This window comes from Bacillus sp. 22-7 (genome assembly GCF_010628845.1).
GTDB classification, from domain to species: domain Bacteria; phylum Bacillota; class Bacilli; order Bacillales; family Cytobacillaceae; genus Cytobacillus; species Cytobacillus firmus_B.
The window spans coordinates 57,326-107,888 of the sequence record NZ_NJQY01000001.1 but is presented as its reverse complement, the minus strand read 5'-3'; the positions used below and the strand labels follow the sequence as shown (position 1 = coordinate 107,888).

General features: G+C 42.5%; 65 protein-coding genes, 20 tRNA genes, 1 rRNA gene, 2 riboswitches and 1 other annotated feature (1 of these 89 only partly in view). Of the genes, 68 read left to right on the top strand and 18 right to left on the bottom strand.

Annotated elements, in window-relative coordinates; genetic code table 11:
• The first annotated feature begins 225 nt into the window (after positions 1–225).
• The 29 genes from rrf to CE058_RS00580 all read left to right on the top strand — a co-directional run bounded on the left by rrf (position 226) and on the right by CE058_RS00580 (position 8,863).
• Positions 226–342: ribosomal RNA gene (rrf, locus tag CE058_RS00720) — 5S ribosomal RNA — on the top strand.
• A 24-nt stretch (positions 343–366) separates the two neighbouring features.
• A tRNA-Glu gene (locus CE058_RS00715) sits at positions 367–441 on the top strand.
• A 3-nt stretch (positions 442–444) separates the two neighbouring features.
• Positions 445–520: transfer RNA gene (locus CE058_RS00710), tRNA-Val, on the top strand.
• A gap of 12 nt (positions 521–532) precedes the next feature.
• Positions 533–608: transfer RNA gene (locus CE058_RS00705), tRNA-Lys, on the top strand.
• A 15-nt stretch (positions 609–623) separates the two neighbouring features.
• A tRNA-Leu gene (locus CE058_RS00700) sits at positions 624–708 on the top strand.
• Positions 709–714: 6 nt separating this feature from the next.
• Positions 715–789: transfer RNA gene (locus tag CE058_RS00695), tRNA-Gly, on the top strand.
• A 7-nt stretch (positions 790–796) separates the two neighbouring features.
• A tRNA-Arg gene (locus tag CE058_RS00690) sits at positions 797–873 on the top strand.
• Positions 874–878: 5 nt separating this feature from the next.
• Positions 879–955 (top strand) — tRNA-Pro (locus tag CE058_RS00685).
• An 18-nt stretch (positions 956–973) separates the two neighbouring features.
• Positions 974–1,049 (top strand) — tRNA-Ala (locus CE058_RS00680).
• A gap of 18 nt (positions 1,050–1,067) precedes the next feature.
• Positions 1,068–1,144 (top strand) — tRNA-Met (locus tag CE058_RS00675).
• A 23-nt stretch (positions 1,145–1,167) separates the two neighbouring features.
• Positions 1,168–1,260 (top strand) — tRNA-Ser (locus tag CE058_RS00670).
• A gap of 22 nt (positions 1,261–1,282) precedes the next feature.
• Positions 1,283–1,356: transfer RNA gene (locus tag CE058_RS00665), tRNA-Met, on the top strand.
• Positions 1,357–1,359: 3 nt separating this feature from the next.
• Positions 1,360–1,436: transfer RNA gene (locus tag CE058_RS00660), tRNA-Asp, on the top strand.
• Between the two features lie 149 nt (positions 1,437–1,585).
• Positions 1,586–1,661, top strand: a tRNA-Phe gene (locus CE058_RS00655).
• Positions 1,662–1,683: 22 nt separating this feature from the next.
• Positions 1,684–1,767 (top strand) — tRNA-Tyr (locus tag CE058_RS00650).
• 7 nt (positions 1,768–1,774) lie between these two features.
• A tRNA-Trp gene (locus CE058_RS00645) sits at positions 1,775–1,848 on the top strand.
• A gap of 11 nt (positions 1,849–1,859) precedes the next feature.
• A tRNA-His gene (locus CE058_RS00640) sits at positions 1,860–1,935 on the top strand.
• 24 nt (positions 1,936–1,959) lie between these two features.
• Positions 1,960–2,034 (top strand) — tRNA-Gln (locus tag CE058_RS00635).
• A gap of 7 nt (positions 2,035–2,041) precedes the next feature.
• A tRNA-Cys gene (locus tag CE058_RS00630) sits at positions 2,042–2,115 on the top strand.
• Between the two features lie 37 nt (positions 2,116–2,152).
• Positions 2,153–2,226 (top strand) — tRNA-Gly (locus CE058_RS00625).
• An 8-nt stretch (positions 2,227–2,234) separates the two neighbouring features.
• A tRNA-Ile gene (locus CE058_RS00620) sits at positions 2,235–2,311 on the top strand.
• Positions 2,312–2,653: 342 nt separating this feature from the next.
• On the top strand, positions 2,654–2,794 hold the full coding sequence (locus CE058_RS00615) for a cytochrome c oxidase subunit 2A (RefSeq protein ID WP_163139610.1): 141 nt from the start codon (positions 2,654–2,656) through the stop codon (positions 2,792–2,794).
• A 12-nt stretch (positions 2,795–2,806) separates the two neighbouring features.
• Complete coding sequence (locus CE058_RS00610) at positions 2,807–3,271, top strand: cytochrome c oxidase subunit II (RefSeq protein WP_076263118.1); 465 nt, start codon at positions 2,807–2,809, stop codon at positions 3,269–3,271.
• Positions 3,272–3,285: 14 nt separating this feature from the next.
• Positions 3,286–4,980 (top strand): cbb3-type cytochrome c oxidase subunit I, encoded by a 1,695-nt coding sequence (locus CE058_RS00605; RefSeq protein ID WP_163139608.1) that lies wholly within the window; start codon positions 3,286–3,288, stop codon positions 4,978–4,980.
• Between the two features lie 60 nt (positions 4,981–5,040).
• Positions 5,041–5,673 (top strand): SCO family protein, encoded by a 633-nt coding sequence (locus CE058_RS00600; protein ID WP_163139606.1) that lies wholly within the window; start codon positions 5,041–5,043, stop codon positions 5,671–5,673.
• Positions 5,670–6,230: a hypothetical protein gene (locus tag CE058_RS00595; RefSeq protein ID WP_163139604.1), complete on the top strand. Its 561-nt coding sequence runs from the start codon at positions 5,670–5,672 to the stop codon at positions 6,228–6,230. The genes CE058_RS00600 and CE058_RS00595 overlap by 4 nt, the downstream gene beginning before the upstream one ends.
• Positions 6,231–6,383: 153 nt before the next feature.
• Positions 6,384–7,172, top strand: a complete 789-nt coding sequence (locus tag CE058_RS00590; protein ID WP_163139602.1) for a DUF2935 domain-containing protein — start codon at positions 6,384–6,386, stop codon at positions 7,170–7,172.
• A 231-nt stretch (positions 7,173–7,403) separates the two neighbouring features.
• Positions 7,404–8,273, top strand: a complete 870-nt coding sequence (locus CE058_RS00585; RefSeq protein WP_163139600.1) for a cation diffusion facilitator family transporter — start codon at positions 7,404–7,406, stop codon at positions 8,271–8,273.
• 314 nt (positions 8,274–8,587) lie between these two features.
• The gene (locus CE058_RS00580) at positions 8,588–8,863 is read left to right on the top strand and encodes a hypothetical protein (protein WP_135149679.1); all 276 of its coding nucleotides are present in this window, start codon (positions 8,588–8,590) and stop codon (positions 8,861–8,863) included.
• Positions 8,864–9,271: 408 nt separating this feature from the next.
• On the opposite strand, the gene CE058_RS00575 is transcribed toward CE058_RS00580, so the two are convergent.
• Entirely contained in the window at positions 9,272–9,691 is a 420-nt protein-coding gene (locus CE058_RS00575; RefSeq protein WP_163139598.1) for a hypothetical protein, read from the bottom strand.
• A 228-nt stretch (positions 9,692–9,919) separates the two neighbouring features.
• Here CE058_RS00575 and CE058_RS00570 point away from each other — a divergent pair, with 228 nt between their 5' ends.
• Entirely contained in the window at positions 9,920–10,456 is a 537-nt protein-coding gene (locus CE058_RS00570; protein ID WP_163139596.1) for a DUF3267 domain-containing protein, read from the top strand.
• 8 nt (positions 10,457–10,464) lie between these two features.
• On the opposite strand, the gene CE058_RS00565 is transcribed toward CE058_RS00570, so the two are convergent.
• Positions 10,465–10,698 carry a hypothetical protein gene (locus tag CE058_RS00565; RefSeq protein WP_163139594.1) on the bottom strand — a complete coding sequence of 78 codons (234 nt, stop codon included), beginning with the start codon at positions 10,696–10,698 and terminating at the stop codon, positions 10,465–10,467.
• A 100-nt stretch (positions 10,699–10,798) separates the two neighbouring features.
• Positions 10,799–12,418 carry a bifunctional metallophosphatase/5'-nucleotidase gene (locus CE058_RS00560; RefSeq protein ID WP_163139592.1) on the bottom strand — a complete coding sequence of 540 codons (1,620 nt, stop codon included), beginning with the start codon at positions 12,416–12,418 and terminating at the stop codon, positions 10,799–10,801.
• 181 nt (positions 12,419–12,599) lie between these two features.
• Between CE058_RS00560 and CE058_RS00555 the strand changes: the two genes are divergently transcribed.
• The 7 genes from CE058_RS00555 to CE058_RS00525 all read left to right on the top strand — a co-directional run bounded on the left by CE058_RS00555 (position 12,600) and on the right by CE058_RS00525 (position 19,061).
• A complete protein-coding gene (locus CE058_RS00555) occupies positions 12,600–12,869 on the top strand; it encodes a hypothetical protein (protein ID WP_163139590.1) in 270 nt (89 codons plus the stop codon).
• Positions 12,870–13,082: 213 nt separating this feature from the next.
• Positions 13,083–13,197: riboswitch (TPP riboswitch) on the top strand.
• Between the two features lie 127 nt (positions 13,198–13,324).
• Positions 13,325–15,109 (top strand): phosphomethylpyrimidine synthase ThiC, encoded by a 1,785-nt coding sequence (thiC, locus tag CE058_RS00550; RefSeq protein WP_163139588.1) that lies wholly within the window; start codon positions 13,325–13,327, stop codon positions 15,107–15,109.
• A gap of 23 nt (positions 15,110–15,132) precedes the next feature.
• Positions 15,133–15,242, top strand: a riboswitch (TPP riboswitch).
• An 86-nt stretch (positions 15,243–15,328) separates the two neighbouring features.
• Positions 15,329–15,952, top strand: coding sequence for a thiazole tautomerase TenI (gene tenI, locus CE058_RS00545; protein WP_163139618.1), 624 nt, complete (start codon positions 15,329–15,331; stop codon positions 15,950–15,952).
• On the top strand, positions 15,936–17,075 hold the full coding sequence (thiO, locus tag CE058_RS00540; RefSeq protein WP_163139586.1) for a glycine oxidase ThiO: 1,140 nt from the start codon (positions 15,936–15,938) through the stop codon (positions 17,073–17,075). Before tenI ends, thiO begins: the two co-directional genes overlap by 17 nt.
• Complete coding sequence (gene thiS / locus CE058_RS00535) at positions 17,072–17,275, top strand: sulfur carrier protein ThiS (protein WP_163139584.1); 204 nt, start codon at positions 17,072–17,074, stop codon at positions 17,273–17,275. The genes thiO and thiS overlap by 4 nt, the downstream gene beginning before the upstream one ends.
• Positions 17,272–18,045 (top strand): thiazole synthase, encoded by a 774-nt coding sequence (locus tag CE058_RS00530; RefSeq protein ID WP_163139582.1) that lies wholly within the window; start codon positions 17,272–17,274, stop codon positions 18,043–18,045. The genes thiS and CE058_RS00530 overlap by 4 nt, the downstream gene beginning before the upstream one ends.
• Positions 18,042–19,061 (top strand): MoeB/ThiF family adenylyltransferase, encoded by a 1,020-nt coding sequence (locus tag CE058_RS00525; RefSeq protein ID WP_163139580.1) that lies wholly within the window; start codon positions 18,042–18,044, stop codon positions 19,059–19,061. Before CE058_RS00530 ends, CE058_RS00525 begins: the two co-directional genes overlap by 4 nt.
• An 84-nt stretch (positions 19,062–19,145) precedes the next feature.
• Here the strand turns inward: CE058_RS00525 and CE058_RS00520 are convergent, their stop codons facing one another.
• A complete protein-coding gene (locus CE058_RS00520; RefSeq protein WP_163139579.1) occupies positions 19,146–19,523 on the bottom strand; it encodes a VOC family protein in 378 nt (125 codons plus the stop codon).
• 142 nt (positions 19,524–19,665) lie between these two features.
• Between CE058_RS00520 and CE058_RS00515 the strand changes: the two genes are divergently transcribed.
• Entirely contained in the window at positions 19,666–20,022 is a 357-nt protein-coding gene (locus CE058_RS00515; RefSeq protein WP_163139577.1) for a hypothetical protein, read from the top strand.
• 25 nt (positions 20,023–20,047) lie between these two features.
• On the opposite strand, the gene CE058_RS24640 is transcribed toward CE058_RS00515, so the two are convergent.
• On the bottom strand, positions 20,048–20,185 hold the full coding sequence (locus tag CE058_RS24640) for a hypothetical protein (protein WP_169799766.1): 138 nt from the start codon (positions 20,183–20,185) through the stop codon (positions 20,048–20,050).
• A gap of 535 nt (positions 20,186–20,720) precedes the next feature.
• Between CE058_RS24640 and CE058_RS00510 the strand changes: the two genes are divergently transcribed.
• Both CE058_RS00510 and CE058_RS00505 read left to right on the top strand, forming a co-directional pair.
• Positions 20,721–21,389 carry a response regulator transcription factor gene (locus tag CE058_RS00510; RefSeq protein WP_163139575.1) on the top strand — a complete coding sequence of 223 codons (669 nt, stop codon included), beginning with the start codon at positions 20,721–20,723 and terminating at the stop codon, positions 21,387–21,389.
• Positions 21,386–22,747 (top strand): sensor histidine kinase, encoded by a 1,362-nt coding sequence (locus CE058_RS00505; protein ID WP_163139573.1) that lies wholly within the window; start codon positions 21,386–21,388, stop codon positions 22,745–22,747. Before CE058_RS00510 ends, CE058_RS00505 begins: the two co-directional genes overlap by 4 nt.
• Before the next feature lie 11 nt (positions 22,748–22,758).
• Here CE058_RS00505 and CE058_RS00500 read toward each other — a convergent pair whose 3' ends face one another.
• On the bottom strand, positions 22,759–22,935 hold the full coding sequence (locus CE058_RS00500) for a hypothetical protein (RefSeq protein WP_159346303.1): 177 nt from the start codon (positions 22,933–22,935) through the stop codon (positions 22,759–22,761).
• A gap of 131 nt (positions 22,936–23,066) precedes the next feature.
• On the opposite strand from CE058_RS00500, the gene CE058_RS00495 reads away from it, so the two are divergent.
• From CE058_RS00495 to CE058_RS00445, 11 genes are all read left to right on the top strand, one after another.
• Complete coding sequence (locus tag CE058_RS00495; protein WP_163139571.1) at positions 23,067–23,978, top strand: ABC transporter ATP-binding protein; 912 nt, start codon at positions 23,067–23,069, stop codon at positions 23,976–23,978.
• Positions 23,975–24,685 (top strand): ABC transporter permease, encoded by a 711-nt coding sequence (locus CE058_RS00490; RefSeq protein WP_163139569.1) that lies wholly within the window; start codon positions 23,975–23,977, stop codon positions 24,683–24,685. The genes CE058_RS00495 and CE058_RS00490 overlap by 4 nt, the downstream gene beginning before the upstream one ends.
• Positions 24,686–25,417 carry an ABC transporter permease gene (locus tag CE058_RS00485; RefSeq protein ID WP_163139567.1) on the top strand — a complete coding sequence of 244 codons (732 nt, stop codon included), beginning with the start codon at positions 24,686–24,688 and terminating at the stop codon, positions 25,415–25,417.
• Positions 25,418–25,519: 102 nt separating this feature from the next.
• The gene (yknW, locus tag CE058_RS00480) at positions 25,520–26,185 is read left to right on the top strand and encodes a YknW family membrane protein (protein ID WP_163139565.1); all 666 of its coding nucleotides are present in this window, start codon (positions 25,520–25,522) and stop codon (positions 26,183–26,185) included.
• A complete protein-coding gene (locus tag CE058_RS00475) occupies positions 26,186–27,304 on the top strand; it encodes an efflux RND transporter periplasmic adaptor subunit (RefSeq protein WP_163139563.1) in 1,119 nt (372 codons plus the stop codon).
• Complete coding sequence (locus CE058_RS00470) at positions 27,301–27,993, top strand: ABC transporter ATP-binding protein (RefSeq protein ID WP_163139561.1); 693 nt, start codon at positions 27,301–27,303, stop codon at positions 27,991–27,993. The genes CE058_RS00475 and CE058_RS00470 overlap by 4 nt, the downstream gene beginning before the upstream one ends.
• Positions 27,990–29,183, top strand: a complete 1,194-nt coding sequence (locus CE058_RS00465; RefSeq protein ID WP_163139559.1) for an ABC transporter permease — start codon at positions 27,990–27,992, stop codon at positions 29,181–29,183. The genes CE058_RS00470 and CE058_RS00465 overlap by 4 nt, the downstream gene beginning before the upstream one ends.
• A gap of 42 nt (positions 29,184–29,225) precedes the next feature.
• Positions 29,226–29,945, top strand: coding sequence for a hypothetical protein (locus CE058_RS00460; RefSeq protein ID WP_163139557.1), 720 nt, complete (start codon positions 29,226–29,228; stop codon positions 29,943–29,945).
• Positions 29,946–30,020: 75 nt separating this feature from the next.
• Positions 30,021–31,022 carry an EAL domain-containing protein gene (locus tag CE058_RS00455; protein ID WP_163139556.1) on the top strand — a complete coding sequence of 334 codons (1,002 nt, stop codon included), beginning with the start codon at positions 30,021–30,023 and terminating at the stop codon, positions 31,020–31,022.
• A 225-nt stretch (positions 31,023–31,247) separates the two neighbouring features.
• On the top strand, positions 31,248–31,763 hold the full coding sequence (locus tag CE058_RS00450; RefSeq protein ID WP_163139554.1) for a GNAT family N-acetyltransferase: 516 nt from the start codon (positions 31,248–31,250) through the stop codon (positions 31,761–31,763).
• A gap of 57 nt (positions 31,764–31,820) precedes the next feature.
• On the top strand, positions 31,821–31,976 hold the full coding sequence (locus tag CE058_RS00445; RefSeq protein WP_163139552.1) for a DUF1540 domain-containing protein: 156 nt from the start codon (positions 31,821–31,823) through the stop codon (positions 31,974–31,976).
• A gap of 76 nt (positions 31,977–32,052) precedes the next feature.
• On the opposite strand, the gene CE058_RS00440 is transcribed toward CE058_RS00445, so the two are convergent.
• Positions 32,053–32,322 carry a hypothetical protein gene (locus CE058_RS00440; RefSeq protein ID WP_163139550.1) on the bottom strand — a complete coding sequence of 90 codons (270 nt, stop codon included), beginning with the start codon at positions 32,320–32,322 and terminating at the stop codon, positions 32,053–32,055.
• Positions 32,323–32,579: 257 nt separating this feature from the next.
• On the opposite strand from CE058_RS00440, the gene CE058_RS00435 reads away from it, so the two are divergent.
• The 4 genes from CE058_RS00435 to CE058_RS24625 all read left to right on the top strand — a co-directional run bounded on the left by CE058_RS00435 (position 32,580) and on the right by CE058_RS24625 (position 33,629).
• Complete coding sequence (locus tag CE058_RS00435; RefSeq protein ID WP_163139548.1) at positions 32,580–33,032, top strand: GNAT family N-acetyltransferase; 453 nt, start codon at positions 32,580–32,582, stop codon at positions 33,030–33,032.
• A 21-nt stretch (positions 33,033–33,053) separates the two neighbouring features.
• Complete coding sequence (locus CE058_RS24635; protein ID WP_204260496.1) at positions 33,054–33,218, top strand: hypothetical protein; 165 nt, start codon at positions 33,054–33,056, stop codon at positions 33,216–33,218.
• Positions 33,219–33,223: 5 nt separating this feature from the next.
• A complete protein-coding gene (locus tag CE058_RS24630; RefSeq protein ID WP_169799769.1) occupies positions 33,224–33,385 on the top strand; it encodes a hypothetical protein in 162 nt (53 codons plus the stop codon).
• Positions 33,386–33,485: 100 nt separating this feature from the next.
• Entirely contained in the window at positions 33,486–33,629 is a 144-nt protein-coding gene (locus tag CE058_RS24625; RefSeq protein ID WP_204260495.1) for a hypothetical protein, read from the top strand.
• A gap of 56 nt (positions 33,630–33,685) precedes the next feature.
• Here CE058_RS24625 and CE058_RS00430 read toward each other — a convergent pair whose 3' ends face one another.
• The 4 genes from CE058_RS00430 to CE058_RS00415 all read right to left on the bottom strand — a co-directional run bounded on the left by CE058_RS00430 (position 33,686) and on the right by CE058_RS00415 (position 35,904).
• A complete protein-coding gene (locus tag CE058_RS00430; RefSeq protein WP_163139546.1) occupies positions 33,686–33,985 on the bottom strand; it encodes a putative quinol monooxygenase in 300 nt (99 codons plus the stop codon).
• Between the two features lie 21 nt (positions 33,986–34,006).
• The gene (locus CE058_RS00425; RefSeq protein ID WP_163139543.1) at positions 34,007–34,642 is read right to left on the bottom strand and encodes a nitroreductase family protein; all 636 of its coding nucleotides are present in this window, start codon (positions 34,640–34,642) and stop codon (positions 34,007–34,009) included.
• 36 nt (positions 34,643–34,678) lie between these two features.
• On the bottom strand, positions 34,679–35,107 hold the full coding sequence (locus CE058_RS00420; RefSeq protein ID WP_163139541.1) for a MarR family winged helix-turn-helix transcriptional regulator: 429 nt from the start codon (positions 35,105–35,107) through the stop codon (positions 34,679–34,681).
• Between the two features lie 161 nt (positions 35,108–35,268).
• On the bottom strand, positions 35,269–35,904 hold the full coding sequence (locus CE058_RS00415) for a class I SAM-dependent DNA methyltransferase (RefSeq protein ID WP_163139539.1): 636 nt from the start codon (positions 35,902–35,904) through the stop codon (positions 35,269–35,271).
• 247 nt (positions 35,905–36,151) lie between these two features.
• Between CE058_RS00415 and CE058_RS00410 the strand changes: the two genes are divergently transcribed.
• Together CE058_RS00410 and CE058_RS00405 are read left to right on the top strand one after the other, a co-directional pair.
• Positions 36,152–37,078, top strand: a complete 927-nt coding sequence (locus CE058_RS00410; RefSeq protein WP_163139616.1) for a PLP-dependent cysteine synthase family protein — start codon at positions 36,152–36,154, stop codon at positions 37,076–37,078.
• Positions 37,075–38,202: a bifunctional cystathionine gamma-lyase/homocysteine desulfhydrase gene (locus CE058_RS00405; RefSeq protein ID WP_163139537.1), complete on the top strand. Its 1,128-nt coding sequence runs from the start codon at positions 37,075–37,077 to the stop codon at positions 38,200–38,202. Before CE058_RS00410 ends, CE058_RS00405 begins: the two co-directional genes overlap by 4 nt.
• A gap of 60 nt (positions 38,203–38,262) precedes the next feature.
• On the opposite strand, the gene CE058_RS00400 is transcribed toward CE058_RS00405, so the two are convergent.
• The 4 genes from CE058_RS00400 to CE058_RS00385 all read right to left on the bottom strand — a co-directional run bounded on the left by CE058_RS00400 (position 38,263) and on the right by CE058_RS00385 (position 41,506).
• On the bottom strand, positions 38,263–38,649 hold the full coding sequence (locus CE058_RS00400; protein WP_163139536.1) for a DUF1259 domain-containing protein: 387 nt from the start codon (positions 38,647–38,649) through the stop codon (positions 38,263–38,265).
• Positions 38,650–38,825: 176 nt separating this feature from the next.
• Positions 38,826–39,122 carry a 4a-hydroxytetrahydrobiopterin dehydratase gene (locus CE058_RS00395; RefSeq protein WP_163139534.1) on the bottom strand — a complete coding sequence of 99 codons (297 nt, stop codon included), beginning with the start codon at positions 39,120–39,122 and terminating at the stop codon, positions 38,826–38,828.
• Positions 39,119–40,849, bottom strand: coding sequence for an aromatic amino acid hydroxylase (locus CE058_RS00390; protein WP_163139532.1), 1,731 nt, complete (start codon positions 40,847–40,849; stop codon positions 39,119–39,121). The genes CE058_RS00395 and CE058_RS00390 overlap by 4 nt, the downstream gene beginning before the upstream one ends.
• A 92-nt stretch (positions 40,850–40,941) precedes the next feature.
• Positions 40,942–41,149: a binding site (T-box leader), on the bottom strand.
• Between the two features lie 102 nt (positions 41,150–41,251).
• Complete coding sequence (locus CE058_RS00385) at positions 41,252–41,506, bottom strand: YiaA/YiaB family inner membrane protein (protein ID WP_163139530.1); 255 nt, start codon at positions 41,504–41,506, stop codon at positions 41,252–41,254.
• Positions 41,507–41,782: 276 nt separating this feature from the next.
• Here CE058_RS00385 and CE058_RS00380 point away from each other — a divergent pair, with 276 nt between their 5' ends.
• The 3 genes from CE058_RS00380 (at position 41,783) to CE058_RS00370 (ending at position 43,633) form a co-directional block, all read left to right on the top strand.
• Positions 41,783–42,451 carry a hypothetical protein gene (locus CE058_RS00380; RefSeq protein ID WP_163139528.1) on the top strand — a complete coding sequence of 223 codons (669 nt, stop codon included), beginning with the start codon at positions 41,783–41,785 and terminating at the stop codon, positions 42,449–42,451.
• 33 nt (positions 42,452–42,484) lie between these two features.
• Entirely contained in the window at positions 42,485–42,787 is a 303-nt protein-coding gene (locus CE058_RS00375) for a hypothetical protein (protein ID WP_163139526.1), read from the top strand.
• A 138-nt stretch (positions 42,788–42,925) separates the two neighbouring features.
• The gene (locus tag CE058_RS00370; RefSeq protein ID WP_163139524.1) at positions 42,926–43,633 is read left to right on the top strand and encodes a DNA alkylation repair protein; all 708 of its coding nucleotides are present in this window, start codon (positions 42,926–42,928) and stop codon (positions 43,631–43,633) included.
• 141 nt (positions 43,634–43,774) lie between these two features.
• On the opposite strand, the gene CE058_RS00365 is transcribed toward CE058_RS00370, so the two are convergent.
• A complete protein-coding gene (locus tag CE058_RS00365) occupies positions 43,775–44,230 on the bottom strand; it encodes a YusW family protein (protein ID WP_163139522.1) in 456 nt (151 codons plus the stop codon).
• Between the two features lie 142 nt (positions 44,231–44,372).
• Here CE058_RS00365 and CE058_RS00360 point away from each other — a divergent pair, with 142 nt between their 5' ends.
• Positions 44,373–44,792, top strand: coding sequence for an RDD family protein (locus CE058_RS00360; protein WP_163139520.1), 420 nt, complete (start codon positions 44,373–44,375; stop codon positions 44,790–44,792).
• A gap of 403 nt (positions 44,793–45,195) precedes the next feature.
• Here the strand turns inward: CE058_RS00360 and CE058_RS00350 are convergent, their stop codons facing one another.
• The gene (locus CE058_RS00350) at positions 45,196–45,813 is read right to left on the bottom strand and encodes a cupin domain-containing protein (protein WP_163139518.1); all 618 of its coding nucleotides are present in this window, start codon (positions 45,811–45,813) and stop codon (positions 45,196–45,198) included.
• Positions 45,814–46,287: 474 nt separating this feature from the next.
• On the opposite strand from CE058_RS00350, the gene CE058_RS00345 reads away from it, so the two are divergent.
• The gene (locus tag CE058_RS00345) at positions 46,288–47,739 is read left to right on the top strand and encodes a serine hydrolase domain-containing protein (protein WP_163139516.1); all 1,452 of its coding nucleotides are present in this window, start codon (positions 46,288–46,290) and stop codon (positions 47,737–47,739) included.
• A 25-nt stretch (positions 47,740–47,764) separates the two neighbouring features.
• On the opposite strand, the gene CE058_RS00340 is transcribed toward CE058_RS00345, so the two are convergent.
• Positions 47,765–48,238 (bottom strand): VanZ family protein, encoded by a 474-nt coding sequence (locus tag CE058_RS00340; protein WP_163139514.1) that lies wholly within the window; start codon positions 48,236–48,238, stop codon positions 47,765–47,767.
• 206 nt (positions 48,239–48,444) lie between these two features.
• Here CE058_RS00340 and CE058_RS00335 point away from each other — a divergent pair, with 206 nt between their 5' ends.
• From CE058_RS00335 to CE058_RS00310, 6 genes are all read left to right on the top strand, one after another.
• The gene (locus CE058_RS00335) at positions 48,445–48,837 is read left to right on the top strand and encodes a hypothetical protein (RefSeq protein WP_262176073.1); all 393 of its coding nucleotides are present in this window, start codon (positions 48,445–48,447) and stop codon (positions 48,835–48,837) included.
• Between the two features lie 9 nt (positions 48,838–48,846).
• A complete protein-coding gene (locus tag CE058_RS00330; RefSeq protein ID WP_262176070.1) occupies positions 48,847–49,014 on the top strand; it encodes a hypothetical protein in 168 nt (55 codons plus the stop codon).
• Positions 49,015–49,248: 234 nt separating this feature from the next.
• Positions 49,249–49,440, top strand: coding sequence for a hypothetical protein (locus tag CE058_RS00325; RefSeq protein WP_163139512.1), 192 nt, complete (start codon positions 49,249–49,251; stop codon positions 49,438–49,440).
• Between the two features lie 22 nt (positions 49,441–49,462).
• Positions 49,463–49,900 carry a YfmQ family protein gene (locus CE058_RS00320; RefSeq protein WP_163139510.1) on the top strand — a complete coding sequence of 146 codons (438 nt, stop codon included), beginning with the start codon at positions 49,463–49,465 and terminating at the stop codon, positions 49,898–49,900.
• 182 nt (positions 49,901–50,082) lie between these two features.
• The gene (locus tag CE058_RS00315; RefSeq protein ID WP_163139508.1) at positions 50,083–50,541 is read left to right on the top strand and encodes a LytTR family DNA-binding domain-containing protein; all 459 of its coding nucleotides are present in this window, start codon (positions 50,083–50,085) and stop codon (positions 50,539–50,541) included.
• A protein-coding gene (locus CE058_RS00310) for a DUF3021 domain-containing protein (protein ID WP_163139506.1) crosses the window boundary here: on the top strand, positions 50,538–50,563 show its start. The gene runs 388 nt beyond the window's last position; only the first 26 of its 414 coding nucleotides appear in the window; the start codon lies at positions 50,538–50,540; its stop codon lies off the right edge, out of view. The genes CE058_RS00315 and CE058_RS00310 overlap by 4 nt, the downstream gene beginning before the upstream one ends.

The following is a 50,563-nucleotide window of genomic DNA, read 5'->3' as shown; positions in this document are numbered from 1 at the left end:
ATCGATCGAGGACTTAACCAAAACGAAAAGCGGAGGCGACTGTTCAACTTCGAGAGACGTTGGAGAGCCGGCCATTCAAATCCTGGTTTTGGGATTTGGAGGGACGGATCGAAACGGCCGAGAAGTTAGGAGCCGAAGCTAGACAAGTCATTGGTGAATACTCGGCAAACACTTCTTCATACATTATCTAGTTTTGAGGGAACGAAGTTTCTTCAAACCAAATAGTCCGGTGGCGATAGCGAGAAGGTCACACCCGTTCCCATACCGAACACGGAAGTTAAGCTTCTCAGCGCCGATGGTAGTTGGGGGCTGTCCCCCTGTGAGAGTAGGACGCTGCCGGGCAACCCTGATTGGGTAACTTTATTTGGCCCCTTGGTCAAGCGGTTAAGACACCGCCCTTTCACGGCGGTAACACGGGTTCGAATCCCGTAGGGGTCACCATTTGGAGGATTAGCTCAGCTGGGAGAGCATCTGCCTTACAAGCAGAGGGTCGGCGGTTCGATCCCGTCATCCTCCACCATAACTTTAGTACGAGCCATTAGCTCAGTCGGTAGAGCATCTGACTTTTAATCAGAGGGTCGAAGGTTCGAGTCCTTCATGGCTCACCATTTTAATTTCATAATGCGGGTGTGGCGGAATTGGCAGACGCACCAGACTTAGGATCTGGCGCCGCAAGGCGTGGGGGTTCGACTCCCTTCACCCGCACCATTTTAAGCGGAAGTAGTTCAGTGGTAGAACATCACCTTGCCAAGGTGGGGGTCGCGGGTTCGAATCCCGTCTTCCGCTCCATTATTTTGCGCCCGTAGCTCAATTGGATAGAGCGTTTGACTACGGATCAAAAGGTTAGGGGTTCGACTCCTCTCGGGCGCGCCATATTACGGGGAGTAGCTCAGCTTGGTAGAGCACTTGGTTTGGGACCAAGGGGTCGCAGGTTCGAATCCTGTCTTCCCGACCAGCGACACTTCTTTTTCATGGGGCCTTAGCTCAGCTGGGAGAGCGCCTGCTTTGCACGCAGGAGGTCAGCGGTTCGATCCCGCTAGGCTCCACCATAAATATATAATCATTTCGGCGGTGTAGCTCAGCTGGCTAGAGCGTACGGTTCATACCCGTGAGGTCGGGGGTTCGATCCCCTCCGCCGCTACCAATATGATTACCTTTTACTAAATCGGAGGAATACCCAAGTCCGGCTGAAGGGATCGGTCTTGAAAACCGACAGGCGGGTCAAACCGCGCAGGGGTTCGAATCCCCTTTCCTCCTCCATATTTTATTTTAATAATATTGTCGCGGGGTGGAGCAGTCCGGTAGCTCGTCGGGCTCATAACCCGAAGGTCGCAGGTTCAAATCCTGCCCCCGCAATTTGGTCCGGTAGTTCAGTTGGTTAGAATGCCTGCCTGTCACGCAGGAGGTCGCGGGTTCGAGTCCCGTCCGGACCGCCATTTTTTTACAATATAAATAAATTTATGGCTCAGTAGCTCAGTCGGTAGAGCACGACCGAATAAGCTGCCTTGAAATACTTTAGCGTACCGATTGATAAATCGGGACGAAGGACGAAGCCAAATTTTATTTAGGCAAAATAACTTAATATGGCTCAGTAGCTCAGTCGGTAGAGCAAAGGACTGAAAATCCTTGTGTCGGCGGTTCGATTCCGTCCTGAGCCACCATTTTCTTAGTCTTCACAGACTTGGAGGGGTAGCGAAGTGGCTAAACGCGGCGGACTGTAAATCCGCTCCTTCGGGTTCGGCAGTTCGAATCTGCCCCCCTCCACCATTTATATAGGGGTATAGTTTAATGGTAAAACGAAGGTCTCCAAAACCTTTGATGTGGGTTCGATTCCTACTACCCCTGCCAGTAGGATAGTGGCGGTTGTGGCGAAGTGGTTAACGCATCGGATTGTGGCTCCGACACTCGTGGGTTCGATTCCCATCAATCGCCCCATTATTCTTTTTTTTGCATTAATTTTGGGCTATAGCCAAGCGGTAAGGCACCGGACTTTGACTCCGTCACTCGCAGGTTCGAATCCTGCTAGCCCAGCCATTTTTAAGGCAGCATAGCCAAGTGGTAAGGCAGAGGTCTGCAAAACCTCCATCCCCGGTTCAAATCCGGGTGTTGCCTCCAAATAAAAGACAGATGGTTATAACAAAATAATTTAAATGCGGGTGTAGTTTAGTGGTAAAACCTCAGCCTTCCAAGCTGATGATGAGGGTTCGATTCCCTTCACCCGCTCCAACACATATGGGCCTATAGCTCAGCTGGTTAGAGCGCACGCCTGATAAGCGTGAGGTCGATGGTTCGAGTCCATTTAGGCCCACCATTATACATACCATTATCAAACTAATTCCAATAGGGATTAGTTTTTTTTGTTTTTAGAAACTTTTTTAACGGCTGCCTCCAAGAGGAACAGGCTATTTTACTGTAAATGCAGATACCGAATGTGGAAGCGAGGAGCTAAGTTGATACTTTGTGAATACTTTGTGAACCGTTATTCTTGCCAGAGCACCATTAGGAGGAAAAAACCCTTGATATTACAGTGTTTTAGCTAAAATTGCCCCCCTTTTGCCTTTGAGGAAATATGAAGAAAGTGTGATTCATTTCACTTTTATGAAAACCCTTCTCAACTATTATGTAGGTAACAAAGTTAAGGAGCTGATGGAAGGTGGAAACACGAAAAGTGGACCAAAGCAGTTCAAAAGAACATAACTCTCTAAAGGGTACGTTCTTTTCAGTTACAGTAGTAGGGCTTGGGATCTTTGTTACTTATTTAATCTTGTACGGCCTGTATATGGCCAGAATATAGGGGGGATAAACAATGATGCATCGTTCTGAAAAGGTATGGCTTATTTTAAGCTTTGGAATGATTATTGGATTCATGTTAATCGCTGGCTACCAGGCATTCGCCTTTGAAATGGGGCCGCCAAGCTATGGAGAGCGAATTGATCCTCAGAAAGTGGATGAAACAGCACCGTTCGATAAGCCAGGAATTAAGAAAATTGGCGATAATGAGTATGAAGTAGTTATGACTCTACAAGTGTTCAGTTTTACTCCGAGTGAGATAGAAGTGCCTGCAGGATCAACAGTTCATTTTACATTGACGTCAAAAGATGTCGTTCACGGGTTCCAGGTTGCCGAAACTAACTTAAATGCTATGGTTGTGCCTGGTTATGTACAAAAAATCACTCAGAAATTTGATAAGCCAGGCGAATATTTGGTTCTTTGCAATGAGTACTGCGGTGCGGGTCATCAAATGATGAGCACAACCATTACAGTGAAATAAAGGGGGGATAGACAGTGGAAACAGTTATTAAGCAATCAGCAAAAACACAAGTTTTTAAGGATAAAGCAAATAAAGTTATGGGGATTAGCCTCGAGGATGGAAAATTAACGAAATCATATTTATCTGTTGCTTTCTTAGCCATCCTTCTAGGCGGAATACTTGGACTGCTGCAAGGCCTGAACCGGGCTGGAATGCTCGAATTGCCAGCATGGCTGAACTATTATCAGGTTCTTACAGCTCATGGTCTTCTGCTGGTAGTCGTACTGTCGGCGTTCTTCACAATAGGATACTTCTATGCCGGGTTATCCCATACATTGGGTGGCCTGCTTCCTAAGGTCAGAAAGATGGCCTGGATTGGTTTCTGGATGAAGATTTTTGGATTTGTCCTAGCGGTGATTCCGATTTTAATGAATGAAGCATCTGTTATGTATACTTTTTATCCGCCAATGGCTGCTTCACCCATTTTCTATATCGGCTTAGTATTTATCGTATTGGGTGTATGGATGTGCGCCTTCGGTGCCTTTATCAATGTAGCCAGCTGGAGAAAGAGAAATCCCGGCCAGCACATCCCGATTCTATCTTTCTTTGCAACAGGCGTATTTGTTCTCTTATTCTTCGGTAGCATACCTGTAGCCATTGAGGTTTTCACTATAATTCCTTGGGCTTTTGGATGGGTGGAGACAATAAATGTTATGGTTGCACGCACGCTGTTCTGGGCGTTCGGCCATACGCTGGTTAACATCTGGTATTTAACAGCTGTATCCGCCTGGTATGTCATTGTGCCGAAAGTTATTGGCGGCCGAAGATGGAATGACCTCTTAACAAGGATTGTGGTTATTGCACTAGTAATTATGAATATTACCGGCGGCTTCCACCATCAAATTATTGACCCGGGTATTTCTGAACCTGTGAAATACATGCACGTGTTTATGAGTTTGGCCATTGGCTTCCCTTCATTAATGACTGCTTATGCAATGTTTGCAGTCTTTGAACGCACAGCGAGAAGGAAAGGCGGAAAAGGCATAGTTGGCTGGTACAAAAAGCTTCCTTGGGGAGACGTTAGATTCCTTGCACCATTTATCGCAATGGCTGCTTTTATCCCTGCTGGGGCAGGCGGCATTGCTCAAACTACAAACCAATTGAATCAGGTAGTTCATAACACGATGTGGGTCGTTGGCCATTTCCACTTAACACTTGGCATGTCAGTAGTTATGACGTTCTTTGGCCTAAGCTATTGGCTCATTCCTTATGTATCTAAAAGAGTTCTGACACCGCAGATCAATAAACTTGGAGTTATTCAAACGATTATATGGACGCTCGGTATGATCATCATGTCAGGTGCGATGCACTGGGTGGGTTTGCTGGGATCTCCGAGAAGAACTTCCTATTCAACATATTTTGATAATGCAACTGCTTTAAGCTGGGATCCTTATCTATTCTTCCTGGCAATCGGTGGCACGCTTCTAATGATTGGTGTCCTTATGCAGGTATACGCAGTTTTTTACCTCATGTTCTTTGCGCCAAAAGGAAACACAGAGTTCCCTATTGCGGAAGTGGAAGAGGATGAAGCGCCAACACCTAGATGGACAGAACGCTGGGGATTGTGGGTTGTGTGTATGATTGCCCTTGTCGGCATGGCATATGTCATTCCATTGGTCGATTTCATTGTCAATGCGCCTCCAGGTTCACCTCCATTTAAAACCTGGTAAGGTATGAGAGATAGCTCGGCTGCTGGGCTATCTCTTTCTTTTAAAAGGAAGTGATGAATCATGTTTCTAAAAAATAGAACGGCTTTATCAAGCTTGCTAGTACTGATGTTTGGCATAGTCCTTTTTTACATTGGCACAAATGGGTTTCAGGCTTTTACTGCTGAAACAGCCAGGGTTAATCAGTTAATGGATGAAAAGCCTCAGTTCCCGGATGTAACGCTTGAAGACAATAATGGAAGGACCTACTCTTTCTCGGAATTTGAAGGGAAGTATGTTTTTATTACTTTCTTATATACTTCATGCGGTACGGTTTGCCCCGAGCTTGAGGTTAATATGTCTGAAGTATATAAACGGATTCCGGAAGAGTATATTGGCCACGACATTCAATTCCTTAGCATCAGTTTTGATCCGGAGAGGGATGATCCGAAAACATTGGATACTTACCGTAAGGCTTTCGGCAGTGACGGAGAAACGTGGAGAATGGCGAGGATACCGGAACAGCAGGAGCTTGACTCTTTGCTGGATCGGTTTGGCGTCATTGTCATACCGGATGAATACGGCAACTTTGCCCATAACTCGGCTTTTTATCTGGTGAACCCAAAAGGACAGTTAATCGAAGTCATGGACTACACCTTGATTGAAGAAGCGGCTGATCGGGTAACGGAGATTATGCGCAGCGGGAGGGAAGAATGATGAAGTCACCAGTTTACGGATTACTTCTGCTTCTTGCGTTGATGCTCCCGCCTGCAGCAAATTTGCTGGAGTCCATTATGATTACCCATATGCATATGCAAATGCCCCTGCTGGTGATCTCTGGATTGTTTATGGCGAAGTTCTTTCAGAATCGTTATCCTGAGTTTTTCTCAAAATGGAATGAAAACGGAGTGCCGGGTCTATTGCTGTTTTCAATTATTATGGTGTATTGGTCTCTGCCAAGGACGATGGATGAAGCTTTGACGCTTACAAGTGTAGAAGTCTTTAAATTTATCTCACTGCCATTTTTGGCCGGGGTGCCATTGCGGGACAGCTGGCCAAAGCTAAGTTCATTTTGGAAGCATGCTCTTATTATCTTTTTTACTATTCTTTTTCTAGCTCTGGGATGGCTATATATCTGGTCTCCTGTGCAGCTTTGCAATAACTATTTGGTTATCGAGCAGATTACGCTCGGCTGGGGTTTCATCTCAACCGCGTTTGCAATGGTTGTTTACTTGATTTATAGCTATTTTATGGATTTTTCAAAATATGAGTAAAAGAGTGACTGCTTCCGTCCTGGGAGCAGTTTTTACATTTTCAGCTGGTTTATCTGCTTGTAAGGTAATGATTAGTGAGCGAACTAAAATGGAATAATGACAGAATATCATAAATATATATAAGAAGGAGTGAGTAATTAAGGAGGGGAAGACATGGCGGATCCAATTGTCGCTAGATCTCTGGATGAAATTAAATTTTGGTCCAGGATCATGAAAGAACATGCCTTATTTTTAAGTTTGGGTTTTACATATGAACAGAAACAGTTAATTGCCGAAGCCCAGCAGTTTATTGCTTTATTTGAACGAATTGAGGAGAAGCTGGCAAGGTTTAATGTAAACTCCGAACTTGGCCAAGTGCAAGCTTTTAATAACGAGGTTTATCAGGCAGCTGCCGCTATCTGGAGCTATAAGAGAAAAGTATTGGGTTTGACCTTAAGATGCGAAATCCGTTCAAATAATTATCCTTTATTGATTGACCATATCAGCAGAGAAGCTGCTTATTTTGCTAATCGATTAAAAGAACTTAACTCAGGGGTACTCGCTCCAAAGCCGGAAGCTATAATAGAGGAGAATGTATTCTTCCTAAAGATTATGGCTGATCATGCTAAATTTATCGGCCATTTATTAGACCCTTCCGAAAGAAAGCTGGTTGAACAGGCCAGAGAGTTCAGCCATGATTTCGATCAATTGCTATTCCAGGCTGTGGACCTGGAATCTATGCAGCCGCAATCAGAAACGAAACCAATTCTGAGCCAATTCTTAAACCAGAATAAAGTATCAGTTGCTTCATTAAGGGATTTTAAGAAAACTGCCAGAGAATTAATAGAGGCATGCCGGATCAAAAGCAATATTCATCCTCTTCTGGCTGACCATACATTTAGAGAAGCAGAAAGATTTTTGGAAATTATCGATTTGTTTGAGGCGAGTCTCAAAAGATCTTAGATTTGCATGAATGAAGGGCTATTACTCACAGGCGGTTCGGATTCTGTCTTCACCTTCGTCATATAAAACGTTTTCGAATTAAGCCAGCCTATTATGGGGCTGGCTTAAATTTTCATTAGTACAACTTAATTGCACTTTACTTATTTATTTAATAATAGACAAAAAGATTGCTCTAGACCCACCCGAATGCCGCTTGGTAATATAAGCAAGGGTAAAGTAGGAGGCTGGGGCATGGAAGAGGAAAAGTATCAAAACCTTAAATTAGGTGAGCGTGCTGCGGTTATTAGTATTGCAGCTTATATATGTCTTTCTGTACTAAAATTAACAATTGGATATGTGAGTGATTCAGCTGCTTTGAAAGCGGATGGATTGAATAATACAACGGATATCATTGCTTCAATTGCAGTGCTTATAGGTCTTAGGATTTCCCAGCGTCCGCCGGATAAAAATCATGGGTATGGCCATTGGAAGAGTGAAACCATTGCATCTATGGTAGCTTCCTTCATTATGGCTGCTGTAGGTCTTCAAGTCCTGCTTAATGCTGTTTCATCCATGTTTGAAGGAGCTAATGAATCTCCTGATATCATTGCGGCATATACGGGAGTATTTTCTGGAGCGGCAATGTACTTTGTGTACCGCTATAACAAAAAATTAGCCATAAAAATTAACAGCAAGGCCGTAATGGCAGCTGCAAAGGACAATATTTCAGACGCATGGGTGAGTATCGGCACAGCCATCGGGATATTTGGGTCACAGCTGAACATGCCATGGCTTGATCCGTTAACAGCCATTATTGTCGGGCTTTTAATATGCAAAACGGCTTGGGATATTTTTGTACAAGCTTCTCATGAGCTTTCAGATGGATTTGATGAAGAAAAGATTAAAGAATATCAGGATGTCATCAAAAAAGTAAACGGGGTTAAAGGCATAAAAGATATTAAAGGAAGAAGCTACGGCAACAATGAAGTGATTGATGTGGTCATTATGGTTAATTCCACGCTTGATATTAAGGAAGCTCATGATATTGCGACACATGTGGAAAAAGTGATGATGCAGGATCATGGTGTTTATGATGTTCATGTCCATGTTGAACCAAATTGAAAAGAAAGGCGTCTCATGATGAGGGACCTGACGCTGAGGGAGTTTATTCTGTATGGATAAATCCTGCAAACACAACAGGTCTTCAAACTCGCTGCAGAAGTAGCTCCTGCAATTATAAAACAATTGGCAAGAAGAAGGGTCGGGCTTTTCTTCCATAATAGATAGCGGATTATCATCCCTTTTCATAAAAGGATCCATTTTTATCGAGATATACCTTGTCAAATGAAAATATCCAGAAATTAACTCTGATTAAAACGAATACGGTTCTTTTATTACTAAATCACGCGTATCCATAGAAAGAAGGAGTGGATGCGATGGAAATGCAGCAGGCAAAGATGGAGAGCAATGGAATGGCCGTAGCTTCACTGGTTCTTGGCATATGCGGGATTGTATTAGGACTGATACCGTTTATTGGATGGTTTCTTCTTCCCGCCTGGATCCTTGCCATTGTTTTTGGTGCAGTGGGGCTGAAAAAGGGTCAGAGCAAAGGGATGTGCTGGACAGGACTTATACTGGGAATTGGAACATTTATATACAAGTTCGGCTTTTGGATACTGGTTGCCATCGGATCAGCATCAGGAAGCGTATAGAAAGGACAGCGGAAGCTGTTCTTTTTTGTGAAAAAACTTTTGTCTCTAAACTGCTCGTTCCAATTCCTGTGTACCGATGCTTTTCGGGCATTTATGACTTATTCAAAAGAAAAAGGACATGAGCATTATAGAAATAAATCAGATGGTAAGGAATGTGTTAGAGAGGTTTATCATATCCAAAATGTGAATAGATATAACAGTCTTGGAGGTCTGGTTAAATCGATTTAACGGTAATTAAAAAAGCTGGATTTCAAAACTCTTTTCTAATTATGACCGCAAATGGAATTGTAATTTATGTGATATGCTAATGAAAAGTAAAAAAAGAAGTATAAAATTTTAGGGAACCTAGTGAATTAGAGGTTCCCATTATTATTAATAAAATCAAGAATATTCGTTTGCAACTCTTTTTTAACTGAACACTTTATCCAATTCCCTATACTGATCATAGGCATTGACCAGATGTTCAGGCACAATACCCCTTCCATAATCCCAGGAGTTTTTTTCTATTTCAGCCATGAGCTGTTCTTTCTCATCATCTTCTCCGTACATAAGCGTTCTGATGTCATGTTTGTTTTTCTTGAAATCCAGATAATAGCCGATCTCATGGTAAAGCATTAATTTTACCAGGTTCTCATTTGTCTCTTTTATTTTAAAATTGATTTTGGCTATGTAGCCGTTCACCTTCAGGTAGTTAAATTTTATTGTATTAGTTGAGACATTGTAGCTCATAGGCGAAGCGAGTGTATTGCTGAACTCATAATTTATATTGAGGCGTTGTTCGTTCAATGTATGTAAAATGATTTTTTCAATATCCCAGATATACAGCACTTTCCTTATCACAGTCCTTTCATTTTTTCTTGCCTTGATTATACAAGTCTATCAGTGACGGTAACAGTGTTTTTCACTACTTTGGGTCCATTTGGGCAGAAACTGTACATTATGAAAAAATGAGACTGAGGCAAAAGAAGGAGAAAAACAGGTAATGGAAAAATCTGAAACTTCACTGTTGCTTGATTCGTAGGTATGGTATTGACCAATTCTGATGAGGTGAAAAAATTGGAAAATAAAAAAGCAACAGTTGTTACTGTTTCAATGATGAAGCTGCAGATTTATTTATTCTTTACAACGATGGCGCTTATATTTGGGGTACTCTTTTTACATGCTGTGTTTTATGGCGCTGGGGAAATGTCTTTTGACCTCACAGGTATGCTATTATTTTTAGCTGGCATGGTCGCTATCGTTATTTTGCATGAAGCCATTCATTTGACGGGTTTTCACTATATTGGCGGTGTTCCCTGGAAGGAAATGACCTGGGGAGTCAATTTGAAAATGGGTGTGGCTTATGCTCATGCCAAACAGCCAGTAACAGTTCAGCAAATGAAAAAGGTTTTAATGCTGCCATTCATTCCGACTGGCCTATTGCCGCTTATTCTGGGGGTTGTGTTTAATATGCCTGGATTATCGGTCCTGGGAGCGATATTGACAGTTGGCTGCATGGGAGATCTTGTTTTGTATCAAAAGCTATTAAAATTTCCTAATGAGGCTCTTGTCATTGACCATCCGACTAAACCGCAATTTACGGTTTATGAATAGCGGTTATACTAGCTTTTATATTTGCTGTCCCATCTAATAAATAGCTGCGTGAAATAGAAAGCAACGAGGGCTGCCAATGCTGATATAAGGAGGTTTCTAATGGAATCCAGTCCATAGAGCCGGATCCCGATTAATTTAGATGCAGTGGTGCACAATCTCCAGTTTTCATAAACAATGGCTGTCTTATGAAAAAATGGAAAAAAGATACCGAACAGCATGAGGAAATAAATATATTTTTTCATTATCCTATTCCTTTCATTTGATCCTACTGGAAAGATATGAGTCAGATCCCCTTATTAGTATCAAATAGACAAGAAAAAAGGACAGTCATGGCTGTCCTTTTTAGTCTATTCTCTTTATGCGTCCATCAATTGCAGAACTAAACGGCTGAGGGAGCTGCTGTATATATTTCTCAAGTGCATCAATATCCATTGGTCCCGTCACTCTGCTTGTACCACTTTTGAATACAGTAAAATTGTCTCCGCCATCTGCGAGATAGGTATTAACGGTAACTGAATATTTCTTATCCGGATCAAGCCTTGTTCCGTTGGGCAAATAGATTTCCTGTATTTTACTGCCGGCAGGCTGTCTGTCATCCCAGCTGTAAGTGAAGCCCGAGACCTGAAGGATTCGGGTAGTATCAGGCTGCCATTGCTGATTGAGAATATCACGGATTTGGCTTCCTGTCAGGTTCATTTTAACCAATTGATTGCTGAATGGAAGGACGACATATAAGTTGCCCCATGTAACACGGCCTGCGTCAATGTCTGCCCGGATGCCCCCTGGATTGATGAAAGCGAAATCTGTGTTCATCGCTGCCCGCTCGGAATCGGCAATAAGATTGCCCAGGGCGGACTCGCCGCTTCTGTTTCGTGCAGCTGTGATGGGAAAGGAAGCAGTGCCAATATATCTGTTCACAGCGGGTTCTACTTTCATTTCGTAGTGTTCGATCATCCTGGTTATGTCGCTGGCAGGCTGGGTATTCTCTTGAAAAACATTTACAATTTCTGCGTGCTTACGGACAATATCCTTTGTCCGGGGATCTATTTCGATATCCACATCTGAAAAGGCAGTGCCATATGAATAGGCCTGCACGAGGAGCTTTCCATCCACCACACTGTTCAGATAAGCATGACTGTGGCCTCCGAACATAATATCAACTTCGTCATCTGCTTGATGGGCCAATTCTATTAGCTGGCCCGTGGCTAGTTCTCCATTTGGTTTTGATTTGCCGGGAACATGGGCCAGTACCACAATGGCTCTTACTCCTTGCTTTTTAAGTTCCCGGGTATACGTATTGATTGCTTCCGCTTCATCAGTGAAGGTAAGACCCTTCACACTATTTTGTGCGGATAAGCTTGGTGTTTGTTTCATGATCACACCGATAAACCCTATTGGGACCCCGCTGACATTTAAAATCTTATAGGGAGGAAGGATGGGCTTGCCAGAATTCTGACTGATAACATTGGCTGCAATCCAAGGAAAGCGTGAGCCGGGGTAAATCTTTGCAGCTGAAGGGCTACCGCCATTTAGTAAGCGAAGCAGCTGATCCAAACCCCGGTCAAATTCATGGTTGCCGATGGTGCCAATGTCAAACCCCATCTTATTCAAAAATTCAATGGTCGGTTCATCCTTCAGGAGGGCGGATACAGGAGGACTTGCTCCTATCATGTCTCCAGTATGAAGCAGGATGGTATTTTCATTTTCTGCGGCACGCTGGCGCAAATACGCAGCGAGATAATCTGCACGTCCTGCTGGTCTGCCGTTAATCTGCCGGGTCACATTCAGCTGGCCATGGAAATCATTGATTCCCAGCAGCTGGACTCTCTTGTATGGTCCTTCTGAGCGATCTTCAATATGGCCATGATAATCCTCAGAGAGGCCTTGCCGATCCCATGGATCTTTTTCTCCCAGAGACATTCCCAGAAAGCTAAATAATATAAGTGAGATAAGTACTTTCATCAATCAACCTCCTGTAATTGTGGCAGGGATAGTATTTGCAGATATTGGGGATTTAATCGTAAGGGGGCTTTTGGGTGGCAAGTAAATGAAAAAATCCTGCTAACCTGCACTTGTTTATCCAATTTGATAAAGGGTAAGTTCATATTAAGAAACATAATACTGCCAAAGGAGATGACAACATATGAAATATAAGAAGCTTTTGCTTTCAGTCCCATTGGGTGCAGGATTATTGTTGACAGGGTGCGGAACAGATGAACAGGAGCCGCCGCCGGAAACGGAAGATGTGGAATTGGAAGATAATCAAATGGAAGAAAACAATAATGAAGATAGTGAAATGCAGGATCCAGGCACATCAGAGGAGTCGGATATGGAGGAACCCGGCATGAATGAAGAATCTCCACAGGATGAAAGTGATATGGATATGAACGATGGGGGTTCTGAAGAGAAATAATTGATGATACACATCTAATACATGTAGAAAAACGTCTGCTAATGGCAGGTGTTTTTCTATGTTTTTTCAAAAAATTTGAATGTCTAAGCCGTGGAGTATTCAGCTGCAGGGATACAAGTGATCTAGCGGGAAAAAGCGGAAGCTTTTTCATACACATTATAGAAATCCCTTTTATTTGTTTTCAGAATTATGTATACTAAAATAGAATTAAATAGCAATAACTAGGGGTGCCCAATAGCTTGGGCTGAGAGAGAAACGCGCTAAAGTTTCTTGACTCTTTGGACCTGATCTGGATTATACCAGCGTGGGGAAGTTAGAATGTGCAAAAGTTACTTTGTGCAAAGACATCTGCGGTTAAGCCGGTCCATCCTTATGTGGACCGGCTTTTTTACATATCTGACACTTTCTCGGTTCCAGGTCTCGTCCTTATATTTTAAAAAAGGGAGAGATAATCAATGACTGCAAGTTCTTTAAATCAGGAGAGTATTTCTATTATGTCGAGCTTTACTGGAAGCAAAAAAATCTATGTGGAAGGATCCAGACCGGATATCAAGGTTCCAATGCGGGAGATAGAATTAAGTCCCACCACCGGTACTTTTGGAGAGGAAATCAATAAGCCGGTTCGCGTATATGATACGAGCGGGCCTTATACGGATCCTCAATACACGGCAGATCTAAAAACAGGGCTCCCCGCTCTGAAAAGCCGGTGGATTCAGGAACGCAAGGATGTTGAAGAGTATGATGGGCGGGAAATTAAGCCTGAGGATAACGGGTTCCGCGATGAACATGATCCGCGTGCTAATCATAAAGTCTTTCCTGGCTTATCCCGCAAGCCATTGAGAGCGATAAAAGGGAAGAATGTCACCCAGCTTCACTATGCAAAAAAGGGAATCATTACTCCAGAGATGGAGTTTATAGCCATTCGGGAAAATATGGAACCTGAATTTGTACGGTCTGAAGTAGCGAGGGGCCGGGCAATCATTCCTTCCAATATCAATCATCCTGAGACAGAGCCAATGATCATCGGAAGGAATTTTCATGTGAAAATTAATGCGAACATTGGAAACTCGGCTGTTTCATCCTCTATTGAAGAAGAGGTAGAGAAAATGACCTGGGCCACACGCTGGGGCGCCGATACGATTATGGATCTTTCAACTGGAAAAAATATTCACACAACACGTGAATGGATTATCAGAAATTCTGCTGTTCCTGTAGGGACGGTGCCGATTTATCAGGCATTGGAAAAGGTGAATGGAATTGCTGAGGACCTCACGTGGGAAGTATACAGGGATACTTTAATCGAACAAGCAGAGCAGGGGGTTGACTATTTTACAATTCATGCAGGTGTCCTTTTACGTTATGTACCGCTTACTGCCAAAAGGCTGACCGGAATTGTGTCCAGAGGCGGATCCATTATGGCCCAATGGTGCCTGCATCATCATAAAGAGAACTTTTTATATACACACTTTGAAGAAATCTGCGAGATCATGAAAGCTTATGATGTGGCCTTCTCCTTAGGGGATGGACTGCGGCCGGGATCGATTGCAGATGCAAATGACGAGGCTCAATTTGCGGAGCTTGAAACACTTGGGGAACTGACGAAAGTTGCCTGGGAACATGATGTTCAGGTAATGGTCGAGGGTCCTGGCCATGTTCCAATGCATTTAATCAAGGAAAACATGGATAAACAATTGGAAATCTGCAAAGAAGCTCCATTCTACACACTAGGGCCCCTTACGACAGATATAGCTCCGGGATATGACCATATTACCTCTGCAATCGGGGCTGCCATGATTGGCTGGTATGGGACCGCGATGCTTTGCTATGTTACCCCTAAAGAACATTTGGGTTTGCCAAATAGAGACGATGTCCGTGAGGGTGTCATCACGTATAAAATTGCCGCTCATGCTGCAGATCTGGCTAAGGGACATCCTGGAGCGCAAAAAAGGGATGATGCCCTGTCAAAAGCCCGTTTTGAATTTCGCTGGAGAGATCAATTCAATCTTTCTCTGGATCCTGAGCGCGCTTTGGAATTCCATGATGAAACATTGCCGGCTGAAGGGGCAAAAACAGCTCATTTTTGTTCCATGTGCGGGCCAAAATTTTGCAGTATGAGAATTTCTCAGGATATCCGGAATTATGCAAAAGAGCATCAGCTTAAAACCGACGAAGCGATACAGAAGGGACTGGAAGAAAAAGCTGAGGAATTTAGTAAGGCCGGAGGAAACATTTATCAGTAGTCTTTTTATAGTTTAATAGAAATTTTATCCGCTGGGGGTGCCTGTTTGCAGGCTGAGATTAAAGCAAAAGCTTAAGACCCTTGGAACCTGATCTGGCATGAATTCCAGCGTAGGGAAGTGGAGTATCGGGTCTATATTCCAAGGCCTCATACCCCGCTTTCTATTTAGAAGGTGGTTTTTTATTTGCACAAAATTAAAAATAGCATGGTAGCATCCTCTATGAAAAAAAGTCTGCATGTTATATCAGATGGAAAGCTTTCTCTAGAGGCCTTTGCTGAAATAGCAGGTGAAGTAGAACCCTTTGCAGACAAGTTTCACTTGAGGGAAAAACATCGAACCTCAAGGGAGCTATATGAAGGGGTTGAGCTGCTTTGTAATGAGGGAATCCCCCTTCATAAAATTGTTATAAATGATCGGGTGGACGTTGCTTGGACATATAAAACAGGAGTACATCTTGCTTTCCACAGCCTTCCAGTCCATGTTGTCAAAATGAATTTTCCAAATATGCCCATCGGATGTTCCGTACATTCTCTTGAAGAAGCAAAAGAAGCTGCAAAACAAGGGGCTGATTATATCCTGTTTGGGCACATATTTGAAACCGGTTCAAAGAAGGGAGTTCCGCCAAGGGGCACTCGGTCACTGGAGGCTCTTAAAAAGGCAGTAGAAATTCCTGTATTGGCAATTGGAGGCATTAAACAAGAAAATGTCACAGAGGTTTTGGAGGTTGGGGCAGACGGCATTGCTGTAATGTCGGCGATTTTGCAGGCAAAGGACCCTGCAGAGGCAGCAAAGCTCTTTTTAAATAAGTTTAATGAGGAGGGGAAAGATGAGGAAAATATTTGACGCCGTTATAGTAGGTGGAGGCATTAATGGAAGCTCCATTGCTTTTCAACTGGCTAAAAGAGGGTATAAAGCGGCCGTTTTGGATAAGGGAAAAATAGCCGGCAAGGCTTCCGGAGCTGCAGCTGGAATTTTAGGAGCCCAAACGGAACTGACAGAAGATGGCCCGCTATTCCAGCTGGCATGCAAAAGCCGCTCCATGTACCAGAGCCTGATTCCTGAACTGGAAGATTTATCACAAGTTCATATTGGCTATCAAAATAAGGGTGTATATAAAGTAGCGGCTAATAAAGAAGAGGAGCTGGCATTAAAAAGATTGATAGAAATCCAGCAAAAAGCAGGTGAGCAGGCCGAATGGTTACCAATTGATAGCCTGATCAAACTTGAACCCTTCGTATCAAACAAATTGAGGGGGGCCATGTATATACCGAATGACGGACAGGTACAGGCATATGAATTGTCCCTAGCCTTTGCAAAAGCTTCGATAGCCATCGGCGCAGAAATTTATGAGTATACACATGTAATAGATTTTATTTTAAAAGATGAAAAGGTTTATGGGGTCAGAACCAGCCAGGGAGAATTTCTGGCAGATTCCGTTATTGTTGCTTCGGGGGCCTGGAGCAGGGAGATTCTTGAAAGAACGGGTCTTTCGCTGCCAATTATTCCGGTAAAAGGCGAGTGCTTCTCGGTCAAGGTTGAAAAACCTCTTGTACAGGGGACGATCTTTTCACACGGATGCTATATCGTTCCAAAGCAATCTGGCAGGCTGGTAGTTGGCGCGACGGTTAAGGTAAACTCACTTGATGAAAAGGTGACCTTTGAAGGCATATCCCTGCTGATGGAAAAGGCTCAAAACCTTGTCCCGGATATTGCAAATACAGAATGGGAAAGGGCCTGGACAGGTATTCGTCCGCAATCGGCTGATGGGCAGCCTTTTTTGGGACAACATCCGGCCTATGAAGGGTTATACATTGCAGCTGGGCATTTTCGGAATGGGATCCTCCTTGCCTCGGCAACAGGAGAGCTGATGGCAGACATCCTCGAAGGCAAAACAGAGCAGTTTAATCCGTTTAATCTGTCCCGACTGGACTGCTTTGTCCAATCGTCTAAAGGGGTGCTCTTATGAATGTTGTCATTAACGGAGATGCTATGGTGCTGCCTGAAACAGTTAATTCTGTTTCACTTCTGCTTGAGCATTTCCATTTGGAGCAAAAGGTAGTCATTGTCGAACTGAACAAGCATATTTTGGATAAGTCCATGCATGCTGAAACCATGCTGACAGATGGGGATCGAATCGAAATAGTACACTTTGTAGGAGGCGGATGATTTTGTTGAAAATTGGACCATATGAATTTAACTCACGGCTGCTGCTCGGAACAGGAAAATATCCAAACTTTGATGTGCAAAGGGATGCTGTAGAAGCTTCGGAATCAGAGGTGCTTACCTTTGCTGTACGCCGTATGAACATTTTTGAAGCGAACCAGCCCAACTTTTTGGAAAAGCTGGATTTAAAGAAATATAAATTACTCCCTAATACGGCAGGAGCGAGTACAGCTGAGGAGGCTGTCCGAATAGCAAGGCTATCCAAAGCTTCCGGGCTCTGCGACATGATTAAAGTTGAGGTTATTGGATGCAGCAAAACGCTTCTTCCCGATCCAATAGAAACAATAAAAGCAGCGGAAATCCTATTAGACGAGGGATTTATTGTTCTTCCCTATACTTCTGATGATGTCGTGCTTGCTCGAAAACTTGAAGAAATAGGCTGCCATGCTGTCATGCCATGTGCTTCGCCGATTGGTTCAGGACAGGGAATCATTAATCCTATTAATCTTCAATTTATTACAGAACAGGCTGATGTGCCGGTTATTGTTGATGCTGGAATTGGGAGTCCGGCAGATGCGGCATTGGCAATGGAGCTGGGAGCAGATGGAGTATTATTAAATACGGCAGTTTCCTCTGCCGCTGATCCTGTTAAAATGGCAAAAGCAATGAAACTCGCGATTGAAGCAGGGAGGCTCGGCTATGAAGCAGGCCGGATACCCAAAAAACGTTATGCATCAGCAAGCAGCCCGGCGGAAGGAATGGTTTTTAGTTGAGTGAGCGATACTCCCGCCAGATGTTATTTCCTCCGATTGGCAAAGAAGGACAGAAAAAGCTGAGGGGAAAACACGCTTTGATTATAGGGGCTGGTGCATTAGGGGCTGCAAATGCGGAAACTCTCACAAGGGCAGGCGTCGGCAAATTAACCATTGCCGATCGGGATTATGTGGAGTGGAGCAACCTGCAGCGTCAGCAGCTTTATTGTGAAGAAGATGCCGTACGAAAAGTGCCAAAAGCGATAGCAGCGGCTAAACGCCTAAAAGCCATCAATTCAGAGGTGCAAATTTTCGCACGTATTATGGATGTAGGTGTACAGGAAATGGAAGAGCTGATTGAGGATGTTGATTTAATCATCGATTCAACGGATAATTTTGACATTCGCTTTCTGATCAATGATATTTCTCAAAAGCACCGGATTCCCTGGATATATGGAGGCTGTGTGGGGAGCTATGGTTTAAGCTATACTATTTTGCCTGGGATGTCACCGTGCCTGAATTGCCTGATGGACAAATTGCCAATGGGGGGAATTACCTGCGATACGGCTGGTGTTATTCAGCCAGCTATTCAAATGGTTGCGGCTCACCAGTCTGCTGAGGCATTAAAGATATTGGCAGAAGACTTGGAATCCTTACGCGCGACACTTGTTTCTTTTGATGTATGGAAAAATCAATTTAGTTCTGTGAATGTTTCTTCCTTAAGAAATCCGCAGTGCTTATCGTGCGGGACTAAACCAGTTTATCCCTTCCTGGACTACAGAAATCAGACAAAGACAGCGCTGCTTTGCGGGAGGGATACCGTTCAAATCAGGCCTTCAGCTCTTCAGGATATGGATGTTGCCTATCTCGAAAAATCCCTGGTCTCTCAAGGAATCAATGTAGAGAGCAATCCTTATTTGCTCTCTTTTTCGATCAATGACGCCAGAGTAGTTGTATTTAAGGATGGAAGAGTGCTGGTGCATGGTGTAAGAGACATTCTACAGGCAAAGAACCTGTATCATCGTTTCCTTGGATAATGAGTTTTGTCTATCGGCTAAGCATTTAAGGCTAAATAAAAAAAGACCTGTCCATTCTTCATTTGAAGGGCAGGCCTTTTTTAATTACTTATCTTCTCTTAATAAGTAGTTATTCCCATCCTGGTCTTTAAACGTAAACATAGTTCCAAAAGGCATCTTTAACATATCTTCAACTTCTATGCCATTTTGTTTCATTTGTTCATAGGCAGCTTCAATATCAGTGGTGCTGAAAAGGATGGAAGGGTGGGCAACAGCAGATGGATTTTGCTGTTCCATTGCTGCCTTTGAATAAACAACCAGAGTCGTGAACTCATCATCGCTTGGACCCACTTCAATCCAGGATGCATTTGGTCCCATAGGCTGTTCGAATTTTAGGACAAACCCCATCTTATTTAGCCAAAAATCTTTTGCCTGTTCCTGATCCTCAACGTATACTGTGATTTTTCCAATTTTAGTGATCATGAAAAAGGTCTCCTTTAATTCATATCTTATATTAGCGATTTTATCAGTATAAAGCTGTAAAAACAATTTCAACTAAGGGATAGTTCGCTTTAATTTACTTCAGATTGGAGATAATTACTGTAAACATTGAGAGGAGAGAAATATGAACATTGACTCCATAAAGTTCACCGATCCTCCTGTCCATCATCAATTTCCCCCGTTATATGAGAACCTGGGGCTTCCTGAAGTTTCTTCCTTTGTTGAGCAGAAATATGAATTTGATTTTACAGTAGGAAAAACAAAGAGAACTGGGCATGGAAGCATTCGAATGTATAAGCAATATGGAGAGTTTAAGGTAATGATTTCTGAAAAATTGACCGGGTTCGGACCCAAAAGGCTTGAAAAGCTGGAGAGTCTGCTGATGGAGGAGGTTAAAGAAGGATTTATCAGCAATATAAAATCTGAAACAAAAACACGAAAAGTATACCACTTGCATTTTGGCCGTAAAGAGGGTGAATAGGGACAGTTTTCCTGTCCCATATAGCTTACTTGGTGTTATCTCTTTGCGCTTTTAAAGCAATTCTTTCAAGACCATTTTCTCTATCACCCGCATATTCTGTTTCCTTTGGAAGTGCATTATTTCTATGATCTGATTGGCTTTTTTTCTTATTATTCTCTGTCATGATTTTCACCCCCTTTAAGCTGTTAGCATTGTGTTTAGTTTGCATTTTTTTAATGAGGATATGCCTTAAGTTTATAAACCCAAACATTCAATCAAACGTTTGATTGATAAGTGGCAGCTCTTTTTCCGCTGACGAAGTGCAAGTGAAATAGTTTTTTCAAAAAATGAAACCTCTATGATTATCTTCCGTAATTAACAAGTACAAGATATTCATGGAGGTTTTCTATTTGAAGATGGTTTGGATCATTACTAGTGTAATTTTAATTATTTCAGCTGTTTTAGCAGTCTTCATGTATCTTAAGAGTAAGAGCAGCGGGGATCCTGAGTCCGTAATTAATTATGTGCAAGAACACAGGGAAACAGAAAATATGGCTATGGTTATTCGCCATCTTTGGCCAACCCGACAGTCGATGTGGTCCAGGTTGAAGACCTACAAATTGCCCAAGTAGAATAGCAGGAAGTATTTGTTAGAATCGGGAACTTATAAGATGATGTTCAAAAGCAGAATCGTAAAGATACATTAAAGGGTGGAGAGTATGGCGCGAATTTTATACATAGAAGATGAAAGCGATATTGGCAGCTGGCTGAAAAATGATTTAGGGGAAAGAGGCCATGAGGTGATCTGGCTGCAGTCCGGGGAGGGGATGGAAGGGTATCTTTCTGAAGCGGATATGGCGATTTTGGATGTGATGCTTCCCGGGCTTGACGGGTTTTCGATTGGGAAGCGACTTAAGAAAGTAAAGAATGACATGCCGGTACTTATGCTGTCGGCAAGGACGGCGGTGGAGGATAAGCTGGAGGGCCTGAGCTTTGCGGATGATTACTTGACAAAGCCTTTCCAGCCGGATGAGCTTGCTGCAAGGATTGAAGTATTGTTAAGGCGATTTCAAAAGAACGATCAGGTGCTGGAGCTTCACCACTTGCAGGTACATACAAAGGATATGCGGATCATCGACAGGGAGGCAGACAGTGAAATTCAATTGACTGGCAAGCAATATCAGCTCTTTCAATTCTTCATTCGCCATCTGAATCAGATTCTGACAAAAGAGCAGCTTTATGAAGGTGTTTGGGGCGAACAATACATGGAGGGCGACAAAACCCTGATGGTTCATATCCGCTATCTTCGTGAAAAGCTCGAGAAGAATCCTTCGCGTCCTGAGATCATTGAGACCATTCGCGGAATCGGCTACAGGGTGAAGATATGAAAAGATTTTTTCAATCGCTGCAGGCGAGGTATATGGCAATTATTCTGGTTGCCTTATTTCTGTTTCAGGCTGCTTATTTACTCGTGGCTATGCTGGCTATGGGTCTTCAGGAAGACATTTCAGGGGAACAGAACCAAAATGAAACGGATCCCAAGCAGATTGAAGAAAAATGGCATGCAGATGCAAAAGCACTGAAAAATAGTTCAAGAGAATCCATAAGCAGTCTATTTGCTGAATGGAAAAAGACGTATCCTGATGCTTCGATGTTTTGGGTAGATGAAATGGGAAATCTGATGGAGCAGCGGGATGTGAAGTCGAATCTGCCTGCTCAGTGGACGCCTGCCTATACAGCGAAGTTTATCAAGGAGAGGTATGGCGGAGACCCTTTTACAGTCATTAGCTTTATTGGCGGGGATGAAAAGAACGGTTTTATCGTTCTTGAAATACCGCGGAATTTGTTTCTACCACCGATGGTGAAGGTAGCAGAAAAATACGGAGTCTTCTTAGGAGCGGGTCTGCTTTTAATCATTACCCTGTTTATCATCGTCTCCTTTTTATTTTTCCGGGGCATTCGCAAAAGGCTGCTACATCTCCAGGAGGCAATGGAAAGACGGGATATGGACAGCCTGCCGATCGGTATTGATGTGCAAAAGAATGATGAAATTGGCCAGCTGGAGAAGACCTTTAATGAGATGGTCGGGGAGCTTAAAGAAAGCAAGCGGCGCGAGCAGGAGGAAGAGCAGCTGAGGAGGGAGCTGATTGCTAATCTGTCACATGATCTGCGTACGCCTTTGACGAAAATCAATGCACACACCTACTCAATCGGAAAGGAGGATCTTTCTCCTGAAGGGAAACAGGCTGTCAAAGCACTGGAAACCTCCATCGTCAATATTGATAGACTGATAGAAAATTTAATGAGCTACACGCTTTTAATGGCGAGCAAGCATAAGCAGGAGCTGACCGAGCTGGATGCGGTCCGGTTTGTTCGTGAAAATATGGCGTCCTGGTATCCTGTTTTTGAGAAGGAAGGCTTTGAAGTAAACATCGAGTTAGAGCCGTTTAAGAAGAAATGGCAGGCCGATCCAATGTGGCTGGGCCGTATTTTTGATAACATTCTGCAAAATGTGCTGCGGCATGCGAAGGATGGACTTTACCTTGAAGTGGCGACAGTATCCACCGAAGAGTGTGATGCTATTGTTTTTATCGATCATGGAAAAGGGCTGAAAAACAGTTCCAATGAAAAGGGAGCGGGGATTGGCTTATCCATTGTGGATATGATGGTAAAGGGTATGAAGCTGGAGTGGGATATTGAGTCCGGAGACAGAGGTACAGTGATTAAAATCATTAGAAAACATTAGGAGTATCCTTATCAGGTGCTCCTTTTTTGCTTCAGTTTCCATAAGATAATCATTTGATAGGTGCCAAAAAGAACAGCCAGAGTCACCAGGACAACCCAGCCATAAGTGTAAGGAATAAAGAAATATACGAGTAAGCAGGCAAGCAGGAATAGCGCGTACCCAATGTTAAACAGTTTCTTAAACGTCATAATGTCTACTCCTCTCTGCTGTATTAGACGCATAGCAGAGGGAAAAAGTGTCATTTTTTAAACAAATTTTAAACTTCCCTCCACCTTTGTTTTAACCTTTGCCGGATAAGATGGAAAGTGAGGTGAGAGGAATGGAGTATATCGTAAGAACAGAGAATTTATCAAAGCATTTTGGCCAGGAGAAAGCTGTATCAGGACTGGAAATGAAAATACCCAAAGGGGAGATTTACGGATTTCTGGGACCGAATGGGGCAGGGAAAACGACTACAATCCGGATGCTGTTGGGACTCATGAAGCCTACTTCCGGCAGAATTGAAATCTTTCAGAGTGATTTAAAAAAAGAAAGGTTAAATATATTGAGACGTGTGGGCTCGCTTGTGGAGTCACCATCCTATTATCCGCATTTAACTGCAAAAGAAAATCTGGAAGCCATGAGAAAAATAGTGGGTGTGCCGAAACAGAGAATCAATGAAGTACTGGAAATTGTCCGGCTGTCAGCTGCCGGGGATAAAAAAGTAAAGGGCTTCTCACTGGGGATGAAGCAGAGGCTTGGGATTGCTGCTTCGCTGTTAAATAACCCGGAACTGCTGATTTTGGATGAGCCGACAAACGGTTTGGATCCTTCAGGAATTATTGAGATTCGCAATTTAATTAAAAGCCTGCCATCGGAATGCGGAATGACCGTGCTGATCTCAAGCCATCTATTATCGGAGATTGACCAGATGGCGACAACAGTAGGCATTGTGACAAAAGGGAAAATGATTTTTCAGGATTCTATTGAAGCGATGCGCATGTTTGCACAGCAATCTGTTCTATTAAAGGTCAGCGAGAGCGATAAAGCCTGGCGTGCCCTGCTTGGAAGAGGAATGAAGGCTGGTTTGGATAATGGCATCATTTCGCTGCCCCAGCAGTCGGATGAAAATGTGGCTGAAGCTGTACGCGGACTTGTGGCAGATGGGTTTTCCGTGTATCGGGTGGAAGAAGAGAGACGGTCATTGGAAGACATATTCCTGCAAATGACAAGAGAGGAGCAGGCCGGATGATGGGAAAACTGCTGTCAGCCGAATTTATGAAAATCAAGCGGAAAGGAATCTGGTTCCTGACCGTCCTGGGTCCAATTGGGGTAGTAGCCATGCAGATGGTCAATTACGGGGTGCGCAAGGAGTATTTGTTCCGCCAGAATGATGACCGCTGGGGGTATTATCTGGACAATATCCATTCGTTCACACCGCTGGCGATTGTGCTAGGCATCGTCATCCTGACGTCTTTTATGTCGAGCATTGAAAATGAAACGAATGCCTGGAAACAGCTGATGGCACTGCCAGTTTCAAAAATGAGCGTGTATTTATCAAAATTCACGGTGCTGTCAGTTCTACTTTTGATATCTTCTGTGCTTTTGCTCCTGTTCACGCTTGCTTTTGGAATCTCTCTGGATTTGGGCGGTGAGATTCCGTATGCCGGACTGCTGAAATATAGTTTTTATCCTTTTTTTGCGGCATTGCCTGTTTTGGCGCTGCAGCTTTGGGTAGCGGCCGTGAGTGTAAACCAGGGTGTGCCAATCACTCTGGGCATTCTGGGTGTAATTTTGACCTATGCCGGCTATGCTTTACCGGATTGGCTGATCTGGAAATGGCCGCTGCTGCTGAATGACTGGGAGGAACCTCTCATCAATGTCCTGCTTGGTGCCGGAGCGGGCTTATTATTATACGCAGCAGGGATGATTGATTTTGTGAGAAGGGATGTGAAATAGATGCTTACTATTTTGAAATCGGAATGGTTTAAACTGCGCAAATCAAACATGAGCGGCATCCTTCTAGTAGGGCCGCTGATTGGGATAGGTGCCGGGATTGGAGCAGATACAACTGATGCAGCGGGGATGATGAACGAATGGTATCTGCTTTTGATTTATATGAATCTGCCTTATGCGGTTCTCTTTTTGCCGTTAGTAACAGGAGTCCTGGCAAGCCTTGTCTGCAGGTATGAGCATCAGGCCGGGGGCTGGAAGCAGCTGCTGGCGCTGCCAGTCACAAGGGGGAAAGTGTTTGCGGCTAAATATGTTCTGATCCTTTTATTGGTATTGTTCATCCAGTTATTTTATTTAGCCGCTATAGCAGGAGCAGGATTATACAAAGGCATAGCTGATCCCTTTCCGGCGGCGATTGTCTGGAAGAGCATACTGGGAGGCTGGGTCGCAGCGTTTCCATTAGTCGTGCTGCAGCTGTGGATGTCCGTCTGGTTCAAAAGCTTTGCTGCACCTTTTGCGGTCAACGTCGTTTTTACGCTGCCATCCATTCTGGCGATGAATTCCGAGAAAGTGGGTCCCTATTATCCGTGGGCACAGCCATTTGCCATGATGTACCCAGCGACAGATAATGGTGACATTTTCTTTATTCCATGGGAGCAGCTTTTGACTGTGATTGGGGGATTCTTTTTACTGTTTTATCTGGGCGGCTATTTTTATTTTCAGCGGAAGGTTGTGTAGGCATGATGTTTTTTGGGTGAAAATGTAATTTTTTGAAACCTTTTCTATATATTTCCGTAATGCATAGTGGAATTATTTTTAACTAGAATAGGAGTGTTCAATATGGAACAGGAAGTAAAAACGAGCAGTGCAAAACCGAGTTTGCTAGGGATGATATGGAGTCCAGGGGAGCAGTTTGACCGGATCCGCCAGAATCCGAGGATTTGGGTGCCGCTCATTTTGGTGAGTATTATTTATTCGATCGGCATGTTTCTAATGGCAATGTCGATGGATGCTTCTTATCTGGGCCTCGAAGGGATGAGTGACGCGGAAGCCGAAATGGTGATGATGTTTGCCAGAGGCGGAGTTGCTATTACAGGTATTTTCACTCCGGTATTTGTGGCGCTGATTTCAAGTGCTATCTATATGATTTTCACGAAGATTGCTGGATCTGATGCGACGTTCAAACAGCTATTTTCTATGAATGTCCATATTATTGTGATTGGCGGTTTTGGTCTTATCCTTAACATGGCACTGAGAGCCGCGATCGGCGGAAATCCGGAAATTTTTATTACCAGCTTAGCAGGTTTAATGAATAGTGAGAAGCCGGGAATCTTAGGTTCTATTGAATTATTCAGCATTTGGCAGTCAGTTATCACGGCGTTAGGGCTGCAGCGGGTTGCAGGATTATCAAAAGGCTGGGCTTGGGGAATTGCGATTGCGTTCTTCATTATTGGCATTCTGTTCGCGTTACTCAGCAATACCGTCTCAGGAATGACTGGTGTTTAAATGAAAAAGAAAGTTTGGATTGCCATCGGAGTGACGGCTGTGGTTTTGCTGATGGCTGGCGTGAGCATCTACAGACAGGCGTTCGCGAAAGGGCCTGAAGTAAAAACCGCCCATCCGGTGCAGGAGGAAATAACAGAACAGATAATGATTCCCGGAACAGTGAAGCTGGTGAATGAACAGAAGATATATGCTTCTCCCGAAAAAGGCGAAATAAAGGAATTTCTGGTGGATGAAGGGGATTCCGTCAAAAAAGGAGAGATTCTGGCCAGGTTTGATGAACAGGCTTTAGCACTGGAATTGGATAAGGTTAAACTTCAGGCTGAATCAGGTTATTTAAAGATCAATCAGCTGGAAAAACAGGAAGATGAGCTTGGTGATAAGGAAAAAGAACTGCGCAAACAGACTGGAAAAAAAGAAGCTGAAAAACAGATACAGCCTGAAAGGGATCAGTTAAAGCTGGAAAAGCGGTTGGCGAATCTGGAATTAAGCCAGGTGCTACTGCAGAAAAAGGATATTGAAAAACGCCTGGAAGAATTAGAGATTAAGAGCACGATGGATGGAGTGGTGCTCCAGGTGAACAAAGAAACGTCATCCGATCCATCATCAGCAGGGAAGCCAGTCATTTGTATAGGGGATCTGAAAGCGATTGGAGCATCGGGCCTGCTTTCAGAATTCGATTCATTGAAGGTCAGTGAGGGGCAAAAAGTGACCCTCCGTTCCGATGCGATTCCTGACAAGGAATGGAAAGGTGAAGTCAGCGAAGTGGCTGACATGCCTGAAGAGAACCAGGGAATAAACCCTGCGGAAAATAGTGCGCCGCAGTATCGGGTGGAGATTTCAGTGAAGGAGATGCCTCTGAAACCGGGCTTTCAGCTCATAATGGAGATCGAAACGGATAAGAAGAAGGCGCTCACTGTTCCTGCAAACGCAGTAGTAACGGGAGACAGCAGTGTATATGTGTTCGTGGTTAGGGATCAGAAAAGCTATAAACAGGAAGTGGAGACTGGTGTTGCTTCCGGGAATAAAATCGAGATAACAGACGGACTTAAAGAGAAGGATTTGATCATTACGAATCCATCAGATCAGCTGAAAGACGGCGTGGAAGTGGATGCAAAATGATCAATCTCAGTGGCATAACCAAGTCCTATCAGGCGGGAAAAGAAAGCATTGAAGTATTAAAAGGAATTAACCTGAGCATTGAACAGGGCGATTCTGTAGCCATTATGGGGCCATCCGGATCAGGCAAATCAACACTTATGAATATTATTGGATGCCTCGATCTGCCGACAGAAGGAACTTATGAACTGGATGGAGAGAATATATCCCATTACTCGGAAGCAGAGCTGGCCAAGGTCAGAAATCAGTCGATCGGGTTTGTGTTTCAGCAGTTTCATCTGCTTCCGAGGCTGACGGCTATTCAAAATGTTGAGCTGCCGATGATTTATAGCGGCCTTGCCAAAAAGGAACGATTGGAACGGGCGGAAGCAGCGCTGGTTAAAGTGGGCCTGAGCGATCGGATGGAGCATCTGCCGAATGCCTTATCAGGAGGGCAGAAGCAGCGGGTTGCCATCGCCCGGGCGATTGTGAATGAGCCAAAAATCATTTTGGCGGATGAACCGACAGGTGCACTAGATACGAAAACAAGTGCCTCCATTATGGAGCTGTTCAGTGGGCTTAACCATGAAGGATCAACAATTGTAATGGTGACCCATGAACCTGAGATAGCAGAACATGCTCATCACACGATTATGGTGAGGGACGGGCTGATTGTGAACGCTGAACCTTCACGGAGGGGGGCGCCTGTATGAGTTTTTTAGAAAATATCAAAATGGCACTCAGCTCATTGAAGGCGCATAAAATGAGATCGATTTTAACCATGATCGGAATCATTATTGGTGTTGGGGCGGTTATCATTGTAGTTGCCATCGGCCAGGGCGGAGAAGCGATGCTGAAAACGCAGCTGACAGGTCCGGGCAATACAGTGGAATTATTTTATCAGCCTTCTGAGGAGGAAATTCAGGCAAACCCGAACATATTTAATGAGGCTCCTTTTGATGGGGAAGATATCAAAGCACTGGAGCAGATTCCCGAGATTAAACGGGTGGTTGCATCAAGCTCACAGTTCTCACAGGCTTCATATGGAGAACAGACTGCAGAGACTTCAACGACAGGAGTTGGTCCTGCTTATTTTGAGCTGAACAATGTAGACCTCGAAAAAGGACGATCCTTCACGGCTGCCGATTTCCTTGGCGGACGCAGGGTGGGACTTGTCAGCTTTTCCATGCAGGAGGAGCTCTTTGACGGCAAGTCGCCGGTTGGCGAAGTGATCCGGATTGGGAACCAGCCGATTGAGATTATTGGCGTCATGGAAAAGCCGACAGGGCTCTTTTCATTCGGTGTTCTGGAGATCTATGTGCCTACGAAAACATGGCAGACCATATATGGGAAAAGCGACTTTACCCAGGTGACACTTCAGGCAGAATCCGCTGATCAGCTTCAGACGGCTGGAAAGAAGGCTGCGAGCTTACTTAACAAGATGCATAATACAGAAGAATCTTATATGGTCATCAACATGGAAGAAATGGCAGAAGGAATCGGCCAGATTACAAAGGTCATGACGTTAATCATCGGCAGTATCGCCGGCATCTCGCTGTTTGTCGGCGGAATTGGCGTCATGAATATTATGCTCGTCTCTGTAACGGAAAGAACGAGGGAAATCGGCATCCGTAAAGCACTTGGAGCGACCAGGGGACAAATCATGGGACAGTTTTTAATCGAATCTGTCACCCTGACCTTGATTGGCGGAGTGCTGGGAATCCTGCTGGGCTGGGGTTCGGCATCTCTCATTTCATTCTTTGCGGGCTGGCCATCGCTCATTTCGTGGCAGGTCGTCGCTGGAGCCCTATTCTTTTCAATGGCGATCGGCATTATCTTCGGACTGCTTCCGGCTAATAAAGCCTCTAGGCTGAGTCCGATTGAATCTTTGCGGTATGAGTGATTAGTAAAGAGGCTATCTTCGGCTAAGGCTGGGGGTAGTCTTTTGTTTGAGGTGAACAGAATGATTCAATTAAATATTATTTTTGTTTTGTTTATATTAACCTTGCTTGCGCGGTATTGGGTATTTGATGCATTTGAACCCGCTATTTTTGCGGCTGCCTTTTTGTTTCCTGCTGCATCCATTATGATTTTTTTCATTAGTAAGAGACTTGCAGACAGGGAGCGGGCTTATCAGCCGAAATCAAAGGATGATTGGTCATTTTATCACATCCAAAAGTCGTTAATGGTTGAAAAGCCGCTCTTTAAAGGACAAAATCTGAGAGGATACGTAAAACGTTATTTTCCTCAGAGATGGCAGTATGTCTTAGGAGATAGCTTCGGTTTACATTGGTATTTGTCTTTTGAAGTGCTCATTGACCAGGATTTGTATGATGTACGCTGGTATCGTAAAAAGTGGATAAGCCAACAGGATCAATGGAGGATCTATAAGAACGGAATCCAAATAGGAGAAGCTCATACAGTCATCACCTTAAAGAATGCAGCAAAATTAAAGGAAGCTATTGAATACAGACTTCATGACGTTTCTTATATATCCTCTGCGTCATCGGTTATGTCTGCCATTACTTTAACTAGAGAAACAGCCGTGCTTGGCGGATTAAAACGGAGTCATATCATTAGCGGTGTACAGGAAATCAATGTAGAGGATAACAATCCCGACTATCTTGTTGCATTAATCATTCATTCTTTTTATTTTAAAAACTGATTCAATGCGTTTTACCTATAAGCAATCCGGTAATATAGTAAAATAGAACTATTATATGATAAGGGTGTGCTTAGGATGAGCTGTAATGCTTGTATGGTGCAGGATTTGCGCTTTGAGGTAAAGGCAGATGGTGAACAGAATTGCCGAATGTTTTCAAGTGTGGCTGAGTATTTGGAGCGAAAAGGTGTTTTGGTGGAAGCTGAATCAGACCGGTTCGTTCTGAAGGAAGACGGCATGCGGGATTTTCTTGATTTTTGCAGGGACCATATGGAAGCCGAATATGTCAGCTTCAGGGCGGGTGATGAAGTCTGGCGCCCCATTGCGGAGGCTGCTGAGATCCTGGATAGCCAGTGGATTGATGACGTGATTGCCAATGGGCTGGTTACATGTCATGCTCAGCCGATTCTCAATGGAGAGGAAGAAGTGTTCGCCTATGAAATGCTGGCGAGATTTTACCGGGATGATGGGTCGGTTATTTTTCCGGGAGAAATATTTGGTGCAGCCAGAAAGCGCGGGAGGTTGTATGCGCTCGATCGCTTGTGCAGGATGACGGCGGTCAGGTTTGCTTCGTTTATCGATAAAAAGGCGTTTATCAATTTTATTCCTACAAGCATTTACTCGCCAGAGTTCTGCCTGAAATCAACGGTACAGCTTGCGAACCGCTTAGGTGTGAATCCGAATCGGCTCGTATTTGAGGTAGTGGAAACAGATAAAGTGGAGGATATGGAACATTTGAAAAGAATCCTCGCTTATTATAGGGAAAAAGGATTCTGCTATGCACTGGATGATGTGGGCGCCGGGTTCAGCACGGTCGAGTTATTGAGCGAGCTTCAGCCGCATTATATGAAGCTGGATATGAAATATGTTCAGGGCGTGTCAACAGATTTAGAAAAACAGAAAACAGCACATGCTTTTTTGCAGCAGGCATTGAAGATGGGGTCCGTCCCGCTTGCTGAAGGGATTGAAGCCCGGGAAGACTTTGAGTGGCTCCGGGACAGGGGATACCAGCTTTTTCAGGGATATTTGTTTGGAAAACCTGCGCCGATAGCTGAAAAAGGCAGAAAAGTAATATCCTAGTGCTGAATTAGCAGAAATAGTTCAGTTTTTACGAATAAAAGGTGTGCCGAAAAATTTCTGTGCGGATAGCTGAGAAATTTGTACGCAAAAAGAAAAATTCTGTGCGGATAGACGTATTTTCTGTGGGGATAAAAAAATTTATGTGCGCTCAGCATTTTTTAAAGGAAATATGGCTTAAATCAACGAACATACATAGGATGAAAACAGCTGAATAGGGGCAAAAAAATGGAGCTTAAAACAGAGAGGCTAACAATCCGTAAGTTTAAATCAGAAGACTGGCAGGCAGTTTATGAGTATACATCAAACCCGGAAGTGATGAGATATATTCCGGAAGGTGTATTTACAGAAGAAACTGCAAAAGAGTTTATCCGCAAGAATATAGAGAAAGCTGACCATTTCCCTGTTTTTATAGATGGGGATATTCTGATCGGTCATGTAGGGTTTCATAAGTATTTCGGTAATCATACATATGAAATTGGCTGGGTATTTAATCCGAAGTTTTATAATAAAGGCTACGCATCAGAAGCAGCATATGCTGTTCTGAGATATGCCTTCGAAAAGCTTGGCCTGCACAGAATTATCGCAACCTGCCAGCCCGAGAACCCGGCGTCTTACCGTGTGATGGAGAAAATCGGCATGAGGCGGGAAGGCTTTTTCAAAAAGTGCATTCCACATGGGGAAGAGTGGTGGGATGAATATTATTATGCGATTTTGAAGGAAGAATGGAATTCAGGTAAATAAAGGGCCATGTATATCACCATCCTGATTTGAAGAAAATATGTCCAGGAGGTGATATACATGGCTAAAGATGTTCTTTGTGAAGTAAATAACTGCACTTATTGGGAACAGGGAAATAAGTGCGCTGCAGAAGCTATTTATGTTGTCAGCCATAAAGGCAAGCACGCTTCCAACAGCAAAGAAACAGACTGTAAAACGTTTGAGCCGGAAATGTAAGCCTAAAGGGTAACCGATCTGGTTACCTTCCTGCTATTTATTATTGATAATAATTATCAGTTTCATTCAAAAAAATTTACCATGCTGATTCTTTTGTTTTTCGAAGCGGAGTCAGTTTTTTCATGTTCTTAAAGATCTTATAATGGGCAGTGGCTACTTTTTCTTCTACATAATCCAATGAATAATCACCCGATGGATCAGAAAGTTCCCCAATCGCACGTGATAAGTGATCAATGACTGTTCTGTATGCTTCATTCTTCTTATTGTCTTCCTTTGAGTTCATTTCTAGCATAATGTCGTGAGCAAGGCTTTGAATTCTCCGTAAACGAATTTGCTTCGCTGGCATAGTATCGCATCCTCCCCTTTTTTTGCTGAATCAATATATTATATATGGCCTTTCCAAAGAAAAAATAACTGAAATCCGATGTGCGCATATACTGCAGCAATATAGTATAATGAGTGAGTCTTGTTTTTTCTGACAATTTAGTAAAAGGAGGCGTTCAATATGCTAAATAAAAATTTAGTTATTATGGATCAAAATAAGGGGAGAACGCCTAATTAATAACAGCGTTTCCCCAAAAATGTGAAAAGGGGAAATTTATTTTGAATACTGGCAAAGTGAAAATTGAAGAAGTCACAGCAGACAATTGGTATGACTGCTGTTTATTGGAGCTTTCAGAGGAACAAAGAGCTTATATGGAGCCAAATGCTGTTTCCATTGCGCAATCTAAATTTGAAACAGCGCTGAGACCGTATGTGATTTACTTGGAAGATAAAGCTGTCGGCTTTTTAATGTTTAATACATGTTTAGAAGAAATGGATGCATACTGGATTTACCGGATTATGGTTGATAAGGAACACCAAGGCAGGGGAATAGGCAAAAAAGCGACAGAACTGATGATTGCTGAGATGGCGAAATTGCCGAATGCTAAAAAACTTGCAGTAGGCTACCATCCGGAGAATCTTGGGGCACACCATCTTTATGCAAGTTTGGGATTTGCAGATCATGGCCACCGATTTGGGAAGGAAATGGCGGTTGTGAAAGATATAGACTGAGTAACAGAGGGGAGATGCAGAATGAAAGCGGGAATGACCCTGTTTTTCGGAGGGCTGATTTTACTTATGTCCGGCATCTTTCTGTCTGCTTATTGGGCAATCGCCGGCAGTTTCATGGGGATCTTCGGAGGGATGATGGGAAGCTCTTTTTATTTCCTGGCGAAAACAGGGAAGAAGGCAGGTTAAGAGTTATGGAATTTATGATTTTTTTATTTGTTTTCTTTATCTTTCTGGCAATCAGTTCCGTAATGAATGTGTTATTCAAGATGACGGAAAAGAAGCATTGGGGCATGTCGCTGCTGCTGAGCCTGGTGTTAGCTGTCATAACAATTGCCATTTTGGGGATTAAATAGGAAGAAGGAAGTCCGGGGAAGATTCCCGGGCTTTTTATGTGTATAAAAACGTTTGGTAAACACAAACTTTAGGTATCTTACAACGGAAAGGTGATGAAAAATGGATAAAGAATATCAATTTGCAAATTTGTCCGATGGGGATCTGCAGCAGGTGCATAATCTGGAAAAACGCTTAAGTGAGGAAAAGGGAGAAGAAGTCATTCTCATTGCTTATCATGATCAGAAAGAAAATCAAAAGGAATAACAACGATAAAAAAACGCTTAGGAATCTCCTTTCCCAAGCGTCTTTTTGTCTATAATTTATTTTTTATCTACAGGCTGCGCATCATATACTTTCACTTGAGGAGGTACAGTAAAATATTTAGGAGCTGTTGCCGTAAACGATGTAAAGTGTTCAGTCTGGTTGTGGAACTTCACAGCGTCCATATCCTTCCACAATTCCACCATAGTATAGGCACCCGCTTTTTCTGTATCTTTTACAAGGTCATAAGAGATATTGCCTTCTTCTGATCTGGAAGCCTCGATCAGCGGACGGATCTCAACAAGAAAATCATCTTCTTTATCAGTTTGTATTTGGAAGCCAGCATGAATAATGATCATGTTGCATTTCTCCTTTGTGAGTTATTTCCACTCCGTGATATCTTCAACAGGCAGACGGACCGATTTATAGCCTTGATCAGCGGATTTCCCGATTGAGATTAGCATGACAGGGTAGTAGCGTTCTTTGTCCAAATCAAAGGCTTCGGCAATTCGGTCTTTTTCATAACCGCCAATTGGATTTGTATCATAGCCATGAGCACGTGCTGCAAGCATTAGCTGCATGGATACAAGACCGGCATCAATCAGGTTCATTTCTTTCTTTTGCTCGAATGTCATGTTTTCCACTAAGCCTTTGATGGATGGCACCTGCTTGTCCCTAACATCAGCAGGCATGTATCCTTTTTCAACTGCTGTGTCATAAATTTTTTCAATGAATGCTTCACTCTTCATATCAACAAAGACTGCGATGACAGCTGCTGATGTCTCTACTTGCCTTTGATTGAATTTTGCAAGTGGTGCCAGCGTTTCTTTGCCTTCTTTTGAATCGATTACCACAAAACGCCATGGCTGCAGGTTTACAGATGAAGGAGCTAAAGAGGCTTCCTCCAGGATTTCAGCCATTTCTTCTCTGCTGATTTTGACTGTTGGGTCATAATTACGAATGGAACGGCGGCCTGTCACGATTTCTTTAAAGTCATTGATAATGGTTTTATTCATGGTGAACTCTCCTTTATGTTTTTCTGGATGAAAATATTAAAGATTATCTACATTTTCCTGGATGCGAGTGAGCATATTTAATAGTGTGCTTCGCTCAAGCTCCGAAAAGCCGTTCAGGATTTTGGAAATAAACCGCTGCTTTTCTTCACAGTAAGCAGCAATCTTCGTTTTGCCTTCCTCTGTCAGGCTGACATAAGTAAAACGGTTATCTGCAGGGTTTTTCCTGCGTATCACCATGCCTTTTTCTTCAAGCTGTTTTAGATGCCTCGTGACAGCAGCATGATCGATATTTACTTTTTTCTGAAGCTCCCGCTGTGTAATTTCTTCCGCTTCAAAAAGCTCCCGGAGAATCTCAAGCCGTGACTGGCTGATGCCTGTACAGCGTTCAAACTTCGGCATTGTCTGCTTATTGAGCTCAAACAGCCGGGCAGCAATTAATTCTTCTTGCTTAGAACATTTGAACACAGCATCCCCCGCCTTTTTAGATAATTGATAGGTCAATGATTGATACGTCAATTAATATACTGCAAAATATTTTATAAGTCAAACTGGATGCTTAAGGCAGAGAAAATCCTGCTGAATAGCTTATAGATCAGCAGGGTTTTCAGTCATTGAGATTCATTTTCCTAAAGTTTCTCTGCTTCTATCAGCCACACATATCGATTTAGCTGCTTAAACTCAGCAGAGAACCCATTCGAATGAAACATGCTTTCTAATATGGGGATGGTTGTATAGTATTCTGTTTCCAGGTCTTGCGCCAGGCTGAGGTAGTGTTTGTTTTTAGCTTCCTGGATAAAAATCTCTTTTTCGTCCTTGCTGCGAAAGACAGTATCGGCAAAAACAACTTTTCCGCCAGTTGTAAGGAGGGTGCTGTATTTAGAGATGGCATTGGCTTTTTCGCTGTCTTCTAAATGATGGAATGCGTAGGTGCTGACGAAAGCATCTATCGGGCCATTCAATTGAAAGCTTAAGAAGTCACCATCCAATATTGTGAGATGAGGCATTTTTTTGCTTGCTATTTTCCTCATGGCAGCAGAAGGTTCAACTCCGATTACTGAACAGCCTTTCTCCAGGAGTATCTGAGTTAAGTTGCCTGTACCTGTACCGAATTCCACTACACTCCCATGAACAAGATCGGCTACTTTATGAAGGATCTGTTCATAATTCATAAACACCTCCTGATATTCAAGGTCTTTACCGGCCACAGTCTCATCATAGGATTCTGCCCAATGGTCAAACAACTCTACAAATTCACGTCCCATTGTAATATCACTCCTTCTAATTCATATAATACTTATTGGTATAGTATGAATTATTGTCTCACTTGGCAACTTTGCAATCTGCCTTAATTCTCAGATGCCAGCTGATTTTTTAGCTGATAATTGACAAAAATAAACTTAAAACATACTATACAAGTAGGAATAATAAGAATTAAAAAGAGCGTAATAATATCCAAAAAACGCAATGAAAAAGAGTAACCATTCTTTCTGAAAAACAGAGGTGCTGATGATGAATTATTACAGCAGCGTGAAAGAACTGATTGGGCATACTCCTCTTGTGAAAATCAAACACTATGCTATTCCGCAAGGAGTAAATGTTTTTGCAAAGCTTGAATATTTTAACCCGGGCGGCAGTGTAAAGGACCGGTTAGGACAGAAGCTGATTCAGACTGCGATTAAGGATGGACTTCTCCCGGAAGACGGCGCTGTAATTGAACCGACTGCAGGGAATACAGGGATCGGCTTAGCGCTGGCTGCTATTGGAAAGAAGATCAAAATCATCTGTGTTGTACCTCAAAAATTCAGCATTGAAAAGCAGGAACTAATGAAGGCTTTAGGGGCAGAAGTGGTTAATACGCCAACTGAAGAAGGCATGGAAGGTGCTATTAAGAAGGCAAAGGAACTGCTGAAGAAGATTCCTAATTCCTATAGTCCTCAGCAATTCAGCAATGAGAATAACCCGCTAACGTATTATGAAACATTGGGACCTGAGATCTATGAAGAGTTAGATGGGAAGATTGATATTTTTGCAGCTGGAGCAGGGACTGGCGGTACGTTCATGGGCTGCGCCAGATATCTTAAAGAAAAGAATCCAAAGATAAAGACAGTTATCGTTGAACCTGAAGGCTCCATTTTAAATGGCGGAAAGGCAGGACCGCATCGAACCGAGGGAATCGGGATGGAGTTTTTGCCCCCGTATATGGAAATAGGCTTATTTGACGCCATTCATACCATCTCAGATAAAGATGCCTTCAAACGAGTAAAGGAGCTGGCATTGCTTCAAGGATACTTAGTTGGAAGTTCATCCGGAGCGGCTTTCGAAGCAGTACTGAGAGAAGCTGAAAATGCTCGGCCTGGCACGAATATACTCACCATTTTTCCTGACAGCAGTGAGCGGTATTTAAGTAAATCTATTTATGAGGAGGATGAACAATGAGAAAGAAAACACAAATGATTCACGGGGGCATCTCCAGAGATGAACATACAGGTGCCGTCTCCATACCTGTCCACCATGCCAGTACGTTTAAACAAGATGGTGTGGGCAATTTTGTTTATGAGTACGCAAGAACAGGGAATCCGACCAGGCATGCTCTTGAGGAACTAATAAAGGATCTGGAAGGCGGATACCGAGGCTTTGCTTTCGGTTCCGGCATGGCGGCTATCTCTTCTGTAATGCACTTATTTTCAACAGGAGATCATGTTATTTTTACTGATGATGTGTATGGCGGGTCCTATCGGTTAGTGACAAAGGTTTTAACGAAATATAATGTAGATGTAACCTTTGTCGATACAAGTGATTTGGCTGCTGTGGAGGCGGCGATAAAGGAAAATACAAAGGCTATCTATGTTGAGACGCCAACGAATCCATTGCTGAAGATTACAGACTTGGCTGGAATCTCCAAGCTGGCCAAATCCAAGAATTTGCTTATGATTGTGGATAACACCTTCAGTACACCTTACTGGCAGAATCCAATTGAACTGGGAGCTGATATTGTCCTGCATAGTGCCACCAAATATCTGGGCGGACATAGTGATGTTGTTGCTGGGCTGGTTGTGGTGAATTCCGAACAGCTTGCAGCAGATATGCACTTTATCCAAAATTCAATCGGTGCTGTTTTGGGGCCTCAGGATAGCTGGCTATTAATCAGGGGGATTCGGACACTGGCCATTCGGATGGAGGAAATTGAAGAAAATGCGAAAAGGGTGGCACATTTTCTTGCCGATCATCCGCAGGTTTCAAAGGTTTATTATCCAGGATTTAAAGATCATAAAGGCCATGACATTCACTCGAAGCAGGCACGGGGCTTTGGCGGAATGATTTCCTTTGATGCCGGAACCGGTGAAAAGGCAGAAGAGGTGCTGAAAAAAGTAAGATACTTTACCCTGGCAGAAAGTTTGGGCGCAGTTGAAAGCCTGATTTCCCTTCCAGCCAAAATGACGCATGCATCGATACCGGGAGAACGCCGTCTGGAACTGGGAATTACAGATGGCCTGGTTCGGATTTCAGTTGGCCTGGAGGATGCCGAAGACTTAATTGAGGATTTGCAGTCTGCGCTATAAGGAAAAGCCCCATTTAGTTTAAAAACTAAATGGGGCTTGAGCATTTTTTTATGAGAATGATTAAGCTCTTAACGCTCTTCTGACTTTCCTTGCAAAATTGATTGGATGATCAACATCCTGGATATTCACGTAAATGAGGCTTGGCTGATCAAATAGCCACTCATTGTGTACGGATGAAACGGTTATTCCCTGTTTAATAATAGCAGCGGCAAATCCATCAACTTCCTTTTGCAAAAGGGCCACCCTGCCCAGACACAATGCCCGTCCTGACCTGGCATCCATTGATTCAAATGAGAAAGAAGTGGTTACGCTGAATGGTTTTCCCATAATGGTGACTTCCAGTTCATCCCGATTAATCGTTGCTACGCACTTCCCGCCGGCAAATCCTTCCTGGCCGCCGATTGTTCTTGCAAACTGCTGACAAAGCGCTTCTTCATTGGTAGCCATACCTTTATACCTCCCCGTCACTTATTATTTAGTGACCTGCTAACAACTTTGCTTTAATGTATGATGTTGGGCTTTGGAGTGTTCTAGGCACCGAAATTTCTTGTACGGGAATATGAAAATCCACTTGATGCAACGGAAAAGTAAGTGCCTGTCATCTTCAACAGGCACTTATTTTCTTAATTATGGTCTGCAAGGTAAACATCATCTATCTGCCGGGCTAGCTTAAAATCCAGACCTGTCAGCCCATTTTCACTCCAGGAAGTGAGGGAGACAATCACCATTTTGTATTGAATGGCGACAAAAGGATGATGATTTTCGTTTTCAGCAAGGGATGCAATTTTATTTACGAAGGCGATACCGTCCAAATATTCTTTGAAGCGATAGCGTCGTTCAATCCATTTGCTGTCTTTTCTTTTCCAGTCCGGCAGGGTGGATAGTTTCCGGGCTATTTCTTCTTCACTTATTTTTGTCATACCGTGACATGCCTCCGATCAAAGATGACATCGAGTCCGTTTTGAATCAGGCGGACATAGCGTTCTTCCTGACTTAACATTTCAAGCTGGTCCAGGAGCAGTTTTTTTAAAGGCGATTCTTTGTCATGCTTTTCAAGCAGCTCCAGAACTTCCAGCTGAAGCAGCCATTCTTCCGGGAACTCATCAAGAATTTTCCCGATAACACTGTGAAGAAGGACATCCTGTGGGAAATTCGTTTCCCGGATTTGTCTTACTTCCGCATATAATTCTTCCAGAGGGGTTAGGGCTGTTCCTTCTTTTGGGCTTTCTTCATTCATAACAGATTCCCCGTGATATGCAGCGTAATCCGCTGCGATTGGACGTGCGGAAACAATCTGGCTGCCCACAGCTAAATCATAGGTGCCCCAAGTGGGGTGGAACAAGATTTCATCTTCCTTTTTGACGAGACATTCTTCAAGTGATATTAAAACAAGGGAATCATGATTAAATAACAGATTCGTCACATGGCCGGAAATTTCTACTCCGCTTTCGAAGGTGATTTGCATCATTTTATTCATCTCGATGCCAAGTTTTTTCAGGCTCTGTTCTGTTTGATTTTCAAGCCTAATGCCTCCGGCCAATTTTCCGATCGGCGCTCCAAAGCCGTCATGGTGAATATCAGGACCATGATGATTAATTTGTTCATTTTGAATCGAAAGGGCACTCGGACCTGTCGTTTTGACATAGATGGCTTCACCTTCTGCATCCTTCATGATATCAGTGAAAAGACCAGTAATTTGAATGCCTGAATTGAGTTCGATGTGCGCAACCTGGCTTGAAGCGATTGCTTTTTCGATAGCCGCTGTTCCGCCTTGCCTGAAGGCCATGGACTCGCCGAATCTCGTCACTTCTTCTATCAATTGTTCAAAGCTTTCGCAAACAAATAGCTGGGTCTGCATAGAGGTAACGTCATAGCTGGTGTTAATAGCATCTTCAATTGTGAACCGGCGTTTCTTCACTTGATCGGACAGGCAATGCTTGCTTTCGCCCACAGATGACAGCAGTCCTGCACCAAAGATTTTGGGCTTCTGCAGTTCGCCAATCAGGCCAAATTCGACCGTCCACCAGAAAATACGGGAGATTTGCTCAGCTTCAGAAAGTCCTTTTACTTGCAGCTGTTTTTCCTTTAATCGCTGTTTGGCTGCTTCAATTTCTTCTTCAGTTGAGGCTGGACTTTCCATGGCAATCGATAAATGCCTGGTTGCCTCAAACACCTCATGTTCTTCTTTTGTCGCAAAAGCGTTAGCTCCGATATTCCCTATTAATTTAACAAACTCTGAGTAGGTTTCATCAAATAAAATCGGTGCATGCCCCGCCGCTTCATGGAGAATGTCAGGAGCGGGTGTGTATTCGATATTGGTCTTCTGGCGTATATCCGTTGCAATTGGAAGGATGCCATGCGCTTGAAAATCAAAAAATGCTGTGCCGGGAATCAATCCGTCGACAATGACTGCTCCCCAGCCGATTTTATCTAAATGATCGTTCATTTCACTTACACGTGGAATGCTGTCGATGGAAATGCCGGATGACTTCAGACCTGAAGTGAATGCATCATGGGCGATGTCCTCAAGGAAATGATGGTTTTGCCTCATCACATATCTCCAAACCGCATGGTCAATGGGGCTGTAAGCATTGTAATGCTGCTGGGCTGTAAATGGACGTAAGTGCAGGGGTATCGATTTCTTCATTTGGTATGTCTCCTTTTATTAGTTTTTTATGCTTAGACGCTTTTAAGTGCGAAAGTATTTGAGTATAAAAAATCCCTGCTGAATTTTCATTCAGCAGGGACGAATTTATTCGCGGTACCACCCTGATTGTAAGTATAGAACTTACCACTTCACAGAATAACGGCTAAACCGTCTTATTTCAGAAAAGAAATAAGAAGCTCCAGAAACGTAATTCGTGATCTCCTTTGTACTGGTTTTCAGCACCACCAGCTCTCTGCAACAGGGAGGATACCACTACTTCAATTCCTTCAAAGCATTTAAGTATTAGGATGCTTTATATCTTAAACGCTTTTAAGTATTAAAGTCAATACCTTTTAAATTTAATCAAAAGAAAAAGCCCAGAAGCCTTTCTGAGCTTGTGTATTATTGCTCAATTTTAGCTGATCTGCGCTCCTGCTCTGCCATGATTTCCGCATCTTCGGCATTGTCCCTTGTCACTTGCTGAGTCAGAATGGACCCGACCGCCACCAGAAGCATGACGGCAATGTAATACCCTTTTTCATTAAGCTCCATATCAGCATTGTAAAGTCCAATCAGAAACAGACCAACACCGGCAATCAATGTAAAGTATGCTAAAAATGTAAAAGCTGGCGTGTTTCTCCTTCTATACTTTTGCATGTGTTTTAATCCCCTTTTTTTCTTAACATATTTTCTCGTTCTCTCCTTGAAGCTGTAAGTTTCAATCCAACACAACAGATGTAACAATTTATTCTATAGTATATAAAATTACCCTTTTTTTGCAAAAAAATGCAACAGGAGTTTTTGGGTGTTTTTTACTGTTTTTGATTTTTGTTGAAAATTCACAAATTTAAGATGAAATGTTTGTGTAAAAGAGTTTAAATAAAGAGAGAGACTACAGCTTGATTTTAATATTGGCTGGAGGGAGGTAAAGATTTGTTAGCCAATATAGGTATTCCAGTACTGATTCTGCTTTTCCTTAGAAATGTGCTGATGAAAGGTTTGGAAGAGGAAAGGCCTGAAACAAGCCACCATTTAACTGTCAAGAGGATAATAGGTACTGCTCTAGCGGTGTTCGCTTTGGGAGCATTGTTAGGGCTCATAGCCAAATACGCAGATGGTTCAGCTTTGGGGTTAATTGGCTCTGGCCTTGGATTCTGGATAGCAGCAGCTTCTTTGCTTGCAGCCTGGAGCCGAACGCCAATGGCTGCTGGTCTGCATGTTTTAGTGTTTTTTTCTGCGATGCTGTCGGCTTACTATTTGTATTCTATGATTCTGTTGGGATTTTTTCCAAAATCCCAATTTATCTATTGGGGGAGCATTGCCTTGCTTTCTCCTGTTTGCGGCTATACTGTATGGTTTGCGAGAGGGGCAGGGTGGCTTGCAGCGTTTTGTGCTGCTATGCCGATAAGCCTGCTTATTGGTGAAGGGTTTAGCTTTATCTATACTTACTCCATCCCAAAAGGATTTGTTTTGCTGTTAGCAGTGTTTTTGTGGATTGTTTTGCCTAAAAATCATTTTCAGCGCATAAGGGTTATTCCACTCACGGCTGTTATCCTATTTGTCATCGAACAGCTTGAACTTCTTTCTATATTGGCAGGATAAAAAAGCCGGATTGCTGCGCATGAAGGAGAACTTATGAAAAAACTGTTACCATTAGCGGTTTTGGGAGTACTGCTGATTCTGCTTCATTCAACTCCAAAGGTGGCATTAAGAACCCACGTCTTTTTTAGCGGATATCCTGCAGCTGCCATCGGTTCAGGGATTATTGAAGACGACTTTCATAATGAGGTGGATCGGGATAGGTTTGCTGAGTTAAATGCTAAAGCTTATACATTAACGGAACCTCCTGTTGAAAAAGCGACTCAAGGAAAGTTGAGAAACTATTTAGTAAGAAAATATGGATTCTTCTATTTTGCTGAATACTACGGTGAGGGTTAAAAAGTACAGCGTAATGACCATGCAGGCTGGTTGCAGCCCCTATGATATTCAGTTGTTTAACGAACATATAAACTTCGGCTTAAAGTAAAGGCACAAGGCCAATAATGTATAGGAGCAATTGTTGAAAGGGTGAGGATCATGACTTATGAAGAAATCATGCAAAAGCTTGAAGAGCTTGGTACAGAGCAGACGAAGAAGACTTTCAAAAATCACGGGGCGAAGGAGCCTTTTTTTGGTGTGAGAGTTGGAGATTTAAAAAAGCTGGTGAAGTTTGTAAAGAAGGATCATGAGCTGGCACTTCAATTATATGAATCAGGAAATCATGATGCGATGTATCTGGCAGGATTGTCTGTCAACCCAAAGCTAATGACAAAAGAGACTTTACAGGAATGGGCTGAAGAGGCATATTGGTACATGGCTGCGGAGTATACAGTGGCCCAGGTGGCAGCGGAAAGTGAGTATGCTCTTGATTTGGCCCGGGAGTGGATCAAATCCGAAGATGAAATGGTTTCGGTGTGCGGCTGGAGTACCTATTCCAATTATTTATCCATAACACCTGATGATGAGCTAGATGTCAATGAAATAAGAGAGTTATTGACTCAAGTTAAAAATACCATTCACGATGAAAAAAACCGAGTAAGGTATGTAATGAACGGCTTTGTTATCTCAGTGGGCTCTTATGTACCAGAGCTGAATGAAGAAGCAAAGCATATTGCTGAGCATATCGGAAAAGTGCATGTGGATGTCGGAAACACAGCCTGCAAAGTGCCTTTGGCCAAGGAATATATTGAGAAGGTCGAATCGAAAGGCCGGGTTGGAATCAAGCGGAAGACTTGTATTTGTTGAGAATAGCTTTGAACAAAAGACTGAAGCAAATTCACCGCAATAAACTAATGCAGCAGATTTAGTTGAGTGCTAAAGTGACCTGGGATAGCTGAGGCACATTAAATGAGCTCAAAAGGCAATGCTTCTGAGCTCATTTGATTTTTATTGAGTTTTCGTTTCTGAATATTCTTTTTCCGTTCCATCTGGGAATTTTACTTCCAATTCGATTTTTTGGTAATTGTCCTCTACTGAAAATGCATCCTTTACCTGGTTAATGACCTCTTGATCTTCTGTATTTTGATCAAAAGACAGCCCCTCAAAAATTGGAGTCAGCTTCTCCATGGCTTCATCCGAAGTTAAATTCTGATCAGCAAGGTCATCCTGATATGACGCTTCCATACCGTTTTTTTCATTTTCATAATCCACATCAATGGCTTTATTATCTTTGTACTCCACCTCAAGATCGAAATTCGTAAAATTAAATGCAGCCTCATTGGAAGTTTCATTACTTTGGTTTTCAGCAGGTGCATTTTCAGGCGGATTTTCTACTTTGTCATCATTGCAGGCTGTAAGCAAAAATAAAGATAGAAATGCCGAGATTATAAGTTTCAGATTCATAAAGTCCTCCTTGGTCACGATGTTGATTTTATTGTACCCAAATCTTGATTGAAGCAAGCGTTTAATAGAAAGTAATTGATTACACTCGGAAAAATATCTGATTTAATTGGTAAAGTAGAGTTATTGAAAGGGAGAGAGATGAATGGAGAAACAGAAGGCGGGATTTGGCATAAGATTTGCAGCAGATTTAATTGATACTCTAATACTTACAATACCCATTTCAACGGTGTTCTTTCTGATAGCGGGAGACTCCCCGTTTAACTGGATGATGGGATGGACCTGGCCAATCATCTATACTATCTATTTAACACTCGTTCCCCTTGTCTGGAGCGGTTATATTATTGGGAAGCGCATTTTTAAGATTAAGGTTAGAAGGATAGATGAAGAAGGCTTAACGTTGAAAACGATGGTTCTAAGAGAAATTATCGGTAAATTTCTATTGTCTAATGTGACGTTTGGTATATCAACACTAGTCAGTATGTTTATGATTATATTTAGAGAAGACAAGATGGCAATTCATGATCTGATTGCCGGGACTTATGTTTGCAGGGAACAGGTATAGGATGTTATCCCTCGGAAAGGGGCAATGAATAAGCCTGTCTGCAACATTCGTTTTCGGGTGCTTTATTTATGGCATAAAGAATGACGTGTGAATTGGCACACGTCATTTTTTCCTTATTTAATGAGGTTTTTAGCCTCTTATATCGTTTTTGACATAGCAATTAACATTATATTTTATATTGAAAGTAAGTATGAAAAAATAGGTGCCTGACCTCACATCTGCTGAGACTTTAAAGCAGGTGGGGACAGGCACCATTCTTTGGAAGCTCTGCCCGCAAAGTCCCTTTGGCCAAGGAATATATTGAGAAGGTCAAATCGAAGGGACGGGGTGGGATTAAGCGGAAGACTTGTATATGTTAAGAGAATCTAAGAAGGCAGGCATGGTAATATCCATGCCTGTGAAATCAATAATAATACATGTGCTGAGGGAAATATTGCTGGGTATGTTGATATTGATATTGCAGGTTTGGCTCAGTGCTATAAGCATTTCTGCTGCAGTCTTTTGTCGGGCCGATAAAGGTTGAAGGCTTTACAGGTGCCACGGTCTTTTTCCATTGCTTTTCATCCATACAATAAGTATGCGCCATAATATTAGAAGGCGTTAATTTAAGAATGTCGGATCCCAGGATGACCTCTGGAACAGGAGCATTAAAGATGGCCAGCAGATGAGTGCCGTCGGTATTAGCTACCTCATAATGCCACCAGCCCTGAGGCACATTGGCTACTTGCCCAGGTGTAATGTAATAATTCTGGATTTGCTTTGTAAACGGATTAAGCAATGAAACAGTCGCTGCACCCGATATACAATAAACCAATTCAGCAGCGTTTTGGTGATAATGCGGTTCTATTACATTATTTTTGCTTAGATAGATGTCCAGAAGCGAGACATCTTCCAGCGTGTTTAATTGTTGAATGCCCAATACATTTATTAAGTTTCGGTTATCTTTTTTCATCAGATTGCTATTATTCACATCGAAAAAGTAATTTAAAGATGGAGAGGTGTAATCCAAATATTTAACCATTGCTGTTCAGTCCTTTTGGGAAAATAAATGTCTCAGATAAAGTATGCATATGCCCACCATCAGTGCATGTACCTGAATAACGTGGTTCTGTTTGAAACAAATGAAGAAAAAAAGGCATTAAGGTTCGTGGCTGTTATGAATTGAAAAAATCATCAATGCCAATAAGAGACGATCAGTTCAAGGCAAAAGAAAACTCAGAGCTGCATTCCTCGATATTTGTTTGCCTGCCCGTGTTTACCTTCCATTATTCCGCAATTAACCTGCTTTAATTTCATATTGTCCATGTTGATCAAAAGAATCCGATCATCTATTACGTCTCAAGTCCTATTTGAAAATAAAGCTGAGGCTCATTATAGACATTTCCATATACAGGTAAGATGAAATCGAGAAAGGGAATGTGCCTATAGATATTTTTTAGCATCCCAACAATGGGACACTCCGTTGGTTAAGACCGTTGGTAGAAGGAGAGGTTATATGGCAGTCTTGCCGTCCAGTTTATTAAAAATAATATTGGTTCTTTTCTTGTTCACTTCTTTTAGTTATTTGCCTGAAAATTCAGCTTCAGCTGAAGAAAACATCGAAGCAAAAATTGAGAAGGCAATTAAGGATTACCTGGAAGACTATCAAGTTCCGGGGGCTTCAGTTGCCATAGTGCATAATAATAAACTATTTTTTTCAAAATCATGGGGAGTTACTGGAGAAATAAAGGAGGAGGTTACAGAACAAACTCCTTTTACGATTGGCTCCATTAGCAAATCATTAACGGGAATGGCCATTATGAAATTAGCTGATAATGGAACCATCCGCCTGGATGCCAGCATTCAAGAATATCTTCCGTGGTTGAAACTGAACAATGGGAAAGCGGGCGAAATCACAGTGGAGCGATTGCTCGCGCAGACAAGCGGATTCAGCACCTATGACGGGCTTGCCCTATCTGATAAAGAGTTAACAGGAAGGAATGCAATTAAGAATCAAGTCAAGAAATTGTCAGAAGTTGAACTGACTGCTGCACCTGGTGAGAAGCATCAATACAGCAATGCCAATTTTTTAATCTTGGGTGCGATGCTTGAAGAACTGACGGGAATGTCCTATGCAGAGTATATGGAACTGCATATCTTTCAGCCTTTAGGGATGAAAAATGCTGCAGCCAATAAGGAGGATTCTTATAAGAATGGATACCTCAGCGGTTATCAATCCTGGTTTGGCATGCCGGTGAAAAGTTCTGTAGCTTATGATGATGCTGGCGCACCTTACGGATACATTACGTCCAGTTCTGCAGATATGATCCAATTTGTAAAATTATTGAGCGGGAAAGGGCCGGATCATTTTATCAGTGATAAAACTTTGGATTTATTTAAGACACCGCAGGTCCAAACAGGAGAAGACCGTTATTATGGTCTAGGAATCCGCATATCCAACCCGGATACTCCCAAAGAAATGATCTGGCATTCTGGTTCTACCCCTGATTCGCATGCAGAAGTCTTTTATATTCCGGGAACCGGCTGGGGCGGTGTGATTCTAACCAATAAGAATCATATTTTAGAGGAAGATGGACTTTACTATTTGAAGGAGCATATTATTAGTCTATTAAATGGAGATGAGCCTGATCAAGTACCTGATCATAGTTTGACCATACAATACATTATGGTGGGGGGGTTCCTGCTGCTAGTTATACTTTCAATCTATTTATGGAAAAGATTAAGAACCCAGAAATATTTAAAAAAGGGAATGGGAGTTTTCTTAGGGATGCTTATTATTGGCCTGTCAGCAGCACTGGCCCCTCTTTTCACATTTAGCACATCTTCGCCTTGGCATTCCATCACTGTCTTTGCACCTGATATTGCCCTTTTAACGATTTTGGCTGTGATTATGCTAGCGATAAATGGGCTGCTGGTTATTACATTAGCCTTTAAAAGTACGAGGTAAAGTAAATGCCTTTGAAACAGGCATTTTAAAATGATGACTGCTTTCTCTCTAACCTGGCAGTCATCATTTTCCACAATCCAAACCCTATTAAAGCTCCAATAATATTTAGAATAAAGTCATCAATATCTAAACTGCCTCTTCTAGTTACCAGTTGTATAATCTCTACACTAATGATTATGACAGTCATGGTAACTGCAAATGAATTTAGTGTATTTAGCCTTCTAATAAAATAGGGAAGAAAAATTCCCATTGGCAAAAATGCAGCCACATTGCCTGCAAGATTTTTTATAGGAATGATTAAATTCATGCTTCCATTTGAAATAGCTAGTACATACCCATTAATTGTCTTTAAAGGCACAAAGTTTGAGGAAAGTTTCATATATTGCATTAACGGCATGTCTGACCAAAATCCTCTCGATATAAAGAACAGTAATACGGTTAAGGCACATAAGTAAGAAAGAAAGCTAATTCTCATGATCAACCTTATTATCTTTTTCATTATTATCCCCGCTCATAAATAGTCTTTGATAATAATATCATAATTTTTCCATATTCCACTCAAAAAACTATACTGTCAGTTATTTTAAAGTACTAGCCGTGAAAGAGCTGCCAGATGATTTGAGGGAGTATTTTATGAAATTGCCTTATTAGATTAATAGTAATATTTTGGAAGGTGGGGACATCTCTTATACAGAGGTGTTTATTATGAAAAAGAAACTTATATGGCTCTGTTTAGTTATAGTCTTAATCTTTACAATTTATGGGGTAATGTTAAAAACCAAAACGGTTCGCTATACGGGTGAAAACGGGGATTGGTCAGTTGAAATTAATGCTAAGCTGACTGGTCTTGAAGGAAGTCACTCCATTAAGATCAGTTATACAGGGGCAGGCACTGTTGAGCGGGCAGATTATAGAATCTTCCCGAATGATTATAAAGGTAGCTATCCGGATTTCGATAAAAAAGGAAACTATTATTGGGCGTGCAGTGACTGCGGTTATTATGACCAGAAAGAAGAACTTCTGTTTTTTATTATATGGAAGGAAAGAGGAAAAGCAGATGAAAATGTGGGTTTTATTGATTTAAAAAGGAGCCGTTAGGAGGAAATGATGCTGTGGGTTATGACGCAAGATAAGAGAATTTTAGTCAATGTGAAAGAGGTAACCGTTAAAGGAAAAACTGTGGAAGGTATAATCAGCAGGAGTTTTTTTGTGTATTGGAATAGAGTGCTAGGGGAATATGACACTCATGAAAGAGCATTGGAAGTGGTTGAATGAACAGATTCATAAAAAATTAGAACATGAAGAATATGGTTCAACGGCTTTTTCTATGCCTGATAAGTAGAATCCAAGAATAGTATGCCGTACCCATTAATAAGCTGGGAGCGGCATTTTTATATGGTAAAAGTGGATGGTTAATTTTAGATCTAATTGGATGGTTAATTGTTGGCCCTTTTGCGATATTATTTAGATATAGCAGTTTATTAAAATGTAAAAGAAGAGGTGCGCAGCATGGGAGTAATGCTTGGACTGGTACTAATTATCTTAATTTTTGCTGTGGTTTCAACTTTGCTGCTGACAGGCAAGGCTGACGAGAACTATGGAAATTCAACAAAACGGAACACCACCAATTTAACCTTAATATATGTGGTAATTATTTTTATCGGATTAGCTTCTCTAGGAATTTATATTTGGCGGATCTAAATACAGATGGAGATGAAGAAATATGACATGGGCCGTATTGGTTTCAATTATTTTCGTTAGTCTGCTGAAAATTGTGCTGACCTGTATGCCGACAGGCACGGTTAATTGGCTGATCCGGAAATTTGAAACTCATTCCAAGCTTGATGTAAAAGAGGTTACAGTCACAATTGGTGATAATAGACTTGAAGATGAGGAGAAACTTCAGATTATCAATCAGTTCAATGAAGGAATATTTATTAAGAAACATTATATCCACCCTGGGAACGAACAGCTTTTTTTACGGCCGGAGATCAGTGGAACACCTATAGTTATTGAGTTTCTGGAAGGAGAAGCCACGCTGTTGGTATATAGCTATAAGGACCGCATTGATGTGGTTAAACAGCGCAGAAATAAGGTAATCGCATACAGCTTGATTTCTGATAGCCTTCAAAGCAGCTCATTGGCAATCAAAGCCAGTTAAACTAATAATATCAAATGAAAGCCTAGTTCCTTGGTGATCTAGGCTTTTTTATGTCTGCAGGAGGGGTGTAATTAACTGCAGCTCACCATGCTGATCATGCGTGTTGCTTGAATTCTGGTGACAATTGGAAATTAGCCATCTATACTAAATTTATAAAGTAATGGAAAGGAGGAGTGCCCTTCATGAAAATCGTGCTTAACATCGACCCGCGCAACGAAGAAACCTCGGTGACAATCCATTGCAAAGTAATCACCCCGGCTATCCAGGAAATCCTCGAGTACCTCAAAAAGAATGAAACCGGACTGATTGTCGGAAAGGAAGGAGAGAATCAGCACTTAATAAAGCCTGATGAAGTTCAATATTTCCGTTCAGAAGGAGACACAGTAACAGCTGCCACCTCAGAAGGAACTTTTAAAGTAAAGGAAAAACTATATGAACTTGAACAATCCCTCCCTTCCCACCGTTTTATCAGGATATCCAAGTCAGTCATAGCGAACCTTTACGCCATGAGCCATTTTGAGCCATCCTTTAACGGGACACTCTGTGTTCACTTTAAATCGGGGGAGAAGGAGTATGCATCACGCCATTATGTCGGACGGATAAAGGAGATTTTAAGAATGAACAGGAGGGATTCGAAGTGAGGGCATTTTTGTACAGAAGCAT

Bases quoted from the DNA above. Each gene is read 5' to 3' on its own strand.
- yknW (WP_163139565.1), top strand. From the start codon at position 25,520: ATGGAACAGGAAGTAAAAACGAGCAGTGCAAAACCGAGTTTGCTAGGG.
- CE058_RS00390 (WP_163139532.1), bottom strand. From the start codon at position 40,849: ATGAAGAAATCGATACCCCTGCACTTACGTCCATTTACAGCCCAGCAG.
- CE058_RS00590 (WP_163139602.1), top strand. From the start codon at position 6,384: ATGGCGGATCCAATTGTCGCTAGATCTCTGGATGAAATTAAATTTTGG.
- CE058_RS00565 (WP_163139594.1), bottom strand. From the start codon at position 10,698: ATGAAAAAATATATTTATTTCCTCATGCTGTTCGGTATCTTTTTTCCA.
- CE058_RS00505 (WP_163139573.1), top strand. From the start codon at position 21,386: ATGAAAAGATTTTTTCAATCGCTGCAGGCGAGGTATATGGCAATTATT.
- CE058_RS00325 (WP_163139512.1), top strand. From the start codon at position 49,249: ATGGGAGTAATGCTTGGACTGGTACTAATTATCTTAATTTTTGCTGTG.
- CE058_RS00315 (WP_163139508.1), top strand. From the start codon at position 50,083: ATGAAAATCGTGCTTAACATCGACCCGCGCAACGAAGAAACCTCGGTG.
- CE058_RS00335 (WP_262176073.1), top strand. From the start codon at position 48,445: ATGAAAAAGAAACTTATATGGCTCTGTTTAGTTATAGTCTTAATCTTT.
- CE058_RS00340 (WP_163139514.1), bottom strand. From the start codon at position 48,238: ATGAAAAAGATAATAAGGTTGATCATGAGAATTAGCTTTCTTTCTTAC.
- CE058_RS00365 (WP_163139522.1), bottom strand. From the start codon at position 44,230: ATGAATCTGAAACTTATAATCTCGGCATTTCTATCTTTATTTTTGCTT.
- CE058_RS00415 (WP_163139539.1), bottom strand. From the start codon at position 35,904: ATGGGACGTGAATTTGTAGAGTTGTTTGACCATTGGGCAGAATCCTAT.
- CE058_RS00440 (WP_163139550.1), bottom strand. From the start codon at position 32,322: ATGCCAGCGAAGCAAATTCGTTTACGGAGAATTCAAAGCCTTGCTCAC.
- CE058_RS00495 (WP_163139571.1), top strand. From the start codon at position 23,067: ATGGAGTATATCGTAAGAACAGAGAATTTATCAAAGCATTTTGGCCAG.
- CE058_RS24640 (WP_169799766.1), bottom strand. From the start codon at position 20,185: ATGACAGAGAATAATAAGAAAAAAAGCCAATCAGATCATAGAAATAAT.
- thiC (WP_163139588.1), top strand. From the start codon at position 13,325: ATGACTGCAAGTTCTTTAAATCAGGAGAGTATTTCTATTATGTCGAGC.
- CE058_RS00470 (WP_163139561.1), top strand. From the start codon at position 27,301: ATGATCAATCTCAGTGGCATAACCAAGTCCTATCAGGCGGGAAAAGAA.
- CE058_RS00405 (WP_163139537.1), top strand. From the start codon at position 37,075: ATGAGAAAGAAAACACAAATGATTCACGGGGGCATCTCCAGAGATGAA.
- CE058_RS00370 (WP_163139524.1), top strand. From the start codon at position 42,926: ATGACTTATGAAGAAATCATGCAAAAGCTTGAAGAGCTTGGTACAGAG.
- CE058_RS00485 (WP_163139567.1), top strand. From the start codon at position 24,686: ATGCTTACTATTTTGAAATCGGAATGGTTTAAACTGCGCAAATCAAAC.
- CE058_RS00425 (WP_163139543.1), bottom strand. From the start codon at position 34,642: ATGAATAAAACCATTATCAATGACTTTAAAGAAATCGTGACAGGCCGC.
- thiO (WP_163139586.1), top strand. From the start codon at position 15,936: ATGAGGAAAATATTTGACGCCGTTATAGTAGGTGGAGGCATTAATGGA.
- thiS (WP_163139584.1), top strand. From the start codon at position 17,072: ATGAATGTTGTCATTAACGGAGATGCTATGGTGCTGCCTGAAACAGTT.
- CE058_RS00610 (WP_076263118.1), top strand. From the start codon at position 2,807: ATGATGCATCGTTCTGAAAAGGTATGGCTTATTTTAAGCTTTGGAATG.
- CE058_RS00465 (WP_163139559.1), top strand. From the start codon at position 27,990: ATGAGTTTTTTAGAAAATATCAAAATGGCACTCAGCTCATTGAAGGCG.
- CE058_RS00330 (WP_262176070.1), top strand. From the start codon at position 48,847: ATGCTGTGGGTTATGACGCAAGATAAGAGAATTTTAGTCAATGTGAAA.
- CE058_RS00475 (WP_163139563.1), top strand. From the start codon at position 26,186: ATGAAAAAGAAAGTTTGGATTGCCATCGGAGTGACGGCTGTGGTTTTG.
- CE058_RS00345 (WP_163139516.1), top strand. From the start codon at position 46,288: ATGGCAGTCTTGCCGTCCAGTTTATTAAAAATAATATTGGTTCTTTTC.
- CE058_RS00455 (WP_163139556.1), top strand. From the start codon at position 30,021: ATGAGCTGTAATGCTTGTATGGTGCAGGATTTGCGCTTTGAGGTAAAG.
- CE058_RS24625 (WP_204260495.1), top strand. From the start codon at position 33,486: ATGGATAAAGAATATCAATTTGCAAATTTGTCCGATGGGGATCTGCAG.
- CE058_RS00400 (WP_163139536.1), bottom strand. From the start codon at position 38,649: ATGGCTACCAATGAAGAAGCGCTTTGTCAGCAGTTTGCAAGAACAATC.
- CE058_RS00375 (WP_163139526.1), top strand. From the start codon at position 42,485: ATGAAAAAACTGTTACCATTAGCGGTTTTGGGAGTACTGCTGATTCTG.
- CE058_RS00350 (WP_163139518.1), bottom strand. From the start codon at position 45,813: ATGGTTAAATATTTGGATTACACCTCTCCATCTTTAAATTACTTTTTC.
- CE058_RS00580 (WP_135149679.1), top strand. From the start codon at position 8,588: ATGGAAATGCAGCAGGCAAAGATGGAGAGCAATGGAATGGCCGTAGCT.
- CE058_RS00500 (WP_159346303.1), bottom strand. From the start codon at position 22,935: ATGACGTTTAAGAAACTGTTTAACATTGGGTACGCGCTATTCCTGCTT.
- CE058_RS00595 (WP_163139604.1), top strand. From the start codon at position 5,670: ATGATGAAGTCACCAGTTTACGGATTACTTCTGCTTCTTGCGTTGATG.
- CE058_RS00395 (WP_163139534.1), bottom strand. From the start codon at position 39,122: ATGACAAAAATAAGTGAAGAAGAAATAGCCCGGAAACTATCCACCCTG.
- CE058_RS00585 (WP_163139600.1), top strand. From the start codon at position 7,404: ATGGAAGAGGAAAAGTATCAAAACCTTAAATTAGGTGAGCGTGCTGCG.
- CE058_RS00515 (WP_163139577.1), top strand. From the start codon at position 19,666: ATGAACATTGACTCCATAAAGTTCACCGATCCTCCTGTCCATCATCAA.
- CE058_RS24630 (WP_169799769.1), top strand. From the start codon at position 33,224: ATGGAATTTATGATTTTTTTATTTGTTTTCTTTATCTTTCTGGCAATC.
- CE058_RS00385 (WP_163139530.1), bottom strand. From the start codon at position 41,506: ATGCAAAAGTATAGAAGGAGAAACACGCCAGCTTTTACATTTTTAGCA.
- CE058_RS00600 (WP_163139606.1), top strand. From the start codon at position 5,041: ATGTTTCTAAAAAATAGAACGGCTTTATCAAGCTTGCTAGTACTGATG.
- CE058_RS00430 (WP_163139546.1), bottom strand. From the start codon at position 33,985: ATGATCATTATTCATGCTGGCTTCCAAATACAAACTGATAAAGAAGAT.
- CE058_RS00530 (WP_163139582.1), top strand. From the start codon at position 17,272: ATGATTTTGTTGAAAATTGGACCATATGAATTTAACTCACGGCTGCTG.
- CE058_RS00320 (WP_163139510.1), top strand. From the start codon at position 49,463: ATGACATGGGCCGTATTGGTTTCAATTATTTTCGTTAGTCTGCTGAAA.
- tenI (WP_163139618.1), top strand. From the start codon at position 15,329: ATGAAAAAAAGTCTGCATGTTATATCAGATGGAAAGCTTTCTCTAGAG.
- CE058_RS00445 (WP_163139552.1), top strand. From the start codon at position 31,821: ATGGCTAAAGATGTTCTTTGTGAAGTAAATAACTGCACTTATTGGGAA.
- CE058_RS00410 (WP_163139616.1), top strand. From the start codon at position 36,152: ATGAATTATTACAGCAGCGTGAAAGAACTGATTGGGCATACTCCTCTT.
- CE058_RS00490 (WP_163139569.1), top strand. From the start codon at position 23,975: ATGATGGGAAAACTGCTGTCAGCCGAATTTATGAAAATCAAGCGGAAA.
- CE058_RS24635 (WP_204260496.1), top strand. From the start codon at position 33,054: ATGAAAGCGGGAATGACCCTGTTTTTCGGAGGGCTGATTTTACTTATG.
- CE058_RS00555 (WP_163139590.1), top strand. From the start codon at position 12,600: ATGAAATATAAGAAGCTTTTGCTTTCAGTCCCATTGGGTGCAGGATTA.
- CE058_RS00450 (WP_163139554.1), top strand. From the start codon at position 31,248: ATGGAGCTTAAAACAGAGAGGCTAACAATCCGTAAGTTTAAATCAGAA.
- CE058_RS00520 (WP_163139579.1), bottom strand. From the start codon at position 19,523: ATGATCACTAAAATTGGAAAAATCACAGTATACGTTGAGGATCAGGAA.
- CE058_RS00360 (WP_163139520.1), top strand. From the start codon at position 44,373: ATGGAGAAACAGAAGGCGGGATTTGGCATAAGATTTGCAGCAGATTTA.
- CE058_RS00560 (WP_163139592.1), bottom strand. From the start codon at position 12,418: ATGAAAGTACTTATCTCACTTATATTATTTAGCTTTCTGGGAATGTCT.
- CE058_RS00510 (WP_163139575.1), top strand. From the start codon at position 20,721: ATGGCGCGAATTTTATACATAGAAGATGAAAGCGATATTGGCAGCTGG.